General features: G+C 64.5%; 56 protein-coding genes (1 of these 56 cut by a window edge). 30 read left to right on the top strand and 26 right to left on the bottom strand.

The window, feature by feature from the left end; genetic code table 11:
* Positions 1–9: the end of a hypothetical protein gene (locus tag M9H71_RS09985; protein WP_164602091.1), read on the top strand. The gene continues 198 nt to the left of window position 1, outside the view; the window shows 9 of its 207 coding nt (coding positions 199–207); the start codon falls outside the window, past its left edge; the stop codon is at positions 7–9.
* 3 nt (positions 10–12) lie between these two features.
* Here M9H71_RS09985 and M9H71_RS09980 read toward each other — a convergent pair whose 3' ends face one another.
* Complete coding sequence (locus tag M9H71_RS09980) at positions 13–297, bottom strand: BrnA antitoxin family protein (protein ID WP_011158654.1); 285 nt, start codon at positions 295–297, stop codon at positions 13–15.
* Positions 245–532 (bottom strand): BrnT family toxin, encoded by a 288-nt coding sequence (locus tag M9H71_RS09975; RefSeq protein WP_164602093.1) that lies wholly within the window; start codon positions 530–532, stop codon positions 245–247. Before M9H71_RS09975 ends, M9H71_RS09980 begins: the two co-directional genes overlap by 53 nt.
* A gap of 178 nt (positions 533–710) precedes the next feature.
* On the opposite strand from M9H71_RS09975, the gene gatA reads away from it, so the two are divergent.
* Together gatA and M9H71_RS09965 are read left to right on the top strand one after the other, a co-directional pair.
* A complete protein-coding gene (gene gatA, locus M9H71_RS09970) occupies positions 711–2,189 on the top strand; it encodes an Asp-tRNA(Asn)/Glu-tRNA(Gln) amidotransferase subunit GatA (RefSeq protein ID WP_455404872.1) in 1,479 nt (492 codons plus the stop codon).
* A 79-nt stretch (positions 2,190–2,268) separates the two neighbouring features.
* The gene (locus tag M9H71_RS09965; protein WP_455404871.1) at positions 2,269–3,375 is read left to right on the top strand and encodes a sensor histidine kinase; all 1,107 of its coding nucleotides are present in this window, start codon (positions 2,269–2,271) and stop codon (positions 3,373–3,375) included.
* Between the two features lie 52 nt (positions 3,376–3,427).
* Here M9H71_RS09965 and M9H71_RS09960 read toward each other — a convergent pair whose 3' ends face one another.
* A complete protein-coding gene (locus M9H71_RS09960; protein WP_455404870.1) occupies positions 3,428–4,363 on the bottom strand; it encodes a GlxA family transcriptional regulator in 936 nt (311 codons plus the stop codon).
* Between the two features lie 101 nt (positions 4,364–4,464).
* Here M9H71_RS09960 and M9H71_RS09955 point away from each other — a divergent pair, with 101 nt between their 5' ends.
* From M9H71_RS09955 to M9H71_RS09930, 6 genes are all read left to right on the top strand, one after another.
* A complete protein-coding gene (locus tag M9H71_RS09955; protein ID WP_455404869.1) occupies positions 4,465–4,968 on the top strand; it encodes an isochorismatase family protein in 504 nt (167 codons plus the stop codon).
* Between the two features lie 112 nt (positions 4,969–5,080).
* On the top strand, positions 5,081–5,494 hold the full coding sequence (locus M9H71_RS09950; RefSeq protein WP_455404868.1) for a DUF7662 domain-containing protein: 414 nt from the start codon (positions 5,081–5,083) through the stop codon (positions 5,492–5,494).
* Positions 5,463–5,909 carry a type II toxin-antitoxin system VapC family toxin gene (locus M9H71_RS09945; RefSeq protein ID WP_455404867.1) on the top strand — a complete coding sequence of 149 codons (447 nt, stop codon included), beginning with the start codon at positions 5,463–5,465 and terminating at the stop codon, positions 5,907–5,909. The genes M9H71_RS09950 and M9H71_RS09945 overlap by 32 nt, the downstream gene beginning before the upstream one ends.
* A gap of 27 nt (positions 5,910–5,936) precedes the next feature.
* Positions 5,937–7,421 (top strand): Asp-tRNA(Asn)/Glu-tRNA(Gln) amidotransferase subunit GatB, encoded by a 1,485-nt coding sequence (gatB, locus tag M9H71_RS09940; RefSeq protein ID WP_455404866.1) that lies wholly within the window; start codon positions 5,937–5,939, stop codon positions 7,419–7,421.
* 523 nt (positions 7,422–7,944) lie between these two features.
* On the top strand, positions 7,945–8,082 hold the full coding sequence (locus M9H71_RS09935) for a hypothetical protein (RefSeq protein WP_230756470.1): 138 nt from the start codon (positions 7,945–7,947) through the stop codon (positions 8,080–8,082).
* A gap of 673 nt (positions 8,083–8,755) precedes the next feature.
* Positions 8,756–9,022, top strand: coding sequence for a hypothetical protein (locus M9H71_RS09930; RefSeq protein ID WP_455404865.1), 267 nt, complete (start codon positions 8,756–8,758; stop codon positions 9,020–9,022).
* 44 nt (positions 9,023–9,066) lie between these two features.
* On the opposite strand, the gene M9H71_RS09925 is transcribed toward M9H71_RS09930, so the two are convergent.
* On the bottom strand, positions 9,067–10,065 hold the full coding sequence (locus tag M9H71_RS09925; RefSeq protein ID WP_455404864.1) for a Bug family tripartite tricarboxylate transporter substrate binding protein: 999 nt from the start codon (positions 10,063–10,065) through the stop codon (positions 9,067–9,069).
* A gap of 129 nt (positions 10,066–10,194) precedes the next feature.
* Between M9H71_RS09925 and M9H71_RS09920 the strand changes: the two genes are divergently transcribed.
* The 6 genes from M9H71_RS09920 to M9H71_RS09895 all read left to right on the top strand — a co-directional run bounded on the left by M9H71_RS09920 (position 10,195) and on the right by M9H71_RS09895 (position 15,730).
* Complete coding sequence (locus tag M9H71_RS09920; protein ID WP_455404863.1) at positions 10,195–10,779, top strand: NnrU family protein; 585 nt, start codon at positions 10,195–10,197, stop codon at positions 10,777–10,779.
* A 2-nt stretch (positions 10,780–10,781) separates the two neighbouring features.
* On the top strand, positions 10,782–11,606 hold the full coding sequence (panB, locus tag M9H71_RS09915; protein ID WP_455404862.1) for a 3-methyl-2-oxobutanoate hydroxymethyltransferase: 825 nt from the start codon (positions 10,782–10,784) through the stop codon (positions 11,604–11,606).
* Positions 11,607–11,765: 159 nt separating this feature from the next.
* Entirely contained in the window at positions 11,766–12,422 is a 657-nt protein-coding gene (locus M9H71_RS09910; RefSeq protein ID WP_455404894.1) for a tetratricopeptide repeat protein, read from the top strand.
* 46 nt (positions 12,423–12,468) lie between these two features.
* Entirely contained in the window at positions 12,469–12,993 is a 525-nt protein-coding gene (locus M9H71_RS09905) for a hypothetical protein (protein WP_455404861.1), read from the top strand.
* 74 nt (positions 12,994–13,067) lie between these two features.
* Positions 13,068–14,444 (top strand): ribosome biogenesis GTPase Der, encoded by a 1,377-nt coding sequence (gene der, locus M9H71_RS09900; protein WP_455404860.1) that lies wholly within the window; start codon positions 13,068–13,070, stop codon positions 14,442–14,444.
* Positions 14,441–15,730 carry a TCR/Tet family MFS transporter gene (locus M9H71_RS09895; RefSeq protein WP_455404859.1) on the top strand — a complete coding sequence of 430 codons (1,290 nt, stop codon included), beginning with the start codon at positions 14,441–14,443 and terminating at the stop codon, positions 15,728–15,730. The genes der and M9H71_RS09895 overlap by 4 nt, the downstream gene beginning before the upstream one ends.
* 21 nt (positions 15,731–15,751) lie before the next feature.
* Here M9H71_RS09895 and M9H71_RS09890 read toward each other — a convergent pair whose 3' ends face one another.
* The 5 genes from M9H71_RS09890 to radA form a co-directional block, all read right to left on the bottom strand.
* Positions 15,752–16,984 (bottom strand): ABC transporter substrate-binding protein, encoded by a 1,233-nt coding sequence (locus tag M9H71_RS09890; RefSeq protein ID WP_455404858.1) that lies wholly within the window; start codon positions 16,982–16,984, stop codon positions 15,752–15,754.
* An 80-nt stretch (positions 16,985–17,064) separates the two neighbouring features.
* Positions 17,065–17,808: an SDR family NAD(P)-dependent oxidoreductase gene (locus M9H71_RS09885; RefSeq protein ID WP_455404857.1), complete on the bottom strand. Its 744-nt coding sequence runs from the start codon at positions 17,806–17,808 to the stop codon at positions 17,065–17,067.
* Positions 17,809–17,937: 129 nt separating this feature from the next.
* Complete coding sequence (gene purF, locus M9H71_RS09880) at positions 17,938–19,467, bottom strand: amidophosphoribosyltransferase (RefSeq protein ID WP_455404856.1); 1,530 nt, start codon at positions 19,465–19,467, stop codon at positions 17,938–17,940.
* A 23-nt stretch (positions 19,468–19,490) separates the two neighbouring features.
* Positions 19,491–20,126: a CvpA family protein gene (locus tag M9H71_RS09875; RefSeq protein WP_455404855.1), complete on the bottom strand. Its 636-nt coding sequence runs from the start codon at positions 20,124–20,126 to the stop codon at positions 19,491–19,493.
* 213 nt (positions 20,127–20,339) lie between these two features.
* Entirely contained in the window at positions 20,340–21,797 is a 1,458-nt protein-coding gene (gene radA, locus M9H71_RS09870) for a DNA repair protein RadA (RefSeq protein ID WP_455404854.1), read from the bottom strand.
* 148 nt (positions 21,798–21,945) lie between these two features.
* Here radA and M9H71_RS09865 point away from each other — a divergent pair, with 148 nt between their 5' ends.
* Together M9H71_RS09865 and M9H71_RS09860 are read left to right on the top strand one after the other, a co-directional pair.
* Positions 21,946–22,338: a NifB/NifX family molybdenum-iron cluster-binding protein gene (locus M9H71_RS09865; RefSeq protein ID WP_455404853.1), complete on the top strand. Its 393-nt coding sequence runs from the start codon at positions 21,946–21,948 to the stop codon at positions 22,336–22,338.
* A gap of 60 nt (positions 22,339–22,398) precedes the next feature.
* A complete protein-coding gene (locus tag M9H71_RS09860) occupies positions 22,399–22,659 on the top strand; it encodes a hypothetical protein (protein ID WP_230756421.1) in 261 nt (86 codons plus the stop codon).
* Between the two features lie 148 nt (positions 22,660–22,807).
* Here M9H71_RS09860 and alr read toward each other — a convergent pair whose 3' ends face one another.
* Both alr and M9H71_RS09850 read right to left on the bottom strand, forming a co-directional pair.
* Complete coding sequence (gene alr / locus M9H71_RS09855; RefSeq protein WP_455404852.1) at positions 22,808–24,052, bottom strand: alanine racemase; 1,245 nt, start codon at positions 24,050–24,052, stop codon at positions 22,808–22,810.
* Positions 24,053–24,120: 68 nt separating this feature from the next.
* Entirely contained in the window at positions 24,121–25,617 is a 1,497-nt protein-coding gene (locus M9H71_RS09850) for a replicative DNA helicase (RefSeq protein ID WP_455404851.1), read from the bottom strand.
* A 398-nt stretch (positions 25,618–26,015) separates the two neighbouring features.
* On the opposite strand from M9H71_RS09850, the gene M9H71_RS09845 reads away from it, so the two are divergent.
* Positions 26,016–26,213, top strand: coding sequence for a hypothetical protein (locus M9H71_RS09845; protein ID WP_455404850.1), 198 nt, complete (start codon positions 26,016–26,018; stop codon positions 26,211–26,213).
* 40 nt (positions 26,214–26,253) lie between these two features.
* Here M9H71_RS09845 and M9H71_RS09840 read toward each other — a convergent pair whose 3' ends face one another.
* Positions 26,254–27,504 carry a class I SAM-dependent methyltransferase gene (locus M9H71_RS09840; protein WP_455404849.1) on the bottom strand — a complete coding sequence of 417 codons (1,251 nt, stop codon included), beginning with the start codon at positions 27,502–27,504 and terminating at the stop codon, positions 26,254–26,256.
* Between the two features lie 298 nt (positions 27,505–27,802).
* On the opposite strand from M9H71_RS09840, the gene M9H71_RS09835 reads away from it, so the two are divergent.
* The gene (locus M9H71_RS09835; RefSeq protein WP_455404893.1) at positions 27,803–28,687 is read left to right on the top strand and encodes a hypothetical protein; all 885 of its coding nucleotides are present in this window, start codon (positions 27,803–27,805) and stop codon (positions 28,685–28,687) included.
* Positions 28,688–28,859: 172 nt separating this feature from the next.
* Here M9H71_RS09835 and rplI read toward each other — a convergent pair whose 3' ends face one another.
* The 5 genes from rplI to M9H71_RS09810 all read right to left on the bottom strand — a co-directional run bounded on the left by rplI (position 28,860) and on the right by M9H71_RS09810 (position 32,833).
* Positions 28,860–29,447, bottom strand: coding sequence for a 50S ribosomal protein L9 (gene rplI, locus M9H71_RS09830; RefSeq protein ID WP_455404848.1), 588 nt, complete (start codon positions 29,445–29,447; stop codon positions 28,860–28,862).
* A gap of 38 nt (positions 29,448–29,485) precedes the next feature.
* Entirely contained in the window at positions 29,486–30,436 is a 951-nt protein-coding gene (locus M9H71_RS09825) for a hypothetical protein (protein WP_455404847.1), read from the bottom strand.
* 127 nt (positions 30,437–30,563) lie between these two features.
* Positions 30,564–30,803: a 30S ribosomal protein S18 gene (rpsR, locus tag M9H71_RS09820; protein ID WP_011158623.1), complete on the bottom strand. Its 240-nt coding sequence runs from the start codon at positions 30,801–30,803 to the stop codon at positions 30,564–30,566.
* 5 nt (positions 30,804–30,808) lie between these two features.
* Positions 30,809–31,288: a 30S ribosomal protein S6 gene (gene rpsF / locus M9H71_RS09815; RefSeq protein ID WP_455404846.1), complete on the bottom strand. Its 480-nt coding sequence runs from the start codon at positions 31,286–31,288 to the stop codon at positions 30,809–30,811.
* 258 nt (positions 31,289–31,546) lie between these two features.
* Positions 31,547–32,833 (bottom strand): diguanylate cyclase domain-containing protein, encoded by a 1,287-nt coding sequence (locus M9H71_RS09810; protein ID WP_455404845.1) that lies wholly within the window; start codon positions 32,831–32,833, stop codon positions 31,547–31,549.
* 273 nt (positions 32,834–33,106) lie between these two features.
* On the opposite strand from M9H71_RS09810, the gene fabD reads away from it, so the two are divergent.
* The 7 genes from fabD to gmk all read left to right on the top strand — a co-directional run bounded on the left by fabD (position 33,107) and on the right by gmk (position 39,831).
* Positions 33,107–34,066, top strand: coding sequence for an ACP S-malonyltransferase (gene fabD, locus M9H71_RS09805; protein WP_455404844.1), 960 nt, complete (start codon positions 33,107–33,109; stop codon positions 34,064–34,066).
* Between the two features lie 19 nt (positions 34,067–34,085).
* Complete coding sequence (gene fabG, locus M9H71_RS09800; RefSeq protein ID WP_455404843.1) at positions 34,086–34,823, top strand: 3-oxoacyl-[acyl-carrier-protein] reductase; 738 nt, start codon at positions 34,086–34,088, stop codon at positions 34,821–34,823.
* Positions 34,824–35,127: 304 nt separating this feature from the next.
* Entirely contained in the window at positions 35,128–35,367 is a 240-nt protein-coding gene (locus M9H71_RS09795; RefSeq protein WP_009799564.1) for an acyl carrier protein, read from the top strand.
* Between the two features lie 96 nt (positions 35,368–35,463).
* On the top strand, positions 35,464–36,729 hold the full coding sequence (gene fabF, locus M9H71_RS09790) for a beta-ketoacyl-ACP synthase II (protein WP_455404842.1): 1,266 nt from the start codon (positions 35,464–35,466) through the stop codon (positions 36,727–36,729).
* A gap of 205 nt (positions 36,730–36,934) precedes the next feature.
* Positions 36,935–38,176, top strand: coding sequence for an endolytic transglycosylase MltG (gene mltG, locus M9H71_RS09785; RefSeq protein WP_455404841.1), 1,242 nt, complete (start codon positions 36,935–36,937; stop codon positions 38,174–38,176).
* A gap of 102 nt (positions 38,177–38,278) precedes the next feature.
* Positions 38,279–39,166, top strand: a complete 888-nt coding sequence (locus tag M9H71_RS09780) for a YicC/YloC family endoribonuclease (protein ID WP_455404840.1) — start codon at positions 38,279–38,281, stop codon at positions 39,164–39,166.
* 2 nt (positions 39,167–39,168) lie between these two features.
* A complete protein-coding gene (gmk, locus tag M9H71_RS09775; RefSeq protein WP_164602162.1) occupies positions 39,169–39,831 on the top strand; it encodes a guanylate kinase in 663 nt (220 codons plus the stop codon).
* Between the two features lie 4 nt (positions 39,832–39,835).
* On the opposite strand, the gene M9H71_RS09770 is transcribed toward gmk, so the two are convergent.
* Positions 39,836–40,318: a hypothetical protein gene (locus tag M9H71_RS09770; RefSeq protein WP_455404839.1), complete on the bottom strand. Its 483-nt coding sequence runs from the start codon at positions 40,316–40,318 to the stop codon at positions 39,836–39,838.
* On the opposite strand from M9H71_RS09770, the gene M9H71_RS09765 reads away from it, so the two are divergent.
* Positions 40,305–40,502 (top strand): hypothetical protein, encoded by a 198-nt coding sequence (locus M9H71_RS09765; protein ID WP_455404838.1) that lies wholly within the window; start codon positions 40,305–40,307, stop codon positions 40,500–40,502. The two genes, M9H71_RS09770 and M9H71_RS09765, sit on opposite strands and share 14 nt — an antisense overlap.
* 622 nt (positions 40,503–41,124) lie before the next feature.
* Here M9H71_RS09765 and M9H71_RS09760 read toward each other — a convergent pair.
* The 7 genes from M9H71_RS09760 to lptF all read right to left on the bottom strand — a co-directional run bounded on the left by M9H71_RS09760 (position 41,125) and on the right by lptF (position 49,916).
* Positions 41,125–42,183: an alcohol dehydrogenase gene (locus M9H71_RS09760; protein ID WP_455404837.1), complete on the bottom strand. Its 1,059-nt coding sequence runs from the start codon at positions 42,181–42,183 to the stop codon at positions 41,125–41,127.
* A 16-nt stretch (positions 42,184–42,199) separates the two neighbouring features.
* Positions 42,200–43,063: a 16S rRNA (adenine(1518)-N(6)/adenine(1519)-N(6))-dimethyltransferase RsmA gene (gene rsmA, locus M9H71_RS09755; protein ID WP_455404836.1), complete on the bottom strand. Its 864-nt coding sequence runs from the start codon at positions 43,061–43,063 to the stop codon at positions 42,200–42,202.
* Positions 43,060–44,076: a 4-hydroxythreonine-4-phosphate dehydrogenase PdxA gene (gene pdxA, locus M9H71_RS09750; protein ID WP_455404835.1), complete on the bottom strand. Its 1,017-nt coding sequence runs from the start codon at positions 44,074–44,076 to the stop codon at positions 43,060–43,062. Before pdxA ends, rsmA begins: the two co-directional genes overlap by 4 nt.
* Before the next feature lie 58 nt (positions 44,077–44,134).
* Positions 44,135–45,055, bottom strand: a complete 921-nt coding sequence (locus M9H71_RS09745; protein ID WP_455404834.1) for a SurA N-terminal domain-containing protein — start codon at positions 45,053–45,055, stop codon at positions 44,135–44,137.
* Positions 45,056–45,131: 76 nt separating this feature from the next.
* The gene (locus M9H71_RS09740) at positions 45,132–47,642 is read right to left on the bottom strand and encodes an LPS-assembly protein LptD (RefSeq protein ID WP_455404833.1); all 2,511 of its coding nucleotides are present in this window, start codon (positions 47,640–47,642) and stop codon (positions 45,132–45,134) included.
* 8 nt (positions 47,643–47,650) lie between these two features.
* Complete coding sequence (gene lptG / locus M9H71_RS09735) at positions 47,651–48,736, bottom strand: LPS export ABC transporter permease LptG (RefSeq protein WP_455404832.1); 1,086 nt, start codon at positions 48,734–48,736, stop codon at positions 47,651–47,653.
* Between the two features lie 13 nt (positions 48,737–48,749).
* Positions 48,750–49,916, bottom strand: coding sequence for an LPS export ABC transporter permease LptF (gene lptF / locus M9H71_RS09730; RefSeq protein ID WP_455404831.1), 1,167 nt, complete (start codon positions 49,914–49,916; stop codon positions 48,750–48,752).
* A gap of 412 nt (positions 49,917–50,328) precedes the next feature.
* Here lptF and M9H71_RS09725 point away from each other — a divergent pair, with 412 nt between their 5' ends.
* The 3 genes from M9H71_RS09725 to M9H71_RS09715 all read left to right on the top strand — a co-directional run bounded on the left by M9H71_RS09725 (position 50,329) and on the right by M9H71_RS09715 (position 52,939).
* Positions 50,329–51,831, top strand: a complete 1,503-nt coding sequence (locus M9H71_RS09725) for a leucyl aminopeptidase (protein ID WP_455404830.1) — start codon at positions 50,329–50,331, stop codon at positions 51,829–51,831.
* A gap of 10 nt (positions 51,832–51,841) precedes the next feature.
* A complete protein-coding gene (locus tag M9H71_RS09720) occupies positions 51,842–52,294 on the top strand; it encodes a DNA polymerase III subunit chi (protein WP_455404829.1) in 453 nt (150 codons plus the stop codon).
* 111 nt (positions 52,295–52,405) lie between these two features.
* The gene (locus tag M9H71_RS09715; protein ID WP_455404828.1) at positions 52,406–52,939 is read left to right on the top strand and encodes a hypothetical protein; all 534 of its coding nucleotides are present in this window, start codon (positions 52,406–52,408) and stop codon (positions 52,937–52,939) included.
* Positions 52,940–52,945: 6 nt separating this feature from the next.
* On the opposite strand, the gene M9H71_RS09710 is transcribed toward M9H71_RS09715, so the two are convergent.
* Positions 52,946–54,823, bottom strand: a complete 1,878-nt coding sequence (locus M9H71_RS09710) for an ABC-F family ATP-binding cassette domain-containing protein (RefSeq protein ID WP_455404827.1) — start codon at positions 54,821–54,823, stop codon at positions 52,946–52,948.
* Positions 54,824–54,915 lie beyond the last annotated feature (92 nt).

Below are 54,915 nucleotides of genomic sequence, written 5' to 3'. Positions count from 1 at the left end.
AATAAGTAGAGATCACGCCTTCTTCAGCTTCCGCACCCGGCGCAGGTCGGCGTTGATCTGCGACTGCCAGCCGCGGCCCAAAGCGCGATAGGCATCCAGCACATCGGCATCCAGCCGCAGCGTCACGGAGCTTTTCGGTTGTGTCCCGAGCGGTGGACGCCCGCGGCGGACGATCTTGCCGTCGACGCGGATCTCACCGGTCCGGAAAAACTCGTCGAGCAGTTCCGGGGCATCGTCTGGATCGTCAGTCAGAGGTTCGCCGAAAGAGCGCGGCCCAGCGGACTTCTTCCTTGGCATGACAGTACCTCATTGAAATCACATGACGACCGCCGTTGCGAGGCGTCCAGACAATCACGACCATGCGTGAACCAACATATCCGGCCGTGATGTAACGGCTCTCGCCGTAGTCAAATCGGTCGTCGAGCTTGGTCACGATGCGTCCGGCAAACGCCGTTGCAGCATCCGCGGCAAAATCGAGACCGCGATGCCGCCGGGTCCAATCCCGCTTTGCCGGATCAAACGTGATTGCCATTGAATTATGTAACTACAATAATCTTGCCGTCAATGGTCGGACTGTAACCGACGGGCAAATCGGTGCAATCGCTTCATTTCCCGCAGGCGCTGTGCTAGCCAGCGCTGAGCAGAGCCGCACGATCCGCGGCGCCCGTGACCGGCCTGTCGCCGGCTTCTATTCTGGCGTGCCCTGAACCATGACCGACCTGACTTCGCTGACGCTGGCCGAGGCCCGCGATGGCCTCGCAAACAAGTCCTTCACCGCGGTCGAACTGACCGACGCCCACCTCGCCGCGATCGAAGCGGCGCGCGTGCTCAACGCCTATGTGGTCGAGACGCCGGACGAGGCGCGGCGCATGGCACAGGCCGCTGATGCGCAGATCGCCAAAGGCGAGGGCGGTCCGCTCGCCGGCATCCCGCTCGGCATCAAGGATCTGTTCGCCACCCAGGGCACGCGAACCACGGCGTGCTCCAAGATCCTCGGCGACTTCAAGCCGACCTACGAGTCGACCGTCACGTCGCAGCTCTGGCGCGACGGCGCGGTGCTGCTCGGCAAGCTCAACAACGACGAATTTGCGATGGGCTCGTCGAACGAGACCTCGTGCTTCGGTCCCGTCGTCAATCCGTGGCGCCGTGCCGGCTCCGACGCCAAGCTGGTGCCGGGCGGCTCGTCGGGTGGTTCGGCCGCCGCGGTTGCGGCAGGCCTGTGCCTCGGCGCCACCGCGACCGACACCGGCGGCTCGATCCGCCAGCCGGCCGCGTTCACCGGCACGGTCGGCATCAAGCCGACCTACGGCCGCTGCTCGCGCTGGGGCATCGTCGCGTTCGCGTCCTCGCTCGATCAGGCCGGTCCGATCGCCCGCACTGTGCGTGACTCCGCGATCCTGCTGCGCTCGATGGCCGGACATGACCCAAAGGACGCCACCTCGGTCGATCGTCCCGTGCCGAACTACGAGGCCGCCGTCGGCGGCTCGGTGAAGGGCATGAAGATCGGTATTCCGAAGGAGTACCGGCTCGACGGCATGCCGGCCGAAATCGAGAAGCTGTGGAACCAGGGCGCCGAGTGGCTGAAGGCGGCCGGCGCCGAGCTGGTCGACGTGTCGCTGCCGCACACCAAATACGCGCTGCCGGCCTATTACATCGTGGCGCCGGCCGAGGCCTCATCGAACCTCGCGCGCTACGATGGCGTCCGCTACGGCACCCGCGTCAACGGCCGCAACGTCGGCGAGATGTACGAAAATACCCGTGCCGCTGGCTTCGGCGCCGAGGTCAAGCGCCGGATCATGATCGGCACCTATGTGCTGTCGGCGGGCTATTACGACGCCTATTATCTCCGCGCCCAAAAAGTCCGCACGCTGATCAAGCGCGACTTCGAGCAATGCTTCGATCAGGGCGTCTCGGCGATCCTGACCCCGGCGACGCCGTCTGCGGCGTTCGGCATTGGCGAGAAGGGCGGCGCCGATCCGGTCGAGATGTATCTGAACGACATCTTCACCGTGACGGTGAACATGGCCGGCCTGCCGGGGATCGCGGTTCCCGCGGGCCGCGACTCGCAAGGATTGCCGCTCGGGCTGCAACTGATCGGGCGTCCGTTCGACGAGGAGACATTGTTCTCTGTCGGCGAGGTGATCGAGCAGGCGGCGGGTCGGTTTGTGCCGCAAAAATGGTGGACCTGATCGGCGTGTCGCCAGGCCGGGTTCCAGATTGCGTTTGTCCGCTCCGTTCGTCATTCTCGGCCCGGGGCAGGGGTGTTGAATGAGCGCTGACGAAGGCGAACTTCCACCGCAAGGTGTCGATCAGATCCTTGGATCGACGAAGCTTGCCGCGGCGATCGAGAGTGACCGCTACAAGCACCTGCTCGACAACGTTCCGGTCGCGATCGCCGTATCGCGTGGTTATGGGGCGGAGCAGCAAGTCGTCTATGTTAATCAGGCATTCGAAGCGCTCACGTCGCTGACCAAAGCTGACGTCGACGGCCAGGGCTGGTCGTGCCTCGATGCCTTCGCCGACCAGGATGACACCGGCCACGCTCTCGGCGCCGCAATTCGCGATGGCGAAGAGTTCGTCGGCGTCTTCCGCAAGGTGACGCCGACCGATCGGCTGCTGATCGTTCAGGCCTATGCGGCCGTGATCGAAAGCGATGACGGTGTCGAGAATTATCGGATCGCGGCGCTGGTCGACGTCGGCGGCCGCGAGCGGGCGCAGATCGAGCGGTTCGAAAGTCAGATCCGCGAGCGAGACACTCTGATGCGCGAGCTGCAGCACCGGGTGAAGAACAATCTTCAGCTCATCACCGCTCTGATCCGGCTCGAGGCACGCTCGGCCGCGGAAGGGGAAACCGTCGCGCTGGCGAGGCTCGCCAGCCGGATCGATGCGCTGACCGTGCTATATCGCGTTCTGTCGGACGAAGCCCCGAGAGCCGACGGCGGGCAGATCGATCTTGGACAGTATCTGTCGGACATTGCCGATGCGGTGATCAATGCCAACGCCGCAAGCGGTGTCAGTTGCGAGGTCAGCGCCGGCTACTGCCCGCTGTCCGTCAATGTCGCGATGCCCGCGGGACTTCTGGTGAACGAGATGCTGACCAACGCGCTGAAATACGCGTTCGTCGGCCGCAGCGCCGGACGGATCAAGGTAATCTGCAGCGTCGAGGCGGGGCGCGTCTCGGTGGTGGTGTCGGACGATGGCGTCGGCCTTGCCGAGGGGCAGCAGTGGCCGTCGCCGCGCAAGCTCGGTGCGCTCATCCTGCAGACCCTCAAAGAAAACGCGCGCAATGTCGGCTTTGAGGTGAAGACCATTCGAGGTCAGGGCACTTGGTTCACACTGACTTTCGAAGTCGTACCCGCGCCCGCACCAAATTAGGACATTCCCGAACGTTATCTTTCGCTCGCTCCGGCTGCCGTCGCGGGATCGGCTAGTCCAGTCTCTGCCGCGCCAGCCATTGCCGCGGCGTGATGCCGAGTTCTGTTCGGAACGCCGTGCGCAGCGCGGCGGCATCTGGAAAGCCGCAGCGGGCGGCGACGTCTTCGAGCCCGCGCGCGCCGCTGGCGAGGAGGTCTTGCGCGCGCGCCAGGCGGACGCGGCGCAGCCAGTCGCCGAGATTGCCACCGGTGCGCGCGCGGATGTGGCGAGTGAGGCTGCGGCGGCTCATGCCCGCTCGCAGCGCCAGCTCGTCCAGCGACGGCGCGGACGCCGGATCGGCGCGCAGGGTCTCCAGCAGATCGGTGATCCTGCGATCGGCAGTCGAGCCGATCGCAGGGCGCTCGATCAGTTGCGGCTGTTCGCCCGCACGTTGCGGTGCGACCACAAGGTGCCGGGCGACGCGGTTGGCTTCGGCCGTGCCGGCGATCCGGCCCAGCAGGTGCAGGCAGCAATCGAGGCCGGAGGCGACGCCCGCCGAGGTGAGGATCCGCCCCTCGTCGACGAACAGAGCGCCCGGATCGACGGCGACGTGGGGATAGCGCGTTGCAAAGGTCTCGACGCACGCCCAGTGCGTCGTTGCGCGGCGCCTGTCGAGCAGACCTGCTTCGGCAAGGCCGAACGCGCCGAGGCAAAGTCCGACCACGATCGCACCGCGCGCCTCGGCGGCGCGGAGCTCGGAGGTGATCGCTGCGGGCACCGGCTCCTCCGCGGCACGCCAGCCCGGCAGGATGACGACGTCGGCGTCGCGGGCGGCTGCGAGCGGCAGGGGGGCTTCGATCGTCAGGCCGCCCGTCGCTGAAAAACGCGGCTGTGACGCACAGACATCGACCCGATGGCCGCCGGCGAGAAACGGTTCGCCGAACACCGCGAGCGGTGTCGACAGCATGAACGGGCTGATCTGGTCGTAGGCGAGAATGGCGATCCGCATTGGCCCAATTTACCCGAAGAATGTCTATCAGGCCACTGATCCCTGGCGACGCAGTTGCTTAGAGGGAAGGGGCGTTTCGACAGCCAACAAGGGAGATACCGATGGCGCGCGCGCTTCTCGTAATCGACATTCAGAACGACTACTTCACAGGCGGCGCGTTGCCGCTGTGGCAGGCCGAGGAGACCGAGGCGCGGCTCGTCGCGGCGATCGGCAAGGCGCGGTCCGCCGGCGATCGCATCATTCTCGTGCAGCACGTCTCGACTGCGGCGGCCGGGCCGTTCGTGGCAGGTAGCGTCGGCGTCGCGATCCGTCCGGCGATTGTCCCGGCGGCGGGCGATGCGCCGGTCGTCACCAAGAGTGTTGCCGACGCCTTTCAAGGTACCGGCCTCGCGCACCATCTGACCGGGATCGATCAGCTCCTGGTCGCCGGCATGATGACGCAGAACTGTGTGGTGTTCACCGCGATGTCGCGGGCCGCCGATGGTCTCGGTGTCAAAGTCGTCAGTGACCTCTGCACTGCGCCGACCGCGGTCGTGCATCAGATCGCGCTGAACGCGTTAGCGTCGAAGATCGACGTCGCGACAGCCGCAGAGGTTTGGGCGTAGCATCCGGTAGAGACGGCTGTGGCCACACGGCTGCACCGTTATCTGCCTCCAAAACTGGACTTTCGCCGGCCAAATAGTTACTCTGTAACTATTGCGACGGTGGAGGTCGCTCATGGGAAAATATGAGCCGCTGACCGAGTTTCTCAAGCAGCAGACCCGCAGTGAAGTGCGGATGAGCTTTGCGCAGATCGAGCGCGTGATCGGCAGCAAGCTGCCGCCGGTCGCGCAACGCCATCGTGCTTGGTGGAGCAATTCGCCGACCAACAATGTGATGACTAAGGCTTGGCTAGACGCAGGTTTCCGTAGCGAGCAGGTCGATATGGCGAGCGGGCGACTAGTATTCCGCCGCAATGATCACGTTCAAGCGCTTCGCGTCACGGCCGATGCGAGGTCCGGCCGCCATCCGTTGTTCGGATGCATGAAGGGGACCGTCCGGATTCCGGACGGCGTCGATCTAACGGCGCCGGCTGAACCGGATTGGGGTGAGCTCGCCTATGGCGATGATCTGCCTGAGCGGCCGCGATAACGTGCCGTCGCTGCTGCTCGATACCTGCGCGTTGATCTTCTTCGCGACGGGCGATGATGACGCAGGCGAGGCGCGGGCTCTCGTGCAACAGGCTCATGAGACGGGGGAGGCCATCGCCGTCTCGCCGATTTCGGCCTGGGAGATTGGGCTGTTGGTTGCGCGGGGGCGCCTCGATCTGCTGATGTCGCCTCTGCAATGGTTCGATCAGGTGATGGAGCGCTCCGGTTTGTTGCTGGCGGCGCTGACGCCGGATGTGCTGGTGGCTTCATCGTTCCTGCCGAGCTTCCCGCACCGCGACCCGGCGGATCGGATCATCGCTGCGACCGCCCGCGCCTACGGCTATCGGTTGATCACGCGCGATCGGTCGTTGTTGGCATATGCCCGGGAAGGGCATATTCAGGCGCTGTCTTGTTGAATCTGCGCCCGTCGAAAGGCTTCTCCCATGAACGCACCCGTCAAACCGTCCCAGCTCATCAAGGGCGCCACCGGCGATTGGGAAGTCGTAGTCGGGCTGGAGATCCACGCCCAGGTCTCCTCCAACGCCAAACTGTTCTCGGGCGCCGCGACCCAATTCGGCGGTGCGCCGAACACCCAGGTTTCGCTAGTCGACGCGGCGATGCCCGGCATGTTGCCGGTGATCAACGAGGAGTGCGTCCGCCAGGCGATCCGCACCGGGCTTGGTCTGAACGCCAAGATCAACTTGCGCTCGGTGTTCGACCGCAAGAACTATTTCTATCCGGACCTGCCGCAGGGCTATCAGATCAGCCAGTACAAGTCGCCGGTGGTTGGCGAGGGCGAGGTCGTGGTCGACCTGCCGGACGGCGGCTCGGTCACGGTTGGCATCGAGCGGCTGCACCTGGAACAGGATCCGGCCAAGATGCTGCACGACAAGTTGCCGTCGCAGTCCCTCATCGACTTGAACCGCTGCGGCATCGCCCTGATGGAGATCGTGTCCAAGCCGGACATCCGCGACGCCGAACAGGCCATGGCCTATGTCGCCAAGCTGCGCAGCATCATGCGCTTTCTCGGCACCTGCGACGGCGACATGGAAAAGGGCAGCCTGCGTGCCGACGTCAACGTCTCGGTGCGGCGCCCGGGCGAGCCGTTCGGCACCCGCTGCGAAATCAAGAACATCAATTCGATCCGCTTCATCGGCCAGGCGATCGAGTACGAGGCGCGCCGCCAGATCGGTATCCTCGAAGATGGTGGCAAGATCGACCAGGAGACGCGGCTGTTCGATGCGGTCAAAGGCGAGACGCGGTCGATGCGGTCGAAGGAAGAGGCGCACGACTATCGCTACTTCCCCGATCCGGACCTGCTGCCGCTGGAGTTCTCGCAGGCCTATGTGGACGAGCTGAAGGCCGCGCTTCCCGAGTTGCCCGATGCCAAGAAGGCCCGGTTCATCGGCGATTTCGGGCTGTCGGCCGACGACGCCGGGGTGCTGGTGAGCGAGCGCGAGAGCGCCGAGTTCTATGAAGCGGTGCTGGCCGGGCTCGCCGACAAGGCGCGCGACGGCAAGCTTGCGGCCAACTGGGTGATCAACGAGTTGTTCGGCCGGCTCAACAAGGACGGCCAGAGCATCGACGCCTCACCGGTCTCCGCCGCGCAGCTCGCCGCGATCGTCGACCTGATTGGCGAAGGCACCATCTCGGGCAAGATCGCCAAGGAACTGTTCGAGATCGTCTGGGTCGAAGGCGGTGATCCGCGCGTGCTCGTCGAGCAGCGTGGCTTGAAGCAGGTCACCGATCTCTCGGCGATCGAAAAGGTTGTCGACGAAATTGTCGCGAACAATCCCGACAAGGTCGCGCAGGTCGCGGCGAAGCCGGCGATGCTCGGCTGGTTCGTCGGACAGGTGATGAAATCCTCCGGCGGCAAGGCCAATCCGCAGGCCGTCAACGACCTGCTCAAGCGTAAGCTCGGCCTCTGAGACAGACCTTGCGTGGTCGCGCGCGACCCGCCGCGCCGCCGCCGCGTCCTGGCGCGACAGCGCTGACGTTCGCGAATCAGCCGTCCCCCTCGTGCAGGAAACCCCTGTGCCGGAGCGTTTGAACGCTCCGGCACAGGGGCGCGCGCGAAAATTTTTTCATTGCCAAACATTGCGACTCAGGCACTGCAGCCGGCCTCACCCGATCGACTCGGCGCTCTGCGCGCTTCTGCGAAGTAGTTAGTTAGTTCGATTTGTGAGTTGATGAAATCGCTGTGGCGCAGGCATTTTCTGCGATCTTGACAAATGGCGATGCAGATTTTTCGCGCATAACTTGGTTCGTGCGTTCGATCCCGCGGCGCTTGGTTCGCCAAGACTGCCTGTGCGCGAGGGACAACTCCCATCAACTCTTCCTTAAGCGGGACACTGTTTTTTTCAAAGCGTTGGTGTATTCGGGAATTAGTGCATCTCGATTCCCGAGTGCACGCAGCAGCAATCGAGCGATCTGACTTGATCGGAGGGCAACATGGCCAAGAAAGCAGTGAAGAAGGCGGCGACGAAGAAAGCGGCGCCGAAGAAGGCGAAGACCGCGAAGAGCGCGGTGAAGAAGACCGCCAAGAAGACCACCAAGAAGGTCGCCAAGAAGGCCGCCAAGAAGAAGTAAGCTCGCTTTCGAGCGAGTGTCGGCAGGCGACTGCCGGCAACGTCACAGGATCGGCTCTGCGCAACGCGACATGAGCCCAAGCCTAGTCGACGAGAGGGTGTCGGCGAGACATCAGGTCAGGCGACTGGATCGGCTAGCGGCGGGGATCACCTGGCCGGCGACCGATCTGGTAGAAGAAACGGTTTTTCTTCGAACGGTGCGGACACGAGGTCCGCAGTTTCATGGGCGCTCAGCCGCACATGGGATCTGAGCCTGACGTGTTCGCCGACGCCCTCGTTGTTTGGAAGGGCGCTTCGCCCTTCGCCGGAACTGTCCGGCTACCTTGTTCCATCCTCCCATCTTCCTAGTTCCGGTCAGACCGCAAGCCGCTGCGAGACGTCGTCCGTCGCGCCGGCTACCCCACGCGGTTGCGACGATGGTTATCGGTTCGCCAAAACGGACGGTAAACCGTCTCTCTACGAATTCGAAAAATGCTTGCAGCGCAGTCACTTCTCGATGCGGCTTCGGCCGCCTCCGACAGCGCGTTCAGAAATCGTTCAGCGCAACGCTTAAACTGCTCTTCAAAGTTGATCGGTCATCATTGCCCCATAACACGCCGGGACACGGCGGTAGGGGACGACAGACAGAGGACAGGAGCCGCCCTCGGGTTCGGCTGCCAAGACGGAGAACGAAGATGCTACAGGGACATCTGAATATCGAAACTGCGATGCCGATCGAAGCCGGGGAGAATCCCGATGCGCTGTTCGACCTCGGCCTGTTGTTCGCGTCGGGGCGCGGCGCGCCGGTCGATCTGGTGGCGGCGCACAAATGGTTTAATCTCGCCGCGCTGAAGGGGCGGGCCGACGCGATCGCCTATCGCCGCGAGCTCGCCGAACTGATGTCGGCCGACGAGATCGCGATTGCCCAGCGCGAAGCCCGCGCCTGGATGTCTTCGCACTAATCCTAGTGTTCCGGCTGCGCGCGGCCACGACGACCGCGCCCTCGTCATCGGATTTCGATGCCGGCGGCCTTGATCACTTCGGCCCACGTCCGTTTCTCATCGGCGATCCTGTGGCGTAGCGCCTCGGGTGTCGATGGTTCGGCCAAGATCATCTGGCTCTTCAGTTTCGCGATCAGCGCCGGATCGGCGAGAGCGTCGGTGACCTGCCGGTTGATGTCGGCGACCAGCGCGGGCGAGGTTCCGCGTGGCGCGATCAGCGCATTCCATGCGTCCGACTCCACGTCGATGCCGCTCTCCTTGAGCGTCGGGATGTTGGGCAAGAACGGCGAGCGCTGCGGCGTCGTTACGGCGAGGATCTTCAAGTTGCCCGCAGTAAGTTGCGGCGCCACAGAGATCGCCGGTAGGCACCCGGCCTGCACATCACCCCGGATCAAGGCGGTCACCGCGTTCGGCGAGCCGGCGTAGGGGATATGCACCATGCTGCCGCCCGCCTTCTGCGCGATCGCTTCCATACAGAGGTGCGACAGCGAGCCTGCTCCAATCGACGCGTAAGCAAGTCCTGGCTTGTCGGCTTTCACTTTCGCGACGAATTCGGCCACACTGCCAGCCCCGAGGCTCGTCGGCACGACGAGGACGCTCGGCATCCTGGTCAATAACGTGACCGGTTCGAGGTCCTGCTGTGGATCGTATGGCAATTTGGCAAACAGCAGCGAGTTGATCGCGAGCGGTCCGGCGATCGATATCCCGAGGGTCGCTCCGTCTGGAGAAGCCTTGGCGACGGCATCCGTTCCGATGTTGCCGGACGCGCCTGGCTTGTTCTCGACCACGAAGGCGGAGCCAGGATGCCGCGTGTGCAACTGATCCGCCAAGACGCGGCCGACAAGGTCCGGGGTCGATCCTGCGGCGAACGGGACCACGATCCGCACTGTCTTCGGCGGCCAGGAAGGCGCTATCTGTTCTGCCCAGACAGGGACGGCCGATCCCGCCAGCACCAGCGATACGAGCGCACCGAACCAGCAGCGCCCGGATATCTTTCGCGTCATTTGCATCGGTCCTAAAAACAATGATACCCGGAACAGGTCCGCGCGCGCCGGGAGCGACGCTCCGACGCGACGGCGCGGACCATAGTGCGATCCGAAGGCTGCGGAAACCGCCGCGAGCGAGGGGGCGTGATGGGACTTACGTTGATGATCGTCGGCTTGGTGCTGTTCATCGGCACGCATGTCGTGACGACGCGGCGCGACCTGCGCAGCCGCCTGATCGGGATCGGCGGCGAGGCCGTCTATAAGATTGCCTATGCGGTGCTGGCGATCGGTGGCCTGCTCCTGATCGCCTACGGGTTCGGGTCCTATCGCGCTCATGGCTGGATCGACGTCTGGTATCCGCCGCATTGGACCCGGCATCTCACCGCGCTTCTGATGTTGCCGATGGCGATCCTGCTGGCGGCGGCCTATTCGCGCGGCCGCATCTATGCCGCGGTCAAGCACCCGATGATCACCGCAGTGAAGCTGTGGGCGGTCGGCCATCTGATCGCCAATGGCGACCTCGGCTCGATCATTCTATTTGGCTCGCTGCTCGCCTGGGCGGTGTACGACCGGATTTCGCTGAAGCGGCGCAGCGACGCAGGCGGCCCGCCGATTCCGGTCGGTGGCGTCAAGAACGACGTCATCGCCATCGTTGCCGGCGTCGTGCTGTATCTGGCGCTCGCCTTCGTGTTCCATCCTTACGTTATCGGCGTGTCCGTGTTCGGAGCCTAAGTATGTCTGTCCAATCGCAAATCCGGCGGAAAACCGCCCCGGACATCCGTGCCCGCAAGGGGGGCGATCCGATCGTGATGCTGACCTCGTATCACGCACACACCGCGTCACTGGTCGATCGCTATTGCGACGCCATCCTCGTCGGCGACTCGCTCGGCAACGTGATGCACGGCTTCGAGACCACCGTGCCGGTGACGCTCGAGATGATGATCCTGCAGGGCCATGCGGTGATGCGCGGCTCGCAGCATGCGCTGGTCGTCGTCGACATGCCGTTCGGCTCCTACGAAGCCTCGAAGGAGCAGGCGTTTCATTCGGCGGCGCGCATCCTGAAAGAGACCCACTGCGGCGCCGTGAAGCTCGAGGGCGGTGTGCGGATGGCCGAGACCATTGCGTTCCTCACCGAGCGCGGCATTCCGGTGATGGGCCACATCGGTCTGACGCCGCAGTCGATCAACACGCTGGGCTCGTTCCGCGCGCAAGGGCGCGAGGAGGGGAGCTGGGCGCCGATCGAGGCCGACGCCCGCGCAGTCGCCGACGCCGGCGCGTTCTCGGTGGTGGTCGAGGCGGTCGCCGAACCGCTCGGCCGCAAGATCACCGAGATGATTGCGATCCCGACCATCGGCATCGGTGCGAGCGCCGCCTGCGACGGTCAGGTGCTGGTCCTCGAAGACATGCTCGGCCTGTCGCCGCGTGCGCCCAAATTCGTCAAGCGATACGGCAATCTCGGTCCGGGAATTGAAGAAGCAATCAAGGGTTATGCCGAGGAGGTCCGTTCGCGGGCTTTCCCTGGGCCCGAGCACGTTTACGGAATGAAGTCGAAGGCGTGAGGTTACGGAAGGCGCGCGCCGGTCGAGGTATCCCCTTGATCCGGCTCGCTTTGCCTTGCCAGCGCCATAACGCTAGGGTATCGCCCGCGCGATCGCGAGGGATGGGCGGGCGGCAGCCCTGTTGGGATGCTGCGCTGTCGGGACAGGAAAAAACTCCAAGTGTCTGAATTATTTAATGAAGTCGATGAGGAGCTGCGTCGCGAGCGGCTCAAGAGGCTGTGGGACAAGTACTCGATCTTTATCGTCAGCGCGGCCGTCCTGATCGTCGTCGGGGTGGGCGCCTGGCGCGGCTATGAATATTACGAGTCCAAGAAGGCAGCCGAAGCCGGAGCGGCTTTCGCCGCTGCTGCCGACCTCGCCGAGCAAAACAAACACGCCGAGGCGGAAGCCGCGTTCGACAAGATTGCGGCGTCGGCCCCGGCTGGATATCGCACGCTGGCGCGACTGCGCGCTGCCGCCGAAATCGCCGTGCGTGATCCGCAAGCTGCCGTGAAACGTTACGACGAGATCGCCGCAGACCGGAGCCTTGCTGCGCCGTTCCGCGATCTTGCCGGTATTCGCGCCGCCGGCCTGGTGCTGGAGACGGCAAGCTACAAAGATCTGGTGCAGCGGCTCGAGCCGGTCGCATCCGGCGATGGCGCGTTCCGTCATACCGCGCGCGAGTTGCTGGCGTTGTCGGCGTGGCGGGCCAAGAACGTGACGGCGACCCGGCAGTGGATCGACAAGATCACCGCCGATGCCGAAACGCCGGGTAGCCTGCGCAGCCGGGCCGATGTGCTGCAAGCACTGCTGCCGCCCACCGCCGCCAAAAGCTGACCTTGTTCGAGCGACCGCGACACTGAACACTGTGAGAGATTGATCCATGCGCCTGTCGCACCGCCTGATTCCACTCGCCGTGCTGGTCGCGCTGTCCAGTGCCTTGGCCGGTTGCGGCAGCATGAGCAGCTTCGATCCGACCGACATGTTCGATTTCCTCGATCAGAAGAAGAAGCTGGCCGGCGAGCGTAAGCCGGTGTTTCCCGAGGGCGTGCCGGGCCTCGAACAGGGCGTGCCGAAGAGTCTGTACAAGGACGAGGTCGAGCAGCAGCAGCGCGAACAGGCCGCCGCTACGGCTGCCGCTGCTGCGCCGGTTGAAGAAAAGCCGAAGCCAGCTGCAAGGACGCGGACACGGACGCGGCACAGTTCGGCGCCGCGCCGTCCGGCCGCTGAGCCGGCTGTCGACAGCGAGGAGGCGCCGGCAGCGCAGAAGCCGGCCAAGCAATCCCGACGTCGGGTTACCACGCCGCCGGCCGACGACCAGTCGTCTGCGCCCGCAGCCCAGCCGCAATCCTCCGGAACAGCTCCGTCGTTCCCGGCGCCGCTGCCGAGCGGCAGCTTCCAGCGCTAATTAAAGGGCTCCGACCTCGAAGGTCTGACCCGAGCGACATTGACAGGCCGCCGCTTCTCGGCGACGGATCAGCCATGTCTTTCACCCTCGCAATCATCGGCCGACCCAACGTCGGCAAATCGACGCTATTCAATCGCCTCGTCGGCCAAAAGCTGGCGCTGGTCGACGATGCGCCCGGCGTCACCCGCGATCGCCGTGAAGGCGAAGGCCGGCTCGGCGATCTCAACTTCACGCTGATCGACACGGCAGGCCTCGACGAGGGGCCGAAGGGTTCGCTCACCGCCCGAATGCAGGAGCAGACCGAAACGGCGATCGAACTGGCGGATGCGCTGTTGTTCGTGTTCGACGCCCGCGCCGGTCTGACGCCCAACGACCGCGCCTTTGCCGACTTCGCCCGCCGGGCCAACAAGCCGGTTGTGCTGGTCGCCAACAAGAGCGAGGGCAAGCACGGCGAGATCGGCGCCATGGAATCGTATGCGCTCGGCCTTGGCGATCCGGTGCAGATCTCCGCCGAGCACGGCGAGGGCATGGGCGAGCTCTACGATGCGTTGCGCCCGTTGATGCCCGAGCCGGAGGAGGAGGAAGACGACGAGCCGATCGACGACAGCGAAGAGGCGATCGCCTCGCGGCCGATCCGGGTCGCGATCGTCGGTCGTCCCAATGCCGGCAAGTCGACCTTCATCAATCGCCTGCTCGGCGAAGAGCGGTTGCTGACCAGCCCGGAAGCCGGAACGACGCGGGACTCGATCGCTGTCGAGGTCGAATGGAAAGGACGCGACTTCCGCGTGTTCGATACCGCGGGGCTGCGGCGCCGGTCGCGGATCGAAGAGAAGCTGGAGAAGCTCTCGGTCGCCGATGCGCTGCGCGCCGTGCGCTTCGCCGAAGTCGTCGTGCTGATGATGGATGCGGAGCACCGCTTCGAGGAGCAGGATCTGCGGATTGCCGACCTCGTCGAGCGCGAGGGCCGCGCGCTTGTGATCGCGGTCAACAAGTGGGATCTGATCGAGCGGCAGGGCGGCCAGATCGCTCAGCTTCGCACCGATGCCGATCACTGGCTGCCGCAGATCAAGGGGGTACCGATCGTCGCCACCTCGGGCATGCTGGGCGAAGGCGTCGACCGTCTGATGCAGGCGATCCAGGATGCCTATGCGGTCTGGAACAGACGCGTGCCGACTGCGGCGCTGAACCGCTGGTTCGAGCAGGCGATTGCACAAAACCCGCCGCCGGCCGTTTCGGGTCGACGCCTGAAGCTGAACTACGTCACCCAGGCCAAGGCGCGGCCGCCGAGCTTCGTGGTGTTCTGTTCGCGCGCCGACGCGGTGCCGGAATCGTATTTGCGCTATCTGGTCAACAGCCTGCGCGGCGCGTTCGAGCTGCCCGGCACGCCGGTCCGCATCACCCTGCGCGAGAAGGCGAACCCGTTCGCGCACAAGCGCAAGCGGAAGTCATGACCGCCGCCGACGTTCCGAACCGGCCGCTGTCGGAGCCGCTCGCTCCCGGCCCGCGCCGCGCCGCCGTCGGCTTCATCTTCATCACCATCGCGCTCGACATGCTGAGTGTCGGCATGATCCTGCCGATCCTGCCGAAGCTGATCGAAGGCTTCTCCGACAACAACACCGCCGACGCGGCGCGGATCTACGGTGCGTTCGGCACCGCGTGGGCCCTGATGCAGTTGTTCGCATCGCCGATCCTCGGTGGCCTGTCGGATCGGTTCGGGCGGCGCCCGGTGATCCTGCTGTCGAACCTCGGCCTCGGCCTCGATTACATCCTGATGGCGCTGGCGCCTTCGCTGTGGTGGCTGTTCGTCGGCCGTGTGATCTCGGGCATCACCTCGGCGAGCATTTCGACCTCGTTCGCCTATATCGCCGACGTTACGCCTGCCGAGAAGCGGGCCGCTGTGTTCGGGATGGTCGGTGCGGCGTTCGGACTGGGATTCACCTTCGGTCCTGCGATCGGCGGCCTGCTCGGTGGTGTCGATCCGCGGCTGCCGTTCTGGGTGGCGGCAGGATTGAGCCTCGCCAACGCACTCTATGGTCTGTTCGTCCTGCCGGAGTCGCTGCCGCGGGATCGGCGCTCGCCGTTCCGCTGGAAGTCCGCCAATCCGATCGGGGCAGTGCGCCTGCTCGCCTCGAACGCGACGCTGGCGGCGTTGGCGGTGGTCGAATTCTGCGCCGAGGTGGCGCATGTCGCGCTGCCGGCGACCTTCGTGCTGTACACCGGCTATCGCTACGGCTGGGATCAGACCACGGTCGGTCTGGCACTGGCGTTCGTCGGCGTCTGCACCACGATCGTGCAGGGCTTCCTGGTTGGCCCCGCGGTGAAGCGGCTGGGCGAACGGCGCGCGCAAGTGCTCGGTTATGGCGGCGGTGCGCTTGGTTTTGCGATCTACGCGCTGGCGCCGAGCGGCTCGCTGTTCTGGATCGGCATTCCTGTGATGACGCTGTGGGGCATCGCGGGTCCTGCGACCTCTGGGATGATGACGCGGTTGGTGTCGCCAGAGCAGCAGGGTCAGCTACAGGGCGCGACCACCAGCGTGAAGAGCGTCGCCGAGTTGATCGGCCCGTTCCTGTTCACGATGATCTTCGCTTATTTCATCGATGCCGGCGCACCGCTGCAGCTGCCCGGGGCGCCGTTCCTGCTCGCCGGTGCGCTTCTGGTCGTGTCCGTAGTGATCGTGGCTTTCGCATCGCCCGCGGCGGAAAGCAAACAGGCGCCGCAAGCGGCGCCTGAAAGCTGAGCCGACGATTAGTCTAGTCGGTTATTTCTTCATCAGCGGGCAGGTGCTCTCGGACGGCGGCACTGCCACCTGATCGGCTGGGATCTCAGAGATCAGCTTGAAGTAGTCCCATGCCCCCTTCGACTCCGCGGGCTTCTTGACCTCGTACAGGAACGCCGGGTGCATGGCGCGGCCGTCTTCGCGGATCGTGCCCTTGCCGAACACTGGATCGTCGGTCGGCAGCTTCTTCATCTCGGCGACCACCATCTTGCCGTCGTGCGGGTTGCCGCCCATCTGCTCCAGCGTCCTGAGATAGTGTAGCACGGCGGCATACACGCCAGCCTGGGTCATCGAGGGCATCTCGTGGTTTCGGGCGCGCTCCTGGAAGCGCTTGGCGAATGCCCGGCTCTGGTCGTTGTGATCCCAGTAGTACGACACGGTGAAGGTGAGGCCCTGCGCTGTCTTCAGCCCAAGCGAGTGGACGTCGTTGATGAACAGCAGCAGCGCGGCAAGCTTCTGGCCGCCCTGGACGATACCAAATTCGGCCGCCTGCTTGATCGCGTTGGTGGTGTCGCCACCGGCATTGGCGAGGCCGATGACGTTGGCCTTGGAAGCCTGCGCCTGCAGCAGGAACGAGGAGAAGTCCGGGGTGTTCAGCGGATGCCGGACGCTGCCGACGACTTTGCCGCCGTTGGCGTTGATCACCGCGGTGGTGTCACGTTCGAGTGCGTGACCGAACGCGTAGTCGGAAGTCAGGAAGAACCAAGTCTTGCCGCCGGCCTTGGTCATGGCGGCGCCGGTGCCGTGCGCCAGCATGTAGGTGTCGTAAGTCATCGAGATGGTGTTGGGCGTGCACTGCTTGCCCGTCAGGTCGGCGCTGGCGCCGCCGGAATTCATCAGGATGCCGTTCTTTTCCTTGCTGACATTGCTGACGGCGAGCGCGACGCCGGAGTTCGGCGTGTCGGTGATCATGTCGACCTTGTCGACATCGTACCATTGCCGCGCGATGTTGGCGCCAATGTCCGGCTTGTTCTGGTGATCGGCGCTGATCACGTCGATGGACCAGCCCTTCTTGGTGAGGCCGGAATCCTCGACCGCCATCTTGGCTGCCACCACCGAGTTCGGCCCGCCGATATCGGCGTACAGGCTCGACATGTCGTTGAGTACGCCGATCTTGACGTTCTTGTCCTTGGTCTGAGCAACGGCCGGCGCTACGAAGACGGCGCTCGCCAAGGCAACGGCCATGGCGTGACGGCGTGAGAAGACTACTCTCATCATTTCCCCCTTTTGGAATGGCGATTGTCTGCGGATGTTTCCCCCGCTTGTAGTCAGTCAATCGCGCTGCCGGTGTGAAGTCAATCGGCCAGAGGGTCTTTCAGGGAGCGGGAGGGGCCGTCGAACAGCTTGCCGGTTTCGGTAAAGGACGGCAGGCACAGCGGTAGCAGCAGCTCTGCGGCCTGATCCGGCGTCGGCAGGGTTTCGGGATCTTCACCCGGCATCACGCTGGCGCGGAGCTTGGTGCGGGTCGGGCCCGGATCGAACAGGTTGATCCGGATCGGCGTGGTGTTGACCACTTCATTGGCCCAGACCTGAACCAGTGTCTCCAGCGCCGCCTTCGAGGCCGCGTAGGGCCCGCGGTAGGCCGGCGACTTGCCGCCAGCGCGGGAGGTGAGAAACACCGCGCGGCCGGCATCTGATACCCGCAGCAGCGGTTCCATGCAGCGGACGAGCTGGAAGTTCACATTCAGGTTGATGCCGATGACATCGAGCCACGGCTTCAGCTCGATATGGCCGAGCGGCGACGACGGGCCGGCGATGCCGGCATTGCCGACCAGGATGTCGAGCTTGCCGTGACGTTCGTAAATGGTCCCACCGAGACGGCCGATCGCCTGGTAATCGGTGAGGTCGAGCGGGACCAGCGTCAGCGGATGGCCGCCGTCCTTGCGCACCTCGTCGTCGAGCTCCTCAAGCCCGCCCTGGGTGCGAGCGACGGCGATGACGTGCGCGCCGGCCTTGGCGAGCGCCTTGGCGGTGGCGTAGCCGATGCCGCGCGAGGCGCCGGTGACGAGAGCAATACGGGAAGCGAGAGGTTGGGTCATGACAGGTCCGGCTTAAGATATATCGCGCATTGTCATACGCGGACCGGACCCAAGTATCCATCCTCTAAAAGAGGTATCGCAGGCGTCGTCATCGGCAGAGCCGATGACGACATCAAAGCGATCGCCGGGTCAGCTTGCTTCAGCGAGCAACGAGAGTTGCCGCGGCGTCGACTCGGTCTGATTGTGGTCGGTGAGGCCGGTCGGATAGTCGCCGGTAAAGCAGTGGTCGGTGAACTTCGGCAGCGCCGGATCGCGACCCGGCTCGCCCATCGCGCGATAGATTCCGTCGACCGACAGGAACGCCAGCGTGTCGGCGCCGATCAGGTCGCGCATTTCTTCGAGCGAATGAGTTGCGGCGAGCAGACCTGCGCGGTCCGGGGTGTCAATGCCGTAATAGTCGGGATGGGTGATCGGCGGCGAGGCGATGCGGAAGTGCACCTCACGGGCGCCCGCATCGCGCATCATTTTCACGATCTTCTTCGAGGTGGTGCCGCGGACGAGGCTGTCGTCGATCAGCACGATCCGCTTGCCTTCGATCGCAGCGCGGTTGGCCGAATGCTTCATCCGCACGCCGAGTTCGCGCACGCTCTGGGTCGGCTGGATGAAGGTGCGGCCGACATAATGGTTGCGGATGATGCCGAGTTCGAACGGCACGCCGGATTGGCGCGAATAGCCGATCGCGGCCGGCACGCCGGAATCCGGCACCGGCACCACCACGTCGGACTCGACGTGGCTCTCGAGCGCGAGCTGCGCGCCGAACGCCTTGCGGACGTCGTACACCGAACGGCCGCCGACCACCGAATCCGGCCGCGCGAAGTAGATGTACTCGAAGATGCAGGGGCGGGGCGGCTGCGGCGGGAACGGCTTGTGGCTGGTGACGCCGTGGCGATCGAACACCACGACTTCGCCGGGCTCGACGTCGCGGACGTAATGCGCGCCGATGATGTCGAGCGCACAGGTCTCCGACGCCAGGATCGGGCAGCCGTCGAGTTCGCCGAGCACCAGCGGGCGGATGCCGAGCGGATCGCGGGCGCCGACCAACTTCTTGTTGGTCAGCGACACCAGCGAATAGGCGCCTTCCAGCGCGCGCAGCGACTCGATGAAGCGCTCGATGAAGCGAGTCTTCTTGGAGTGCGCGACCAAGTGCAGGATCACCTCGGTATCGGTGGTCGACTGCATGATCGCGCCGCTGCGGATCAGCTCACGGCGCAGGGTAAGGCCGTTGGTGAGGTTGCCGTTGTGACCGACCGCAAAGCCGCCGGCGTTGAGCTCGGCGAACAGCGGCTGCACGTTGCGCAGGATGGTCTCGCCGGTGGTCGAATAGCGGACGTGGCCGATCGCCGAGGTGCCCGGCAGCCGTGCGATCACGTCGGCGCGCGAGAAGGTGTCGCCGACGAGGCCGAGCCGGCGCTCGGAATGAAACCGGCCATTGTCGAACGAGACGATGCCGGCGGCTTCCTGACCGCGGTGCTGTAGGGCGTGCAGGCCGAGCGCGGTGATCGCGGCGGCATCGGGGTGTCCGAAAATGCCGAACACGCCGCACTCTTCGCGCAGCGTGTCACCGTCGGTATCGAAAACGGTATCGTCGAGGATGTGTTGGTCGCGAGCGTCCGAAGCGGGCGTTGCGGCGTCGTCGGAAGAGCTGGGCATCGCGTCCATCGCGCCTTTCATGTGGGACACGCTCAACGCGTGGCCGGTTTGCCCTCTATCAGCTTTTTCAGGCCGTCACGGGCGGGTTTGCTGTAGCCGTCACTGGTGCCGGGAGCAGCCGAATCGTCGGTCTGCTGCTGCTCGTCCTCCGGCTTGTTCTTCTTGAACCGCTTCAAGATGGTATTTTCAGGGTCATCCGGCAAGAACGTCATCAGCCAATCGCCGGTTCCCTGCAGAACGGTGCGCGACTTGGCGTTGGTGACCCATTCGGGGCGCTGCTTGTCCGGCACCAGCCAGTTGAAGAACAGATACGCCACCACCACGATCAAAAGGCCGCGGGCGAGGCCGAACAGGAAGCCGAGGGTGCGGTCGAGCGCGCCAATGCGCGAATCCAGGATCATGTCCGAGATCCGCACCGTGATGATCGACACGATGATCAGGGTGCCGAGGAAGACGCCGGCGATCACCACCACGGCTGCGACCGTCTCGGACGAGAAATAGGTCCGCGCCATCGGCATCAGTTTCTGGAACGCATAGAGCGTGACCAGAGCAGCGGCGCCCCAGGCCGCGATCGACAGCACTTCGCGCATGAAGCCGCGCACCATCGCGAGCAGGCCCGATACCAACATCACCGCGAGAACAACGAGATCAAGGATGGTAATGGGCATCGGCAGGTCAGGTCCGCTCGGTCAGCACAACGGCGAATCGGCGTGCACGGTATCGGCACAGGTGACGGTGGTATGGCACGCGGCGCAAGGTCAGAAAACTGTTCCGGTCCGCCTCGTCACAGCAATGTTCCGCTGGGTTAAGGCTTGGTGGCCGGAGACGTTCAGCTTGCGCGGGCGTTGTATAGCGGCGCGTCTTGCAAACGTCACGCCGCTTCAGCCCTCCTGGCGCCGGAATCGCGCCGGTGTGGCATTTGAGGCAGCTTTCGTCCGCGGCGAACCGTCGTCGTCACCGCGCCGCGTGCCGCGCGCCGCGATGTCCGCAACCAGACTGGAGAGGCCGCCGACGGACTGCAGCGCCAGACCGGCATCGGCCGGGGAATCGCCCCGGGTCTGTTCGGGCAGCACCGCGCGGGCAAAGCCGAGCTTGGCGGCTTCCTTCAGTCGCGCCGGGGTCTGCGCCACCGGCCGAACCGCGCCCGACAGCGAGATCTCGCCGAAATACACTGCATCGGTCGGCAGCGGCGCATTCGCCAGGGATGATACCAGGGCCGCGGCAGCGGCGAGGTCGGCGGCGGGTTCGTTGATGCGCAGGCCGCCGGCGACGTTGAAGTAGACGTCGTAGCCCGACAGTTTGACCCCGCAATGCGCCTCCAGCACCGCGAGCACCATCGACAGCCGCGCCGAATCCCACCCAACCACTGCGCGGCGCGGCGTGCCGAGCGTCGACGGCGCCACCAGTGCCTGCAATTCGACCAGCACCGGACGGGTGCCTTCGATGCCGGCAAACACGGCAGTGCCGGGCGAGCCGAGGTCGCGCTCGGACAGAAACAGCTCCGACGGGTTACTGACTTCGCGAAGGCCAAGGCCGGTCATCTCGAACACGCCGATCTCGTCGGTCGGGCCGAAGCGGTTCTTCACCGAGCGCAGGATGCGGAACTGCTGCGAGCCTTCGCCTTCGAACGACAGCACCGCGTCGACCATATGCTCGACGACGCGGGGGCCGGCGATCTGGCCGTCCTTGGTGACGTGGCCGACCAGGATGATCGCCGCGCCGGTCTTCTTGGCGAAGCGGATCAGCGCCTGCGCCGAGGCGCGCACCTGCGTCACCGTACCGGGCGCGGACTCGACGGTGTCGGTCCACATCGTCTGAATCGAGTCGATGACGATCAGCTTTGGCGTCGTGCCTTCGGACAGCGTTGCGACGATGTCTTCGACCGACGTTTCAGCCGCGAGTTCTACCGGCGCGGAGGCAAGGCCCAGCCTTTCGGCGCGCAGCCGGACCTGCGCGATCGCTTCTTCGCCGGAGATGTACACGGTGCGATGCCCGGCCTTGGCCATCAGGCTGGTCGCCTGGGTCAGCAGCGTCGACTTGCCGATACCGGGATCGCCGCCGACCAGCAGCACCGAGCCACGCACGAAGCCGCCGCCGGTGACACGGTCGAGCTCGGCCATGCCGGAGGCCAGGCGAGGGGCGTCGTTGCTCTTGCCGGCCAGCGATTCCAGCCTGAACGTCCGGCCGCGGCGCTTGGCGCGGATCGACACCGGGACCGCGTTGTCGCCGGCTTCCTCGACCAGCGTATTCCACTCGCCGCACGCCTCGCATTTGCCCTGCCAGCGATTGAACGCCGCGCCGCAGTTCTGACAGATGAAGGAAGAGGAGGCTTTGGCCATCGCGTGCTCGGCTGGACCGGGACAGATGCGTTATTGATGTTCATAGTTTGTTCTATTCGTCAACGGTCCAGCAGACAGGCGCCGAGGTTTGGTCGAGAATGCTGTGAGCTCGGGCGTCCGCCTTGAGTACGATTGGGACCGACCGCACATGAAGATCGCCATTCCGACCCAGGACTGGGCCACGATCAGCGGCCACGCCGGGCAGGCGTCGCGCTGGATGGTGTACGATCTTTCGGAGCATCGCGACGGCCGGCCGCTGCCGCCGCCGTCGCGTGTCGAACTGACCAAGGAACAGCTGCCGCATTATTTCAAGGACGACGGCCCGCATCCGCTCGACGGCGTCGAGCTGATCGTTGCCGGCAGCGCCGGCGACGGCTACGTCCGCCACATGAAGAAGCGCGGCGCCGACGTAGTACTCACCGGCGAGACCGACCCGGCGACCGCGATCGATCTTATCATCAAGGGCGAGACGCTGCCCGACCAGCGCTTCGACATCACCACCACGCTGTGCCGGCTGCGGGATATGTTCTCCCGGCACTGACGGCGGTTCGGCTCGCGTGGGCCATAGGCGGCTCGCCCGAAAGCACTTTAGAATAGTCCGATGATGCGTAACGATCGGGACAAGCGGGACTACGAGCGGCGGAAATGGCGTCAGGTCGCCGGCCATTTCGGGATGGGCGCGGCATTCGGGGCGCTGTTTGCGGCGATCGTGCTGTACAACAATTACTTCGGGCTGTCGGGCGTGATCGACACCAGTGAGGCGCCGACCTTGGTGCGGATCATCTTCGTGGTTGGTGTCGCCGGATCGTTCGCCTTCATGGCGGCGATCACCGGATTTCTGTTTTTGGTGCACGAAGACTGAGCCGCACCTGACGCGCGGCCTCAGGGATGATCGCAAGCTATCTCCACGTCATTGCGAGGAGCGCAGCGACGAAGCAATCCACGAACTCAGTGTTCGGCGCCTGGATTGCTTCGCTTCGCTCGCAATGACGTTGGCGGGTGGCGCTTTCTCAGCTCGCCGGAACTGCCGGTTCGGCTGATGCGACCGGCTCAGCCATCGTCTTGGCGTCGCCACCTTTGTAGATCCGGGAATAGCGCCGGCCGAGGCTGGTCAGCACCTCGTAGCCGATCGTGCCGAAGTGATGGCCGAGTTCGTCGACGGTGATGCCTTCGCCGATCAGTGTCGCCATCTGGCCGCGGCGTACCGCGTTGGCGGGGAGGTCGGTGACGTCCACCGCGATCAGATCCATCGAGATACGGCCGGCGATCGGGCAGCGCTCGCCGGCGATGATCACGTCGGCGCCGCGGGTGCCGTCGCTGGAGCCGGCGGCGCGGAAGTAACCGTCGGCGTAGCCGGCCGACAGCACCGCGATCCTGGTCGGTCGCCGTGCGCTCCAGGTCGCTCCGTAGCCGACGGTGTCGCCGCGTTCGACGGTGCGAACCTGAACGATGCGCACCTTCAGGTCGACCACCGGCTGCATCGGATTGTCCGCTTCCGGGGTCGGATTGATGCCGTACAGCGCTGCGCCGGGCCGCACCAGATCGAATGCGAATTGCGGCCCTCGGAAGATGCCCGACGAGGCCGACAGCGACGCCGGCACGCCGGCGAACTCGCCGGCGATCTCGCGAAACGCGGACACCTGATTGGCGTTCAGCGGATGATTGACCAGGTCGGCGCAGGCGAGGTGGCTGATCACCAGCGTGATGCCGTGGTTGCCGGCGACGATGCGGGGCACGATGCTCTGCGCCTCCGCGATCGTCAGGCCGAGGCGGCTCATGCCGGTGTCGATGTGGAGCGCAGCACCGCCGCGCCAGCCGCTAGTGCGGCAGAATGAGTCCCACTCGGCAAGCTCGTACAGATCTCCGATCACCGGGCGGCAGTTCAGCCTGGCGAACTCATCGCCGGAGTTCGGAAAGAACCCGTCGAGCACGTAGAGCGTCGCATCGGGAGCGACGTCGCGCACGGCGCGCGCTTCGCCGAGCGTGGCGATGAAGAAGGTCTTGCAGCCCGCGGTGATCAGCGCTTTTGCGACCGGACCGGCGCCGCAGCCATAAGCGTTGCCCTTGACCACGCCGGCGCATTCGGACGGCACCGCCGTCTTCTCGAGCTTGCGCCAATTGGCGACGAGTGCGTCGAGATCGACGGTGAGAATGCCGGAGGTCGCCGGGTTGGTTGCAGCGAGCTCGGCGCTAGCAGTCGGCTCCGGCGCCGGCAGGCCGGCGGCGGTAGCGTTCGGATCGGGAAGGATGTTCATGGCGCACCTTAATGCCTTGCCTGCGGCCCGTTCAACGGCAGCCGGCGCGGCCCAGATCCGCTCCGGCGTCAAATCCGCTCGGGCAGATGACTGTCGTCGGTGAGGTCGCTGAAGCGGGTGAACTGGCCTTCGAACTGCAGATCGACGGTGCCGGTCGGACCGTGACGCTGCTTGGCGATGATGACTTCGGCCTTGCCGTGGACCAGCTCCATGTCGGTCGCCCACTTCTCGTGTTCGGGCGTGCCGGGCCGCGGCTCCTTGTTCTGGAGATAGTATTCTTCACGGAACACGAACATCACGACGTCGGCGTCCTGCTCGATCGACCCGGATTCACGCAAGTCCGCGAGCTGCGGCCGCTTGTCGTCGCGGGATTCGACCTGACGCGAGAGCTGCGACAGCGCGATGATCGGGATGTTCAATTCCTTCGCCAGCGCCTTGAGGCTGGTGGTGATCTCGGTGACTTCCTGGACGCGGTTGTCGCCCTTTTTGCTGGAGCCCTGGAGAAGCTGGATGTAGTCGACCACCAGCATGTCGAGGCCCTTCTGCCGCTTCAGCCGGCGGGCGCGGGCGGTGAGCTGCGCGATCGACAGGCCGCCGGTTTCGTCGACGAACAGCGGCAGCGACTGCAGCTCGATCGAGACGTCGCGGATCTTGTCGAAGTCGGCATCCGAGATGCCGCCGCGGCGGATCTTGCTCGACGCGATCTCGGCCTGCTCGGCGAGAATACGGGTGGCGAGCTGTTCGGCCGACATTTCGCACGAAAAGAACCCGACGATGCCGCCGTTGATGGTCTTGGTCGAACCATCCGGCTGCACCTCGCCGCGGTAGGCCTTGGCGACGTTGTAGGCGATGTTGGTGGCGAGCGCGGTCTTGCCCATGCCGGGACGGCCGGCGAGCACGATCAAGTCGGAATGCTGCAGCCCGCCCATCCGGGTGTCGAGGTCGCGCAGCCCGGTGGCGATGCCCGACAGTTTTCCGTCGCGCTGGAACGCCTTGGCGGCCATGTCGACGGCCGTGGTCAGCGCTTGAGAGAATTTCTGGAAGCCGCCTTCGTAGCGGCCGGATTCGGCCAGCTCGTAGAGCCTTCGCTCGGCGTCTTCGATCTGGTTCTTCGGCGCGAAGTCGACCGGGGCGTCGTAGGCGACGTTGACCATGTCGGTGCCGATGCCGATCAGGTCGCGGCGCAGCGACAGCTCGTAAATGGTCCGCCCATAGTCCTGGGCGTTGATGATGGTGGTGGCTTCGGCGGCGAGGCGCGCCAGGTATTGCGCGACCGTCAAACCGCCGAGATCGAGATCGGCGGCCAGAAACGTTTTCAGCGTGACCGGAGTTGCGATCTTGCCGGCCCGGATGATGCTGGCCGCGGTTTCGAAAATTGTCTGATGGATCGGCTCGAAGAAGTGTTTCGATTCGAGGAAGTCCGACACCCGGTAGAACGCATCGTTGTTGACCAGGATCGCGCCCAGCAGGGCCTGTTCGGCCTCGATGTTGTGCGGTGCGGTCCGGTAGGCCGGCGCGCCCGGTTCCGGCGCGAGCTTGAGAACGTTCGAATCAGATGCGGCCATAGCTCTCGAATATCGGATCGATTTTGTCGGATGCGGGGCGCGACTAAAGCGCCGATTTCGTCGGGAGCGAAAGCGGCAATCGCGCGTTATGCACCAGCGCGACAAGGATGTGGATGATCGCTGGAGCCGCCGTCACCCGTGCTTGACGTGTTTCCGCTGCGTTGGGGCCGAATTGAACCTCGGGGCGCAGTGGGACGACTGTTCAAAATGGACGGTCGAGACAGATCGATCCGCTCCAGTCGGGGATTCGTAAGAATTGTCGGCGAGGATGGTTCGAAAGACGCGATCACCGAGGCGCCCTGACGGGATGCACTCGAACAAGGTGACGCGAAACAGGGCAAGAGCGTCGAGGCACTCCGCAGCGGCTCGCGGGCGACCTCGGATGATGGACAGAGCAGATGGCGCAGCATTATTGCCACGACCACTCCGACCGCGATTGGCTGACCTCGCTGATCGAGTCCTTCGAACGCGCCGAAATGGAAGAGGCCGAGCATCGACCGTGCGATCGCGAACTGCTGTGTGCCGCCAAGGCCCATCTGGCGCGGCCGCTGCCGCCGGAGGCGAAGCAGGAGCTTGCAGCCCGTCTGGTGAGCTGAGAACCGCGTCGGCTACGACTTGTGACGTCTGCCGGTGATGTCACTCGCCGGCGAGTTGCAGCCGGGGCCGATGGCTGCTTTCGAGCCCACGCAATCGCCGTTCTTCGGCAGCAATGTAATCGCGGGTGATCGGCACCACGCCCTGGCGCCGGGTGAGCTGAATCTGGAACACCATGGTGTTCTGCTTCCGGAACGACATTTCCGACGCCGCCAGATAGAACTCCCACATTCTGACGAAACGGGCGTCGTACAGCCGTTCTGCTTCCTCCCGATGCGCCAGGAAGCGCTCGCGCCACGCTTTCAGCGTCTCGGCGTAGTGCACCCGAAGGATTTCGATGTCGCAGACCAACAGCCCCGCGCGTTCGATCGCCGGCAGCACTTCCGACAGCGCCGGCAGATAGCCGCCCGGGAAGATGTATTTGGCGATCCACGGATTGGTAAAGCCCGGCCCTTCGGAGCGGCCGATCGAATGCAGCAGCATCACGCCGCCCTCGTCGAGCAATGCGGCGCAGCGCCGGAAGTAGGTGTCGTAATGGGCGACACCGACGTGCTCGAACATGCCGACCGAGACGATGCGGTCGAACGGGCCGGGGACATCGCGATAGTCCTCAAGCAGGAAGCGGGCTCGGCTCGCGAGGCCGCGTTCGGCGGCGCGGCCGTTGGAGACCTGAAGCTGCTCCTGCGACAGCGTCACGCCGGTGACATCTGCGCCGCAGGTTTCGGCCAGATACAATCCTAAGCCGCCCCAGCCTGAACCGATGTCCAGCACGCGCTGTCCAGGGGCGGTCAGCAGCTTGGCTGCCACATGACGTTTCTTGGCGAGCTGGGCGTCGTCGAGACTGGTGTCGGGCGTTTCGAAATATCCGCAGCTATATTGCTTGTCGGAATCCAGAAACAGCGCGTAGAGCCGGCCGTCGAGATCGTAATGATGGGCGACGTTGTTGCGCGACCGGCTGCGCGGATTGAACTGCTGCAAGGTCCGGATCCAGTAGCGCACGAGTCCGTGAAGTTTGGTCCAGCGCGGTGTCCAGTCCGGCTGGTCCATTGCGATCGCCAGCAGGTCGGCGATCGAGCCGTGCTGCATCACCAGTCCGCCGTCCATATAGATCTCGCCGAGCGCGAGCTCGGGATCGAGCAGCAGGCGACGTTGGGCGAGGGGCGATGTCAGTCGCGCGTGCACTGGTGCGCCGGTCCCGTCGCCGCAGGTGAAGGTGGTGCCGCCTGAGGTTGTGAAGATGATGGTGCCGCGTCGGATGAAGCGGCTGAGCAGCAGACGAAATACTCCGTCCATCGACTTGCCTCGAAACCGGACGCCGACAGCGAAGCGGCGCCTCGACTGCTTCAACGCCGGCCGTGCGGTTCTGTTCGTATCGCTGTCACCCAACCACGGCCGAAGCGTTCACAGGTAACATCCGCGTCATGACGATGAGGCTGACGAGCTGCCTCATTTCAAGCACGGGAATGTTCCATCTCTCCGCTTCCAATCATCTCACAATTCGCTAAAAGGTCACCGCCGCGGGCTGCGGTGATTTTTTGCATCGGAGGGCTAAATGGTAAGCCGATTGCTCAGTTCGGTAGCGGTATTGCTCGTGCTCGGCGCGGCCGTCGCACAGCCCGCCCGAGCCCAGAATCTGGAAGCGGGCAAGAGCTCGGCACAGATCTTCTCCAGCACCTGCGCGGTCTGTCACAAAAGCCCCCGCGGTCTCCTGCGCACCGTCCCGCCCAACGCGGTCGCTTCTTTTCTGAGGCAGCACTACACCACCAGCAGCGACATGGCCGCCATGTTGGCCGGCTACGTGGTGTCGAATGGCGGAGCCGATGTTCGCGGCAGGCAGGATTCTCCCTCCGAGCCGAGGCAGCGACGCAAGCGGCGCGGCGCTCAAGAAGCCGTTGCGCCGGAGGAGGCCGCGCCGGCACCGCAGGCTGAAGAGCCGAAGGTCCAGCGGGGGCGTAAGTCCAAGCGGCGCGCCGCGCCTGTCGAGGCGGAGAAACCCGCCGAGGCCGCTGCTCCGGCTCCGGGCACAGAAGCCGAGCCCGCTGTTGCTCCCGAGCAGGAAGCCAAGCCTGCCAAGAAGCGCCGCGACAAGAAGCGTCATCACGAGAAGCCGGCTCAGCCCGAAGCTGCCAAACCCGAGGCGCCAGCGGCCGAGCCCAGCAAGATGGAGACGGGCGCTGCGCCGAAGCATGGCGCTGACAAGCCCGCCGCGGCTCCGGCGGCCGAAACTCCCGCGCGTACCGATCCGGTGCCTGCCGTGACCCCGGCGCCGAAGGCTGCAGAGCCCGAGCCGGCCAAGCCCGCGGTGCCAGCCGAGGCCAAGTCGCCTGCCGCTGCGCCGGCAGCGGCACCTCAGCCTGCGCCGTCGCCAGCCGGTCCGCCCGTCAAGCCGTCGTCGGAGAATCCATCGTCGACCGAGGCGGCGCCGTCTCCGGCGCCGCAGCCTTCCGGTTCCGCCGACGTGCCTGCGTCGAAATAATCCGGGACCATCTGATCTGATGCTGAAAGGGCCGCTGCGACGCGGCCCTTCTCGTATCTCGGGTCGTCCATTCGCGCGCGCCAGTCGGCGGCCGTGAACGCTGGGCCGGACGGAAAAAGGCCCGGCCTGATCGCTCAGGCCGGGCCTCGAGATTGCGGGATATAAACGCTGCTTACTGCTCGGCCGGCTGCTCTTCGCCGAACTGCGCGTCCGGATCGAAGAACTCGCCAGCGGCGGCGAGCGCCTCGGCGGCGGCGTCTTCGTCCTCGCGGCGGGTAGAGATGTCCTCACCGCGGTTGATCCGCTCGGCTTCCTCGGCGCTGCGCGCCACGGTGACCGAAACTTCGACTTCGACTTCCGGATGCACGGCGACCTGGATCGGGTGCTTGCCGATGGTCTTGATCGGGGCATCGAGCAGCACCTGGCTGCGGTTGATCTTGACGCCTTCGGCATCGAAGCTGACGACGATGTCGCGCACCGACACCGAACCGAACAGTTGACCGCCTTCCGACGCCTGGCGGATCACCACCACGTTCTGGCCGTCGATCTTCTCGGCGACCTTGGAGGCCTCGGCCTTCGCGGCGATGTTGCGCGCCTCGAGGTCGGCCTTCATGTGTTCGTACTTCTCACGGTTGGCGGCGGTGGCACGCAGCGCCTTGCCGCGCGGCAGCAGAAAGTTGCGCGCGTAACCGTCCTTGACGCGCACCAGCTCTCCCATTTGGCCGAGCTTGGCGACGCGTTCCAGCAGAATGACTTCCATGGTGATATCTCCTCAGTGGTGTGTTTGCGAATGTCGTTTCAGTGAGAGGGCGGAGGCGGCATCGAGCGGCGCTGGAAGTAGCGCTGCCGAAGATTCAAGAAAGCGTCTGCCAGTCCAAGGGCGATCAGGCCGACGGCAGGCCACAGAAAGATCAGCATCAGCGCATAGGCCGAGCTGAGCAGGAACAGGCGGTTGCGCGATGCCATCGTCAAGGTGTGCAGCGTTGCGGCGCCGGTCAGCCCATAAGCGACGAACAACGCCGCGCTGACAGTCTTGCCGAGCAACGACGTCAGGCCGCCGACGAAGCTCAGCGCCAGAGCCAGCGACAAGACGGCGAGGGTCATCGGCGGCAGCGTAATGGTCCGCAGGTCGGGCCATGGCCGCCCCAGGCGGTTGGAGGCGGACGTTATGCGCGCCGCCAGCCAGAGGTTGAGCGTCAGCGTGAGCATCGCGACCGTTGCGGCGGCAGGCGGAGCGATTGCGGCCAGCGCATCGATCAGCGCGGCGTCGCTTCCGGGCGCGCTACGGGGACCGAGCGCGCGCTGCAAGCCGCTGCGAAGGCCATCGGTGATCGTCGCGCCGTCGGTGCCGAGCGTGAACAGGGCGGCCATCGTCGAGGTCGCGGCGAACCCGGCCATCCAGACGATCAGGCGGCCGACTGGATACCACTCCAGATTGGTCGGCTCGCCTTGCGGCGCTTCCGCCGGCCGGGCCAGCAAAGCTAAGTGACCGAGCCAGCAGGCCGGAATCGCAATGGTGACGACGAAGGCGATGGCGTAGGGGAAGCTGACCAGCGCGGCGAGACCGAGAGCGGCGACTACACCGCCGATCGCGGCGGCGAGCACGCCCCAGCCGAGCGCGGCCACCATCAGCGGCAGCGGAGCCAGATAGAACAGCAGCAAAGAGATCAGCGCGCCCGAAACGATCGAGACGAACATCAGCGCCGAAGCACAGCCGGCGGCGAGCGCGATCAGAATGTTGATCATCATCAGCTGTCCCGCTCCCTTCGAGCGGTTAGAGGCATTTCGCCCCAACCATCGGCGACCGGACGACCCGGAAGCCTTATGAGAAAAAAGAGGAGAGCCCCGCGGCGCAGACGCCGCGGGGCTGCTTCATTCAGCGGATCACGTAGGGCAGCAGACCGAGGAAGCGGGCGCGCTTGATGGCGCGCGCGAGCTCACGCTGCTTCTTGGCGGACACCGCAGTGATGCGGCTCGGCACGATCTTGCCGCGCTCCGAGACGTAACGCATCAACAGCTTGGAGTCCTTGTAATCGATCTTCGGCGCATTCGCTCCCGTGAACGGGCAGGTCTTGCGGCGGCGGAAGAACGGACGGCGGGCACCTGCTTCAGCCATAATGCTTACTCCTCGACTGCTGCTGCGGCGGGGGCGTCGGCGTCTTCACGCGGACGGCGCGGACCACGGTCGCCACGGAAACCGTCGCGGTCGCCACGGCCTTCGCGGTCACCGCGGAAGCCACCCTCGCGGGGGCCACGGTCGTCGCGCTCGCGGTCGCGATCGGCCTTGCGCATCATCGCCGAGGGGCCTTCCTCGTGCTCGTCGACGCGCACAGTCAGATAACGGATGACGTCTTCGTTGATCCGCTCTTGGCGCTCGATTTCGGCCACCACCGCGGCGGGGCCGTCGATGTTCAGCAGCACGAAATGAGCCTTGCGATTCTTGTTCATGCGGTAGGTCAGGGAGCGCAGACCCCACGACTCGGTCTTGGTGACCTTGCCGCCGAGACCTTCGATCACGCCGGTGATCTGGGTGGTGAGCTCTTCAACCTGCTGGGCGCTGGCATCCTGGCGCGCCAAAAAGACATGCTCATAAAGAGGCATGGTTGTCCTTTCTCGTGTTAGCGCAGAACCGGCGGCAAGCCCTTCGAACCCTTCGGAAAGGACTCGACTGCTCAGAAGGCGGAAGCACGGGACGACGAGCCGACTGGCTCTGCCGCATCACAATCGCCCGAGGGTGAAAATGGTGCAGCCGTCCGTTCAGCTCCCGGCCGGGATCTGCGGATGCGCGGGTTATAGGGGGTTTTGGCGAATTGGCAAGTGGTGGACGCACAGGCATTGGACGCGGGTGATCGCGGCCGATCAGATATGATAGCCGGGTTCCGTCATCCGCTCGGCGCGGCGGGCCATTCTGGCGTCGGCGTCGGGCTCGGGGACTAGGTCCACGGTCTCGATTGCCCGGGAGCCGTGAGCGACATGGATGCCTTTGCCGCGCCGCTTGGCAGCGTACATGGCGCTGTCGGCCGCGCTCAATAATTCATCGGCGCTGTCGCCGTCCTGCGGGAAGCTGGCGCTGCCAACGCTGATCCCGATATCGAGGGGCGTGCCGAGGCCGAGGTCGTACGGTTCCGAGACGCGCCTGATGATGCGGCTGGCAATTTCCTCGGCTTCAGCGGTCGTGATGTCGGGAATCAGCATCACAAATTCGTCGCCGCCGACCCGGAAGATCACCTCTTCGCCGCCAACAGCATCTCGCAGCCGGTCGGCAACGGCAACCAGAGCGGCATCGCCTGCCGAATGGCCAAGCCTGTCATTGATCGTCTTGAAGCCATCCAGGTCGAGGCCGAACACCGTGAACGGCTGGCGGCCGGTTTGCGATGTTGCCACGTTGCTGCTCAGCAATTGAGCGAGACGTGCGCGCTTCATGACGCGGTTGGGCAGGCCCGTGAGAGAGTCATAGCTCGCCAGCCGGAGATTTTTGCTTTCGGAGAGAACCAGTTCGAGAAGGATCTGGTAGTTCTCCAGGAGGACCACGACGACCCCAATTCCATAGATCGGAAACAGGAAGGCCATGACGTTGATGTGCGGAATCGGCGAGCCGATCGTGGCCAGGGAGAACGGCAAGACCAAAATGCCAATCTGGGCGATTCCGAAATGCGGCGTGCCCGCGCTGCGCGAGGAGATCCCACCTGTCAGCCCGGCGATCACCATGCCGGCCAGCAAGGTCAATGTCGGATCGCCCGACAACACGCACAGCACGCAACCGATCGAATAGGTCGTCGATCGGGTCAAATCGAGAATCATCGTCGCGGCCGCATTGCCCTTGCGACCCGATGCCGTCGCCCTTTGCAGGGCGACCACGGTAGCGAACCTGGCAGCGCTCAGCGCGATTTCGGTGCCCAGCCAAGCATAGGCCCAAACCGCGCCTGAGAGATGAGCGGTGATGCCGACGGTCAGGATGGTTCCCACCATCGCGATCACAAGCGTCCGTAACTTGGTCTGGCCCTGCAGGACCAATTTCCTGACGATCGACGCTGGCTGCGGCTGCGGGCCACTGGTCAACCAGTCGGTCAAGCGCTCCGAAAAATGCCGCGGCTTTGCTGCCGGTGCGGAATGCTGCTGGTCGCTGGTCGTGTTCGATAGGGTCATCAGGACGCCAATTGACTGATGTCCTGCATTAGCGCGTGCGAAGGTTGAATCCGTTTTAAGACCAATTCGCGATTGCGGGTCAGGGTGAATTTTCTCTGGCCGCCAGGCGGCTGACTGCCTGTCCAGTGTCCGCGGCCCGCCAATTGTGGTCGCGGCCGCGCGCATCGCCGATCGCCCGGATTTGCCGGCGTCGTCGTCCGGCTTCCGTCCAGCTTGACATTGCCGGGCTGGGCGGTGTCTTTCGGCGCACTTTGGTGACATTCAGGGGCGCAGATGACCGCAGCATTCACCTTTCCGGGGCAGGGGTCTCAGGCCGTGGGCATGGGCAAGGCGCTCGCCGAAGCCTTTCCGGCGGCACGGGCGGTGTTCGACGAAGTGGACGCTGCGCTCGGCGAAAAGCTCACCTCGATCATTTGGGAAGGTCCCGCCGAAACGCTGCAGCTCACCGAGAATGCGCAGCCGGCGCTGATGGCGGTGTCGCTGGCGACGATGCGCGTGCTCGAGGCCGAGGCCGGCGTATCGGTCGCGCGTGACGCCGCCTTCGTCGCCGGTCATTCGCTCGGCGAATATTCCGCGCTGGCGGCGGCGGGCAGCCTGAGCGTCAGCGACACCGCCCGGCTGTTGCGGATCCGCGGTCAGGCGATGCAGAAGGCGGTTCCGGTCGGCATCGGCGCGATGGCCGCACTGCTCGGGCTCGATTATGAGACCGCCGTTTCGGTCGCGGCCGAGGCGGCGCAGGGCGAGGTCTGCCAGGCTGCGAACGACAATGGCGGCGGGCAGGTCGTGGTTTCCGGCCACAAGAACGCGGTGGAGCGTGCGGTCGAGATTGCCAAGGGCAAAGGCGCCAAGCGCGCGATGCTGCTGCCGGTGTCCGCTCCCTTTCATTGTTCATTGATGCAGCCGGCCGCCGAGGCGATGGCCGAGGCGCTCGCGGGGGTCACCATCAAGGCGCCCGCAGCGCCGCTGGTCGCCAACGTTCTGGCGTCGCCGATCACCGATCCCGATGAGATTCGGCGCCGGCTGGTCGAGCAGGTCACCGGCACCGTGCGGTGGCGCGAGTCGGTTGCCTTCATGGCGTCGCAGGGTGTCACCCGCTTTCTGGAGATCGGCGCCGGCAAGGTGCTGAGCGGTCTGGTGAAGCGCATCGCCGATGGCGCGACTGGTATTTCCGTAAGTGGCCCCAACGACATCGCGTCGGCGAAAGACGCGCTGGCGGCGGGCCGGTCGGCTTAAGCCGGCACAAGGAGGCGAGATGTTCGATCTGACAGGCAGAACCGCGCTGGTCACCGGCGCAACCGGCGGCATCGGCGGCGCGATCGCGCAAGCGCTGCACGGCCAGGGCGCCACCGTCGGCATTTCCGGCACGCGCCGGGAGGCGTTGGAGGCGCTGGCTGGCAAGCTCGGCGAGCGTGTCCATGTGTTGCCGTGCAATCTGTCGGATGCCGCCGAGGTCGAGGCGCTGGTCCCGGCTGCCGTCGAGGCGATGGGCGGGCTCGATATCCTCGTATGTAACGCAGGTATCACCCGCGACAATCTGTTTGTGCAGTTGCGCGACGAGGACTGGGACGAGGTGATCAAAGTCAACCTCACCGCGACCTTCCGGCTGACACGCGCCGCCACCAAGCTGATGATGCGCAAGAAGTTCGGTCGCATCATCGCGATCACTTCGGTGGTCGGCGTCACCGGCAATCCGGGGCAGGGCAACTACACGGCGTCGAAGGCCGGCCTGATCGGCATGATCAAGACGCTCGGGGCCGAATATGCCAAACGCAACGTCACGGCGAACTGCATCGCGCCGGGCTTCATCGCCACGCCGATGACCGACGTTCTCAACGACAAACAGCGCGAAGCGATTCTCGGCAAAGTGCCGGCCGGCCGGCTCGGCACCCCCGAGGACATCGCCGCTGCGGCGGTTTATCTCAGTTCGAACGAGGCCGCCTACGTCACCGGACAGACCATTCACGTCAACGGCGGGATGGCGATGATCTGAGGGCGATCTGCGAGGCTGTGGCGGCGCGTGCGATCCTGCTCCCGTCGCCCCGGCCTTGTGGTCAATGCATCGGAAGTATGATAACCGAAGCACCGGCGGACAGGCAAAAGAAGGCCATTGCAGGATGTCCAAACCCTGTATATTGCCGATGGGGAGCCTGACGCCTAGTGGTCGGCTTCGACCCGGGGACGGGGGCAAAATCAACACACTTCGCGATGCGACGGGAACTTAGCGAGTTGACGCACCACGATGGCTCGTATCGTCTGTCGGTCGGGTCGAAACGGAACAGCACGGGGTTAAATAGATGAGTGAGATTGGCGAGCGGGTTAAGAAGATCGTGGTCGAGCACCTTGGTGTCGAGCCCGAGAAAGTGGTCGAGAGCGCCAGCTTCATCGACGATCTCGGCGCGGACAGCCTCGATACCGTCGAACTCGTGATGGCCTTCGAAGAAGAGTTCGGCTGCGAAATTCCGGACGATGCCGCCGAGACGATTCTCACCGTCGGCGACGCCACCAAGTTTCTTGAAAAGAACGCCAAGAGCTGACGCTCCGCGTGATGCAACGGAAGCCGGACGGGCCGCATCACCGCGGTCCACCGGCTTCTTGTTTTGCGTCGCGCATTTGATTCCGGAGTGATGGAGATGAGACGGGTTGTCGTCACGGGCCTTGGCATGGTGTCGCCGCTGGGCTGCGGCGTCGAGCCAACCTGGAGGCGCGTGCTGGCCGGCGAGAGCGGCGCGCGCAAGATCGACACGTTCGACGTCTCCGACATCGCCAGCCAGATCGCCTGCGTTATTCCGCGTGGCGACGGCACCAACGGCACGTTCAATCCTGATCAGTGGATGGAGCCGAAAGACCAGCGCAAGGTCGACGACTTCATCGTCTACGCGATGGCGGCTGCTCGCCAGGCGCTCGATGATGCCGGCTGGCATCCGTCGACCGAGGAAGAGCGCTGCGCTTCCGGCGTACTGATCGGTTCCGGCATCGGCGGCCTGCAGGGTATCGCCGAGACTGCGCTGCTGCTCGAGCAACGCGGACCGCGCCGGATTTCTCCATTCTTCATTCCCGGTCGCCTGATCAACCTCGCGTCCGGCTACGTTTCGATCGAGTTCGGCCTCAAGGGCCCGAACCATTCGGTCGTCACCGCGTGCTCGACCGGTGCGCATGCGATCGGTGATGCGTCGCGGTTGATCGCTCTCGGCGATGCCGACGTGATGGTCGCCGGCGGCACCGAATCTCCGATCAGCCGTCTGGCGATGGCCGGGTTCGCGGCGGCCCGCGCATTGTCCACCGGCTTCAACGACGCGCCGACCAAGGCCTCACGACCCTACGACAAGGATCGCGACGGCTTCGTGATGGGCGAGGGTGCCGGCGTCGTCGTTCTCGAAGAGTACGAGCACGCCAAGGCGCGCGGCGCGAAGATCTATGCCGAAGTGATCGGCTACGGCCTGTCGGGCGATGCCTATCACATCACGGCGCCGAGCTCGGATGGTGATGGTGCGTTCCGTTGCATGAGCGCCGCGATCAAGCGGGGCGGCATCGCGGTGTCGGACATCGACTACATCAACGCGCACGGCACCTCGACGCCGCTCGGCGACGAGATCGAACTCGGCGCGGCGCAACGTCTTCTCGGCAATGCCGCGTCGCGGGTGTCGATGTCTTCCACCAAATCCTCCGTCGGCCATCTGCTCGGTGCCGCCGGCGCCGTCGAGGCGGTCTTCAGCGTGCTGGCGATTCGCGACAACGTCGCGCCGCCGACGATCAATCTCGACAACCCGTCGGTCGAGACCGCGATCGACCTGGTGCCGTGGAAACCGCGGTCCCGCGAAATCAACGTTGCGTTGTCGAACTCTTTCGGGTTCGGTGGCACCAACGCGTCGCTGCTGTTGCAGCGCGTGCCGAACTAGACGCGGCGCGTCTCGTCATCCACCGTTTCGCCGCAATCGCTGCTAAACGCTACGTGGTCCGTCAGTTTCGGAGTATGATCGGTTGCTGCCCTCATCGGCCTGGATAGACTCCAGACCGGACATTGCATCGACGTCGTGATCCCGAATGTCGCCGGCGCAGATTGCGCGGGCCCCAATGCGAGCCGACAGGATTCAGGTTGCACCGATGAGTGACAGGCCGCCGATTTCCCCGAGAAGCCCACGCGCGGCACTCGAACCGGAACAGCTTCCGCCGCCGCCGAAGCGGTCGGACCACGCGCGCAATCCGCTGGTGATCGTCGGTAATGCGATCATTACGTTCATCGTGGTGGTGATGATCGGTGCCGGCGGCTTGTACGTCTACGGCAAGAACAAGCTCGAAGCGCCGGGCCCGCTCGCCCAGGACAAGACGGTCAACATTCCGCAGCGCGCCGGTCTCGACGACATCGCGCAGATACTCAAACGCGAAGGCGTGATCGAGGACGGCTGGCTGGTTTTCGCCGGTGGTGTGATGGCGCTCAGGGCGCGCACCGAGCTCAAGCCCGGCGAGTATCTGTTTCAGAAGAACGCCAGCCTCCGCGACGTGATCGGCACCATCGTCGAAGGCAAAGTGGTGCAGCACGCGATCACGATTCCGGAAGGGCTGACCTCGGAACAGATCGTCGAGCGGCTGTCCGACAATCCGATCCTGACCGGGAGTATTCGCGAAATTCCGCGTGAAGGAACATTGCTGCCCGAGACCTACAAGTTTCCACGGGGTACGCCTCGCGAGCAGGTGTTGCATCGCTTGCAGAGCGCGCAGAAGCGTGTCCTCGCGGAGATCTGGGAGCGCCGCAATCCCGACCTGCCGATCAAGACCCCGGAGCAGTTAGTCACGCTGGCCTCGCTGGTCGAGAAGGAAACCGGCAAGTCGGAAGAGCGGACTCGTGTCGCGGCCGTGTTCGTCAATCGGCTACAGAAGAAGATGCGGCTGCAGTCCGATCCGACCATCATCTATGGGCTGGTCGGGGGCAAGGGTACGCTCGGCCGTCCAATCAAGCGCAGTGAAATCACTCAGCCTTCGCCTTACAACACCTATGTGATCGACGGGCTTCCCCCTGGACCGATCGCCAATCCAGGACGGGCCTCGCTGGAAGCTGCGGCCAATCCGGCGCGCACCCGCGATCTGTATTTCGTCGCCGATGGCAGCGGCGGCCACGCGTTCAGCGACAATTACGAGCAGCACCAGAAAAACGTGGCCAAGTTGCGCGCGCAAGAGAAGCAGACCCAGAACGATACTGCCGAACCCGCGGAGGAGGCAGCTCCGAACGCGTCTGCGGCCGAGAACGAGCCTGCGGCCACAGCGGCGACTGCTGGTGCGCCGAAGGGGAAGGCCGGGGCGCAGAAGCGTCGCCCGCGCCATGCTGCGCCTGAGGCGACCACCGAGTAAGTTACACGCGGACGAAGGTTCACACAGCGGCGGCGTTTGCGCTAAGTTCCGCAGACCCTTTCGAGACGATTCTCAACCCTCAAATCCGGAGACAGTGACGCCATGTCGTTATCGAGCATGACCGGATTTGCACGCAGCCACGGCGCCAGCGGCCCCTACGTGTTCGAGTGGGAGTTGAAATCGGTGAACGCCAAGGGCTTCGATTTTCGGATGCGGCTGCCGACCGGGTGGGACGACATCGAGCCGACCGTCCGCAAGCGCGCCGCGGAGGCGCTGTCTCGCGGGACGGTGTACGCCAATCTCACCGTGAAACGAGCCAACGCTGCGTCGACCATTCAGATCAATCAAGACGTGCTGACTTCGGTTCTGAGAGTTGCCAGTGAGATCGCCGGCAAGGTCGACGCAGTCGCGCCGAGCATCGACGGTTTGCTCGGCATCAAGGGCGTCATCGAGGTCGTCGAACCGGAGGCTGATGAAGCAGAGGACAAGGCCGCACGCGCTGCTGTCGAGGCCGCCTTCGCCGAAGCGCTGAACAGTCTCGTCGAGATGCGCAGGCGCGAGGGCGAGAGCCTTGCGACGATATTGGCCCAGCGTCTGCAAGAACTCGAAGGCCTTGCCAAGCAGGCCGAGGCCGCGCCGGGACGCAAGCCGGAAGCGATCAAGGCGAGGCTTGCCGAGCAGATCGCAGCACTGCTCGACACCTCGGATCGCTTCGATGTGGATCGGCTTCATCAGGAAGCGATCATGATGGCGACCAAGGCCGACATCCGCGAGGAGCTCGATCGGATTGCCTCACACATCGCGCAAAGCCGAGAGATGCTGGCCAAGGGCGGCGCAGTCGGCCGTCGGCTCGATTTTCTCGCCCAGGAGTTCAACCGGGAGGTCAACACCTGTTGTTCCAAGTCGATTGATCTGGAGCTCACCAATGCGGGATTGGCGATGAAGAACGTTGTCGAGCAGTTCCGCGAGCAGGTTCAGAATCTGGAGTGACCATGAGCGACGGAGCGGCGGTCGGGCACAATGGTGTCGAGCGGCGCGGCGTGATGTTCGTCCTGTCGTCGCCATCGGGCGCCGGCAAGACAACATTGTCGCGGATGCTGGTGAAGGAAGCGGCCGGCCTGCAGATGTCGGTCTCCGCGACGACGCGGCCGATGCGCCCGGGGGAGGTGGATGGGCGCGATTACTTCTTCGTCGATCGTCCGAAATTCGACGCAATGGTCGCCGCGGGAGAGTTCCTCGAATGGGCAAACGTCTTCGACAATTGCTATGGCACGCCGCGCGCGCCGGTCGAGGCGGCGCTCGCCGCGGGGCGTGACGTTCTGTTCGACATCGACTGGCAGGGCACCCAGCAACTGCGCAGCCATGCGCCCAACGATGTCGTTAGCGTGTTCGTGCTGCCGCCCTCGGTGCAGGCGCTCGAGCATCGCCTGCACACGCGCGCGCAGGACAGCCACGAGGTCATCCAGGGCCGAATGAAGAAGGCCGGCGACGAGATGAGCCACTACGACGCTTACGATTACATCGTCGTCAATGACAACGTCGGTATCGCATTCGAGTCCGTGAAGGCGATCCTGCGTGCCGAGCAGCTCAAGCGCGAGCGTCAGATCGGAATCGACGCTTTCGTTCGCGATATGCGCCAGCAGCTCGAGGGCTGACGCCTCAGGCCGCGGAGCGCTTCTGCGCGAGCGCCAACAATTGCTCGATCTCGTCGGCTACCGGTGCCGGTTCGCGGGCTTTCTCGCTGGCGCCGTTTGCCTGAAGCTCGTCGCGTGCTGGCCGACGCGCCGGCATGTCGTCCGTGCGAATGCTGTCGTTTGCGACATGGCGCTCGCGGGCAGCCTTGATCCAGGCCGGCGGATCGGTCTCCTCTTCCCACCTCGCGGTCGGGCGTTGCTCCGACTCTGTCGCCGCCGCGGCGACGGACGCATCGAGATCGATCGGGCTCGATCGGAAGTCGTCAGCATACATGTCGTGCCCGATCTGCTCGGTACGGCCCGCCCAGAGATCGGGGCGCTCGGTAGGATCGCGGCGGACGATCGGTTCGGTGCGGCCGAATTTGACAAGTGCCGCGACGATGCCGCCGGCAACGGCCAGAGCCGCCAGAAGCGCACCGATCAGGGTGGCGATCGTGCTTGCACTCATCGATGTGTCGGCTGAAGCGGCCGGCGTCGATTTGGCTGCCACCTTCGCCGCCCTACGCAGCTTGTCGGCTGCTTCGGCGGAGGCAGGCGGGGTCGCGGCAGTGGCCGGCTCCGACCATCGTTCGTTCATCGTGGTCGGCGGCGCCACCGGTGCAGATTGCGGGGCGGGCGCCGCGACTTGCTGAGTAGCCTCGGCGGGATTCGCGATCACCGGATCTGGAAACGGCGAGTTTGCCGCGGCAGGAGCCGGATTGCGCTGTTGTGATGGCGCTGCGTATTCCGCGCGGGCGTCGGCGACCGAAGAGCGCAGCGGCGCAGCGGTCGATTGCGCGGACGCTGCAGCAGTCGCGGGCTTGGACGAGGACGGAGTGGTTGCGACTTCGGTTGCGGTGTCGTCGCTACCGTCCGCCGCATTGGAGTCCGCTGGAACGGCCGCTACCGGTGCCGCGTCCGCTTTGCGCAAGTACCAGCATTTGCGATTGTTGGCATGGTCGGTTCGGTAGAACCAATGACTGCCGGCCGGCGTCGGTGCGTTCGGAGCCGAGAGGCAGGTGTCCGCATGTGCCGGGGTCGACACCGTTGCAGCGACCGCTAGGCTTGCGATAACACCCGCGCCCGCAACGGACAGCAACTTCGCGGATCGGTTGTGCATGGCTTTCCCCAATTCGACACGGACAACGAACGTCTATTGGTCCGTGTTTTCCGCGAGAAATGGGGTCGCAATATGCCGATAATTCGGTGAGGGTGAGACAATCCGGATCTCGGCATTGCGGGGGTGGAACCCGCAATGCCTGGAGACGGCGGCGATTAGTTCGTCAGCATGATGCGGCCAACGACCTTGCCGGCGCGGAGCTGATCGATCCAGGTTTGCACGTCCTGCATCGGCTCCTCTTTCATCGGCGTCGCCTTCACCTTGCCGGCGCGCGCCAGAGCCATCAGCTCCTTGGTTTCTTCAAGCGTGCCGGTCATGAAACCTTCGACGGTCATGCGCTTGTAGATCCACTGGACCATGGGCAGGCTGAACTGACCGCCCATCAGACCGGACACGACGATCTTTCCCCCGCGGGCCACTGCGCTCACCGCGAAGTTCATCGACTTGTCGTTGCCGGCGAAATCCACCACGCCGTCGAAGCCGCCGTCAGTTTCCTTGAAGATGCGCTTGGCAATATCGGGCTCGGACGGATCATAGGCAACCGCTGCACCGTTCTTCAGCGCCGCGTCCCGCGCCCCCGGGCTGAGATCCGCAACCGCGATCGGCTGTTTGAACATCGCCTGCGCAAGTGAGAGACCCATCATGCCGACGCCGCCCAACCCGATCAGCAGCAGATTGCGCTGACGAGGCCGGTCCACCAGACGCTTCAAGGCGCCGTAGGCGGTGATGCCAGAGCACATCAACGTCGCAGCGACGTTGGTCGGCAGCGGATCGTAGTCGAGCAGATACTTGGCGTCCGGCACCAGTACATGCGTCGCGAAGCCGCCATCGATCGACACGCCGAGAAAGCGGTTCTTGGCGCACAGGTTCTCGTCGCCGGCGAGGCAGTCGCGGCACTTGCCGCAGCCGATCCAGGGAAACACCGCCTTCTTGGTGCCGATCAGATCCTGCGGCGCGTCGGGGCCGACTTCGGCAACGACGCCGGCGATCTCGTGGCCGAGCGTGAACGGCAATGTCATGCCGCGCGTGGTGTCGAGCTTCTTGCCGCCGCCGAGATCGGCGTAGCCGTCCTGAATGTGCAGGTCGGAGTGGCACAGGCCGCAGCGCTCGATCTTCACCAGCACTTCGCGCCCCTGCGGCTTCGGCGCATCGATGATGGTCTCACACAGCGGGGCGTCGAATTTCACCAGAGATTGGCGACGCATTTGCGTCATGTCGGGTCTCTCCCTTTCAGGCTTGTGTTCTTATCGCGCGACTATTGGCCAATTCATTCGCCATGGCAACAAAACCGGACACCGGCACGGTTTCGGCACGCCGCGCCGGATCTATCCCGGCGGCAGCGGTGAGCTGCGCCGGATCGACGCCGAGCGATTTCAGACTCTGCCGCAGCATCTTGCGGCGTTGGCCGAAAGCTGCGGCTGAAACTTGTTCGAGCGCTGCGCGATCGCAAGGCTCCGGGTGCGCGCGGGGCACCAGGCGCACGACCGACGAAGTCACTTTGGGCGGCGGCACGAAGGCGGACGGCGAAATATCGAACAGCATCTGCGTTTCGGCACGCCAGTTCGCCAGCACTGCGAGCCGGCCATAGGCTTCGTCGTCCTGATGAGCAACGATGCGCTGCGCGACCTCGCGCTGAAACATCAGCACCATCATCTCGTACCATGGCGGCCACGGCTCGGTGCACAGCCAGCCGATCAGCAGCGGCGTGGCGATATTGTAGGGCAGGTTGGCGACGATCCGTGCGCGTTCGCCGTTCAGCAGCGGGCGGGGATCGAATTCCATGGCGTCGCCACTGACGATCTCCAGCCGGCCCGGATAATGCGCAGCGATTTCCTCGAGTGCGCCGAGAGCGCGTTCGTCGCGCTCGATTGCGATCACGCGCTTGGCGCCGGTCGCCAGCAGGGCGCGGGTCAGGCCGCCTGGACCGGGACCGATCTCGACCACGGTGACACCGTCGAGTGGGCCGGCCGCGCGCGCGATCCGTGCGGTGAGATTGAGATCGAGCAGGAAGTTCTGGCCGAGCGACCTTCGTGCCGCGAGATCGTGTCGCCGGATCACCTCGCGCAGCGGTGGCAGATCGTCGATCGCGCTCATGTGGATTTGGCCGATGCCATTCGAGCGGCGAGCTTCAGGGCGGCGATCAGGCTGGACGGATTGGCTCGTCCGCTACCCGCAATGTCGAACGCTGTACCGTGGTCCGGCGAGGTGCGGACAAAGGGGAGGCCGAGCGTGACGTTGACGCCTTCGTCGAAGGCGATTGTCTTGATCGGGATCAGCGCCTGATCGTGATACATGCAGATCGCGCAGTCGTAAGTGTTCCTGGCGGCAGCGTGAAACATCGTATCGGCTGGTAACGGTCCGCGCGCATCGATCCCTTCGGCGCGCAGAATCTCGACGGCCGGCGCAACCACCGTTCGATCCTCCTGTCCCAACGCGCCGTCTTCGCCCGCATGCGGGTTCAGGCCGGCTAGCGCCAGCCGAGGCCGCGCGAGGCCCAATCGGTTGCGCATGTCCTCGACCACGATCCGTGCCGTCGAAACGATCAGCTTGGTTGTGAGCTGGCTGATCGCATCGCGGAGCGAAACGTGGATCGTCACCGGCACGACGGCGAGGGAAGGGCACCACAACATCATCACCGGCTGCGGAACGATGCCGTCGCGCTTGGCAAGCTCGGCCAGAAATTCGGTGTGACCGGGATGGTGGAAACCGGCCTGGTACAGCACGCTCTTGGCGATCGGGTTCGTGACGAGTGCTGCCGCGCGGCCTTCGCTCACATCGGCAACGGCCTGTTCGATCGAACCGATCGCCGCTGCCGCGCTGGAGGCGTCCGGCTTGCCGGGAGCGGCCGTCGCCTTCAGTCCGGTCGAGACCACCGGCAGGACGTCTGCGAAGGCAGATGCGGCATCTTCTGCTCGAACCTCGGCAATGGGGATACTGAGGCCGAGTACTGTAGCGCGGCGGGCGAGACTGCCAGCGTCCCCCATGACGTAAAACGGGGGGATGCCGTGTTGCGTCCTCTGGAGCCAAGTCGTCAGCGTGATATCGGGGCCGATTCCCGCAGGCTCACCGAGCGTCAGCACCAGTGGTTTTGCCATTTCGGTCCACATTTGGTCCGCGGTCCGCGCCGCTGACGCTGCAGGCTGCGAAGGAGAGACGCCTCGGCGATCAGCGATATTCGATCATCGCAGACTTGCGGACTTCCTGCAGATATTCCTTCGACTTCGCCGTGAACTTCTCGCCGAACATCTTGTCCCGAATCTCGCGTTTCCGAGGGGTGTCGGCGGTTGATTCCTTGCGTCCGCACAGCGCCACCATCTCGATTCCTTGCTTGGTCACTTCAGGAGCGGTGAGGTGGCCGACCGGGGTCTTGTCGAGGATGTCGCGCAGTGCCTGAGGAAGGTCTGCGGAGGTCTTGATGACGGTTCCGCGGATCGCCGCATTCGGCAGCGCTTTGAACAAGCGATCGGCCTCCGCGCACGTCGACACTCGACTGCGAAGCTGCTCCGCTTCCTTGCGGCGAGCATCGATCGAGCCGGAGCCGCGCGACACGATCATCACGATCGGGCGGAGCTGGTATTCGTAGCTTTCGACCGCCTTGGAGGCGTCATTGCCCTTGAGCTGCGACTGAATCTCGCGCTCGCTGACCTGCAGGCTGTCCTTGAAGCGTCCGCGCACCAAACTGCCCCAGACCATCTCGGCCTTGATGCGCGACTTCAAGGTGTCGGGCCGAATGCCTTGAGATGCCAGCATTTTGGTCATTTGCGCGGGCGTCATCCGCATCCGCGAGGCCATCGTTGCGAAAGACGAGTCGATGTCGGAATCGGTTGGATTGACGCCGTACTTCTTGCCTTCCTTGATCTTGACCTTCTCGTCGATCAGATCGTCCAGCACCTGTTGCCGGGTATCGTTCTTGTGAGACAGTCGGTTCAGCTTCGAGCGCTGCTCGATGTCGAAATTGGTGATCGGCTCTCCATTCACCATGACGATCACCGACTGGGCCCGGGCCGCAATCGTTCCAAGACCCGGAATTGCCACCGCGCAGCACAGCGCCAAGCCGAGGATGCGAAGAGAGAGCTTTCTCGTCATAGGTCGCGTTTGCCTCACAGCCAAAAGGGATGTTGGGTCGCCGCGAGCCGGAAACGGTTCAGGCCCGCGCAGCGCGCTATTGGCTGAACACGCCGCTCGATGCCCCAGACACGCTCTGCTGCATCGATGTCATGCCAATCGTCCTCAGCCCGAGCTGCAGCATCACGGAGTGGGTGAGCGTCGGCGTCGTTCCGTAGTTGGCGTACGAATAACCGGTCACGTAGTTCACAGCCAGGACGAAGCAGTCGTCCACGTAACCCGCGCCGACGATATATTGATTGATCTTGTTGGCCTCAAGGTCCCAGCGGGCTCCGCCGGAGACCACCCAATTCGAGGCGACTTTGAAAGTGCCGGTTCCGAGAATGCCCTGACGTCGCGTTAGAAATCCAAGATCCGGCTGCGCAGCATAGTTGCCGTAGATCATGCTGACTGACCAGCGATTGAAGCTGGCGCTGGCCTCGGCCTCGAACCGCTCGACGTTGAATGTCGCTTCGTTGAAACGGGCGCGGGTGGTGAATTTGTAGGTCGAGTTCGGCGAGTACGACACCCGGCCGACATAGTCGGACTTCGGCTTGGCCAGACCAGAGTCGAGACCGGTGTTGGTGACGTCGGTGACAGCGAACGAATTCAGGCCGAACAACTGATAGGACTGGCCGAACAACACGTTGATCGAACCGCCCTGATCGAACTGAGTCGTCGCCTGAATGCCGACATTGGCGCGGCCGCCACCTTCGACGCGGTCGTAACCGGAGAACTTGTCGACGCTGAACAGATTGCTGGTGTCGAACACCATGGTCTGCGCGTCTTCGTTCGGCAGCTTGCCGGCGTAGGATTCGTTGGGGCGGATGATGACCTGCGCGATCGGCTCGATCGTGGTGGTGCCCCACGGCTGCACGTTGATGAACGGATAGCGATATTCCAGGCCGACGGTCGGCATCAGACGTATCGTCTGGGTATCGCCAGGTGTCAGATAGTTCGACACGCCTGGCTGGTTGGAGATCGATGCGTCGATCGCGTCGGCGCGTAGCGATGCGAACGGCGTCCAGATCTGGCCGTAGGGGTCGGTGAACGAGCGCCGCCAATCGGCTTGCGCCGTCAGGCGGGTGTAAGTGCCGGGAACGCCGCGCAGAAGGCAGGGGAGGCGGGCAGCAGGATCTGCGGACATCGTTGCTGCGACAGAACTAATCGAGCAAAGACCGGCATTGCTCGCTGCCGTCGTCAAGGCGTCGAATTGCGCGGTCTGCCGGCTCAGGCTGGTCAGGTTTGTCTTGAAGCTGAATTCGCCGCCGAAGATGTTCTGATCGAGCGTCTTCGAATAGTCGAGCACCGGGTGCACGACCGGGATCTGGCCTTGGATATCCGCCGACGCCCAGCCGAGATAATAGATCGCTCGAATGTCGAAATACGACCGGTTGCCGACGCCGGTCAGATAGATCTGCGACGTCGCCTCGGTCGATTGATTGAGGAACGTGCCCCAGCTATCGCGATACTGCGCCAGCCGATAGTCGAGGAAGAACGCGCGATCGGACATCAGCACGCCTTCCCAGCCCCACACCCACTTGTCGTTGAGGGCGAATTGACCCTGGGTGTCGACGGCGCCGCGAAGGTCGCGGTTGCCGGGGGCACTGCCGAAAGCGGCCGGATCGGACTGGTTGATTCCGTAGGCACGGATTTGATAGGCGCCGTCCAGCAATCGTTGCCGGAACTCGCCCTGCATCAACACGCCTTGCTTGGTGGTGATGCGCGGCGTGAGCGTCAAATCGTAGTCGGGCGCCAGCGCCCAGTAGAACGGAATTTCGAAGCCGGAGCCGAACGTGGAGTTGCTGGTATAGAACGGCATCAGGAAGCCGGTCTTGCGCGTCACCGTCGGATCGGGTGTCGACAGATACGGAAGATACGCCAGCGGGACGCCGAAGAATTCGACTCGGGCATCCTCGAAATACAGCATCTTGTCGGTCTGGTCGTGGATGATCCGGGCGCCTTTGACCTGCCACAGTGGTGGCTTCTTCGGATCGTCCTTGCAGGGCGCGCAGGCGGTGTACACGCCGTTCTGAAACACGTTGTAGTTGCCGCCGGTGCGGTCCGCGCGCGAAGCGGCGATTCGGGTGTCCTGCGCAGTGTCGACGCGCAGCGAGTCGACGAATCCGTCGCGATAATCGTCCGACAGATCAAGGAAGTTGGCGTAAGTGATCTTGCCGTCCGCATCGGTCATGCGGACGTTGCCCTCGGCGCGTAACCGCTTGGTGTCCTGATCGTAGACGAGTCGATCGGCCTCGACGGTCGTGCCGTTGTAATACATCTGCACGTTGCCGACCGCGGCGACGCGCTTGTTGTTGTAGTCGTAATTGACCTCGGTGGCCTGAACCAGCATCTGGCCGTTATTGGCCGCAGGCGGCGGCTTCGGCCGAGGAGGGCGCGGATTATAGCTGTAGCCCTGGGCTGACGCAGAATCGATCGCGACCGCCTGCATCCCGCCTGCGAGCGCAAGCACGGCGAACGGCGTCAGCAATACGGCCGTAACCACACGCTCGCGGCGCAGTTTGGTGCGCCGACGCTTGGTCAACAGCTTTCCACGGAGGGCGGCCATCGCAGCCACTATCCGTCCTCCTGATAGAGCAGGGCCAAAAATCCAGCGAGACCGCCCACACACACAGGCAACCACGCCGCAGCAAGCGGATGCATAAGTTCAGCCTTGCTCAAGTCCTCAGTCACTTTCGACAGGATATAGAGCAGAAAGCCTGCCGCCACGCCACTCAAAACCATCTTTTGCACGCCGCCGAAACGGAAGAATCGCAAGCTGACAGAAGCAGCTAGCATGACCATTGCGGCCAACAAAAACGGCTTTGCCAGCAGCTTGTGATACTGCAGGCGGTAGCCCGCCGTTGCGAATCCGGAGTTCTCCGAGGATTTGATGTATGACGGAAGTTGCCAAAAAGACACACTTTCTGGGGTGGCAAAGCTGTTCCGGACCTGGGCCAAGGTCAGAGTCGTGGGAAGCTGGAGGGTGTCCTGATCCACCGGCACGCTATCCAGCGTATAGCGGCGTACATTCTTCAGCAGCCAATGGCCGGGCTCCAGCACGGCCTCGCGCGCTTCGATTCGGTCCTTGAACTGGAAATCGGGCTCGAAGCGAAACACCGTGATGCCGGTCAGGACTGCGCCTTGCTGCTGGCTCCGCGCGGCATTGATGATCGCCTGTCCGTCCGCATTGACCTGATTCATCCAGAAACCGTTGGCGTCCTGCAACCCACCGGTGTTCTCGCCGAACATTTCGGCTTCCATCTGTTTGGCGCGCTCCTGCATGTGCGCAGACAGCGGATTGAACACCGCGGTGGCGAAAATCCCGATCGCAATGGCGCTCCATAAAGCGGGGGAGATGAACTCCCAGGCCGACAGGCCTGCGGCCCGTGCCACGACCAGTTCGAGGCTGCGCGACAGCGCCAGATAGCAGGTCATGCCGCCGATCAGGATGCAGAACGGCAGCAGCCGCTCCAGCAGTTGTGGCACCCGGCAGAACGAGGCCTGCGCGACGTAGAACGCCGACACCGCAAGCCCGCCGGCGCGGCGCAGCAGGTCGATATAGTCGACGAACACCAGCAGCACGAACAGCCCGAAGAAGACGCCGAGCGAAGCGATCACGAAACGGCGGGCGAAATAGCGTCCGAGCGTGTTGACGACCATCATGCGCTCCGCATCAGGCCGCCGCCGGGCGCCGGATCAACCGGACCAGCGAGGCGTTGAAACTATTCAGCGCCTCGGTCAGTCGCGCCGGCGGTTCGATCACGACGTTCCGCTTGATCAGCCACAGGCAAGCCGCGATCGCGACCGCCAACAACAGATATTGCAGCCCCGCGACGTAGGGCGTCTTGTTGGCAATCACCGACAACGCAAACCCCGCCAGCCGCACCAGGAAGGCGACCAGCACCGCACCGACCATCGAGAAGGTCCGACTCTGCCGCGTCGTCCGAGCCAGACCGAGGAACGCGAACGCTACGGTTGCGAAGAAGAAGGGATAGATCGGGGCGAGCAGCCGGTCGTGCATCTCCGATCGGAACTCGGTCGGCAGCCGGGCCAGCAGCGGATCGTTGGCGGGCGGCCAAAGCAGCTCCCATAGATAACGCTCGCGGATGCCGTAGGAGACGTCCCGGGCGCGGGAGAATTTCGACATGTCGAATGCATAACGGCTGAAGGCCACCAGCGCCGGCTCCTGCTTGCCGGTCTGGAATCGCTCGAGATGGCCGTCCTCCAGGACCAGGAACGAGCCTTTCTCGTTTTTCAATACGGTGCCGTGATCGGCGATGATGCTGACACGCTCGTTCGGGTCTCGGGCGTCGTCGATGAAGACGCCGACCAGGATTCCTCCAGGCTGTCTCTCGCGCACCCGGATCGTCAGGCCGGGTTCGAGCTGCGCGAAGCGACCGGGTTGCAGCACATTGGCGAGCACGTCGGCGGTGATCTCGCTGTCCCAGCGCGCAATCCGGCGCAGACCATCCGGAGCGATATAGGCGCCGATCACGATCACCAGAGCGGCCACCACCAGAGTCGCGTAGAAGAACGGCCGGAACAGCCGGATAGGCGACAGTCCGGCGGCGTTCATCACGATGATTTCCGAATCGGTGGCCAGCCGGTTCAGCGTGTGGGCGACTGCGATCATTAAGGCGATCGGCGCGATCACGAGCACCAGCACCGGGACGGCGAGGCCGGTCAGGCCCAGGAACGTGACGATGGTCTGGCCCTGGCTGGTCATCAAATCGATGCCGCGCAGCGCCTGGGTGATCCAGATCACGCCGGTCAGGCTACCCATCACCACCGCAAACGACGTCAGCGTCGTGCGGAAGATATAGCTGTCGATGGAGCCCATCGCTTAGTACGATCCCCTCGGATCCGGATCTAACGGCCGCCCGGATTCATGATGAATCCTCCCCAGGGCGGAAAGCCCGGCCTTGTCCCAGGTTGCCATTACCATCTGTCTGATCTGTCAACAAAATGGCCGGGCCGCGGCGCATTGGGGATATGGTTAATCGTGCGCGACCGTCGCCGGAAGGACACAGGTGCGGCTGGGGTGGCTGAGGAGCCGCGGCTACCGTTCGTGGGCTCTCTCATGGCGCTCTTCTATCTGTCTCGAGGGCTTCAGCGCATTCCACTTTCCCGTGACAAGAGCAAGGCTTCAGATGTTGTCTTGACTTGACGCCTCAACGCTCCAAAACAACCACTTTGGACCCGCGCCTGCCGGGATCATGTGTCGCCGACAGCCTGCTTGAGGAGGAATGCCAATGTCCGACGCCGTCAAGGTCGGTTTCGTCCCGTTTTCTGCGCCCGCGCGCGGCACTCTGATCGTGTTCTGCGACGACGCTCTGAAGTTCGGTACGGCGGCGACCAAGGCCTTGGGCGTGGCGGTCGCCACCGTCAAGCGCGCCGTCGCAACCAGCCAGTTCAAGGGCAAGTCCGGTTCGGCATTGGACCTGCTCGCGCCGGAGGGGTTGAAGGTCGGGCGATTGATTGTGATCGGCGCCGGCAAGGTCGCATCGATCAAGGACTATGACCTGCTGAAGCTCGGCGGCGCGGTCGCCGGCAAGATCGGCGCTGCCGATACGGCCGTGACGGTGATCGCGGACCTTCCCGGCGCTGCGATGCAGCCGGAGCAGGTCGCCGCGATCGCGTCCGGCATCCGGCTGCGGGCGTACAAGTTCGATCGCTACAAGACCAAGAAGAAGGACGACGATGCCGGTGCGGTGAACGCCAGCGTGTCGATCGCGGTGGCGGATCCGGCTGCGGCGAAGAAGGCCTTCACGCCCGGCAGCCACGTCGTCGATGGCGTCATCCTGGCTCGCGAACTCGTCAACGAGCCGCCGAACGTGCTGTATCCGGAAGAGTTCGCCAAGCGCGCCGCGCAGCTCAAAAAGCTCGGCGTCGAGGTGCAGATCCTGGACGTCAAGGCGATGACCCAGCTCAAGATGGGCGCGCTGCTCGGCGTCTCGCAAGGATCGGCCCATCCCGGTCGCACTGTGATCATGCGCTGGAACGGCGGCAAGAAGAGCGAACAGCCGCTCGCCTTCGTCGGCAAGGGCGTCTGCTTCGACACCGGCGGCATTTCGATCAAGCCGTCGGCCAGCATGGAAGACATGAAGGGTGACATGGGCGGCGCCGCCTGCGTCGTCGGCCTGATGCACGCGCTGGCCGCCCGCAAGGCCAAGGTCAATGTCGTCGGTGCGATCGGCCTCGTCGAGAACATGCCGGACGGCAACGCCCAGCGCCCCGGCGACATCGTCACCTCGATGTCGGGGCAGACCATCGAGATCATCAACACCGACGCCGAAGGCCGTTTGGTGCTGGCCGACGTGCTTTGGTACGTGGCGCAGAAGCACAAGCCGAAATTCATGGTGGATCTGGCGACGCTGACCGGCGCCATCATGGTTGCGCTCGGCACCGACTACGCAGGCCTGTTCTCCAACAATGATCAGCTTGCGGAGCACCTCACCGCGGTCGGCCAGTCGACCGGCGAGAAGGTGTGGCGCATGCCGCTCGGACCGGAATACGACAAGCAGATCGACTCCCAGTTCGCCGACATGAAGAACACCGGGTCGCGCAATGGCGGCTCGATCACTGCGGCGCAATTCCTGCAGCGATTCGTCGATGGGACGCCGTGGGCGCATCTCGATATCGCCGGCACTGCGATGGGAGCGCCGAAGAACGACATCAATCAGAGCTGGGGCTCGGGCTACGGCGTGCGGCTGCTCAACCAGCTCGTGGCGGAGTATTACGAATCCAAGAAGTAATCGCACCGCGATGACCGAAGTGCTGTTCTACCACCTGCAAGGCAGGACCATCGAACAGGTGCTGCCGCCGCTGCTTGAGAAATCGCTCGCGCGCGGCTGGCGGGTGGTGGTGCAGTCGACCTCGGAGGAAAGGGCCGATGCGCTCGATTCTCACTTGTGGACCTATCGTGAGGATTCGTTTCTGCCGCACGCCACTTGGCGTGTGGCGGATGCGGCGCAACAGCCGATCCTGCTGATTGCGGGCGAGGGGAGACCGAACGAAGCCAATGTTCGGTTCCTGGTCGACAACGCTGCGCTTCCGGCGGATTCGGAGAGCTACGAGAGAATTGTCCTGCTGTTCAACGGCGAGGACGACGAAGCGGTGGCGTTGGCCCGCGGCGCCTGGAAACAGTGCAAGGCGCGCGCTTTCGAGGTCACTTATTGGCAGGCCGACGACTCCGGCCGGTGGCAGCGGCGAGACTAAGAGGTGTGGATGGCGCCACCACTTTCCAGAGGATACGGGAGGCGGTCACGGTGGCGCCGTAAATCGATGATTGGACAAGTGCTTAAGATGTCTGTTGGGGCGCGTTCGACCGTGTATCAGAAGTTTTCCGTCCGGCCATTGTTCGTTGCGCTCGCGGTTGCGACGCCCTTTCTCGCGGGCTGCTCCGGCACGCCTGAATTCCTCTCGCGCGACGCCGAGTGGTTTTCACGGCCGGGCCGAGTGTTCATCAAGAACATCTCGATCGAGACTCCGCCGCTCACGCCGGATAAGCCGATCACCCCAGATGACCTCATCAGCGCCGACGGCCGCTGCTCGGGTATGGCGCCCCCTCCGGGTGACCCCAATGCACCGCCTGATGGTCAGGTCGCGCCTCTTTCGCAAGGCGGAACCGTCGCCCTCGGCCACACCGAGTGCGACGTCGCGCGCGGGATCGGGGCGCCGGATCACGTCAGCCTCTCGAACAATGAGCGTGGCGATCGTTCGGCGGTTCTGACCTATAACCGCGGACCACGTCCCGGTATCTACACCTTCACCGCAGGTCGTCTGACCTCGATCGAGCGTGTCCAAGAGGCCGCCCCGGAGCGCAGGCCGACCCGCGCCAAGCGGCGCGGGCATTCTGGGTAGTCGCGCTCAACTCTGCGCGGCGTCCTGCGCCGCGCTCGCTTCCAGCCATTTCTCTTCTGCGGCCTGCAGCGCGGCCTGCGCATTGGCACGCGCGGTGCCGAGCTGGGCAGCTTGCTTCGGATCGCGGGTGAACAAGTCGGGAATCGCCAACGCGGCATCGATCTTCTCGATGATCGCATTGATGCGGTCGATTTCGGCTTCCGCATCGGCGATCTGCTGCTTCAGCGACACCGTCTTCTTCGACCGCGGTGCCGACCCCTTCGCGGCGCCTTCATCGGGCTTGCGCTCCTTGGCTTCCGAAGGAGCACTCCGCGCGCCGCGGGACGACAGCACGGCACGCCGATACTCGTCGAGGTCGCCCTCGAATGATTTGACCTTGTGATCAGCTACGACCCACAGCCGATCGGCGCAGGCCTCGATCAGATAGCGGTCGTGCGACACCATGATCACGGCGCCGGGGAAGTCGTTGATCGCTTCCGCCAGTGCCGCGCGGCTGTCGATGTCGAGGTGGTTGGTCGGCTCGTCGAGGATGATCATGTTCGGGCCGAAGAAGGTCGCCAGCCCGAGCAGCAGCCGTGCTTTTTCACCGCCGGACAGGCTCTTGACCAAGGTATCGGCCGCCTTGCCTGAGAAGCCCATGGCACCGGCGCGCGCCCGGATCTTGCTCTCGGGCGCATCCGGCATCAGCTTGCGAACGTGATCGTAAGTCGATCCGTCTTCGTTCAGTTCGTCGAGCTGGTGCTGTGCGAAATATGCAATCGACAACTTGTCCGCGCGCGTCATCGATCCCGAGAACGGCGCCAGCCGGTTCGCCAGCAGCTTCACCAGAGTCGACTTGCCGTTGCCGTTGGCTCCGAGCAGCGCGATGCGGTCGTCCGGATCGATCCGCAGCGTGACGTGCCGCAGCACCGGGTGTTTCGGGTCGTAGCCGACCGCGACGTTGTCGACCGCAATGATCGGCGGCGACAGGGTCTTGTCGGGCGGCGGGAAGTTGATAGCCGGCGTGTCGTCCGCCACCAGCGGCGCTGTCGGCTTCATCTTCTCCAGCATCTTGACGCGCGATTGCGCCTGCCTTGCCTTGGTCGCCTTGGCCTTGAAGCGATCGACGAAGTCCTGAAGATGCTTGCGCCGCGCTTCGTCACGCTTGGCGTTCTTTGCGTCCAGCGCGAGCTTGTTGGCCCGGAAGTCCGCATAGGCCGAGTAGCTGCCGCGGAAGTGAACCAGCCGGCCGCGATCCAGATGCAGGATCTCGTTGACCGAGGTGTCGAGCAGATCGCGATCGTGGCTGATCACGATGACCGTGCGCGGATAGTTGGCGAGATGGTCCTCGAGCCACATCGTGCCTTCGAGGTCGAGGTAGTTGGTTGGCTCGTCGAGCAGGAGAAGGTCTGGTGCGGCGAACAGCGTCGCCGCCAGCGCCACCCGCATCCGCCAGCCGCCGGAAAATTCCGAACAGGAGCGGGCCTGGTCCGCCGCAGAGAAGCCAAGGCCGCTGAGAATGGCACTCGCGCGCGCCGGGGCGGAATGAGCGTCGATGTCGACCAGCCGGGTTTGAATGTCGGCGATGCGGTGTGGGTCCTGAGCGGTCTCGGCCTCGTGCAGCAGCGCCGCCCGTTCGACATCGGCGGCCAGGACGACATCCAGCAGTGCTTCGGGGCCGTTCGGCGCTTCCTGGGCGAGGCTGCCGATCCGCCAGCGCGGCGGCAGCGTGATCCGTCCGGTCTCAGTTGCGAGCTCGCCGCGGATGGCGCGAAACAGGGTGGATTTACCGGCCCCATTGCGGCCGATGAACCCGACGCGGGCGCCGGGGGCGATCTGGACCGAACTCTGGTCGATCAACAGTCGTCCGGCGAGCCGGATCGAAATGTCGGTAAGCGTGAGCATGGCGCGTTTTGGCCGGGTCGGGCCGCAAACGCAACCGGATCGAGCAGGCGGTGCCCGATGAATCGCGCCCGCAGCTTGCCGGAGCGCGGCGG

It is taken from the genome of Rhodopseudomonas parapalustris (genome assembly GCF_053772255.1).
The sequence above is the reverse complement of the archived record's forward strand: the minus strand, read 5'-3'. Positions and strand labels throughout refer to the sequence as shown.

Excerpts from the sequence above, each read along its gene's own strand:
- M9H71_RS09980 (WP_011158654.1), bottom strand. The coding sequence starts at position 297 with ATGCCAAGGAAGAAGTCCGCTGGGCCGCGCTCTTTCGGCGAACCTCTG.
- M9H71_RS09975 (WP_164602093.1), bottom strand. The coding sequence starts at position 532 with ATGGCAATCACGTTTGATCCGGCAAAGCGGGATTGGACCCGGCGGCAT.
- gatA (WP_455404872.1), top strand. The coding sequence starts at position 711 with ATGACCGACCTGACTTCGCTGACGCTGGCCGAGGCCCGCGATGGCCTC.
- M9H71_RS09965 (WP_455404871.1), top strand. The coding sequence starts at position 2,269 with ATGAGCGCTGACGAAGGCGAACTTCCACCGCAAGGTGTCGATCAGATC.
- M9H71_RS09960 (WP_455404870.1), bottom strand. The coding sequence starts at position 4,363 with ATGCGGATCGCCATTCTCGCCTACGACCAGATCAGCCCGTTCATGCTG.
- M9H71_RS09955 (WP_455404869.1), top strand. The coding sequence starts at position 4,465 with ATGGCGCGCGCGCTTCTCGTAATCGACATTCAGAACGACTACTTCACA.
- M9H71_RS09950 (WP_455404868.1), top strand. The coding sequence starts at position 5,081 with ATGGGAAAATATGAGCCGCTGACCGAGTTTCTCAAGCAGCAGACCCGC.
- M9H71_RS09945 (WP_455404867.1), top strand. The coding sequence starts at position 5,463 with ATGGCGATGATCTGCCTGAGCGGCCGCGATAACGTGCCGTCGCTGCTG.
- gatB (WP_455404866.1), top strand. The coding sequence starts at position 5,937 with ATGAACGCACCCGTCAAACCGTCCCAGCTCATCAAGGGCGCCACCGGC.
- M9H71_RS09935 (WP_230756470.1), top strand. The coding sequence starts at position 7,945 with ATGGCCAAGAAAGCAGTGAAGAAGGCGGCGACGAAGAAAGCGGCGCCG.
- M9H71_RS09930 (WP_455404865.1), top strand. The coding sequence starts at position 8,756 with ATGCTACAGGGACATCTGAATATCGAAACTGCGATGCCGATCGAAGCC.
- M9H71_RS09925 (WP_455404864.1), bottom strand. The coding sequence starts at position 10,065 with ATGACGCGAAAGATATCCGGGCGCTGCTGGTTCGGTGCGCTCGTATCG.
- M9H71_RS09920 (WP_455404863.1), top strand. The coding sequence starts at position 10,195 with ATGGGACTTACGTTGATGATCGTCGGCTTGGTGCTGTTCATCGGCACG.
- panB (WP_455404862.1), top strand. The coding sequence starts at position 10,782 with ATGTCTGTCCAATCGCAAATCCGGCGGAAAACCGCCCCGGACATCCGT.
- M9H71_RS09905 (WP_455404861.1), top strand. The coding sequence starts at position 12,469 with ATGCGCCTGTCGCACCGCCTGATTCCACTCGCCGTGCTGGTCGCGCTG.
- der (WP_455404860.1), top strand. The coding sequence starts at position 13,068 with ATGTCTTTCACCCTCGCAATCATCGGCCGACCCAACGTCGGCAAATCG.
- M9H71_RS09895 (WP_455404859.1), top strand. The coding sequence starts at position 14,441 with ATGACCGCCGCCGACGTTCCGAACCGGCCGCTGTCGGAGCCGCTCGCT.
- M9H71_RS09890 (WP_455404858.1), bottom strand. The coding sequence starts at position 16,984 with ATGAGAGTAGTCTTCTCACGCCGTCACGCCATGGCCGTTGCCTTGGCG.
- M9H71_RS09885 (WP_455404857.1), bottom strand. The coding sequence starts at position 17,808 with ATGACCCAACCTCTCGCTTCCCGTATTGCTCTCGTCACCGGCGCCTCG.
- purF (WP_455404856.1), bottom strand. The coding sequence starts at position 19,467 with ATGGACGCGATGCCCAGCTCTTCCGACGACGCCGCAACGCCCGCTTCG.
- M9H71_RS09875 (WP_455404855.1), bottom strand. The coding sequence starts at position 20,126 with ATGCCCATTACCATCCTTGATCTCGTTGTTCTCGCGGTGATGTTGGTA.
- radA (WP_455404854.1), bottom strand. The coding sequence starts at position 21,797 with ATGGCCAAAGCCTCCTCTTCCTTCATCTGTCAGAACTGCGGCGCGGCG.
- M9H71_RS09865 (WP_455404853.1), top strand. The coding sequence starts at position 21,946 with ATGAAGATCGCCATTCCGACCCAGGACTGGGCCACGATCAGCGGCCAC.
- M9H71_RS09860 (WP_230756421.1), top strand. The coding sequence starts at position 22,399 with ATGATGCGTAACGATCGGGACAAGCGGGACTACGAGCGGCGGAAATGG.
- alr (WP_455404852.1), bottom strand. The coding sequence starts at position 24,052 with ATGAACATCCTTCCCGATCCGAACGCTACCGCCGCCGGCCTGCCGGCG.
- M9H71_RS09850 (WP_455404851.1), bottom strand. The coding sequence starts at position 25,617 with ATGGCCGCATCTGATTCGAACGTTCTCAAGCTCGCGCCGGAACCGGGC.
- M9H71_RS09845 (WP_455404850.1), top strand. The coding sequence starts at position 26,016 with ATGGCGCAGCATTATTGCCACGACCACTCCGACCGCGATTGGCTGACC.
- M9H71_RS09840 (WP_455404849.1), bottom strand. The coding sequence starts at position 27,504 with ATGGACGGAGTATTTCGTCTGCTGCTCAGCCGCTTCATCCGACGCGGC.
- rplI (WP_455404848.1), bottom strand. The coding sequence starts at position 29,447 with ATGGAAGTCATTCTGCTGGAACGCGTCGCCAAGCTCGGCCAAATGGGA.
- M9H71_RS09825 (WP_455404847.1), bottom strand. The coding sequence starts at position 30,436 with ATGATGATCAACATTCTGATCGCGCTCGCCGCCGGCTGTGCTTCGGCG.
- rpsR (WP_011158623.1), bottom strand. The coding sequence starts at position 30,803 with ATGGCTGAAGCAGGTGCCCGCCGTCCGTTCTTCCGCCGCCGCAAGACC.
- rpsF (WP_455404846.1), bottom strand. The coding sequence starts at position 31,288 with ATGCCTCTTTATGAGCATGTCTTTTTGGCGCGCCAGGATGCCAGCGCC.
- M9H71_RS09810 (WP_455404845.1), bottom strand. The coding sequence starts at position 32,833 with ATGACCCTATCGAACACGACCAGCGACCAGCAGCATTCCGCACCGGCA.
- fabD (WP_455404844.1), top strand. The coding sequence starts at position 33,107 with ATGACCGCAGCATTCACCTTTCCGGGGCAGGGGTCTCAGGCCGTGGGC.
- fabG (WP_455404843.1), top strand. The coding sequence starts at position 34,086 with ATGTTCGATCTGACAGGCAGAACCGCGCTGGTCACCGGCGCAACCGGC.
- M9H71_RS09795 (WP_009799564.1), top strand. The coding sequence starts at position 35,128 with ATGAGTGAGATTGGCGAGCGGGTTAAGAAGATCGTGGTCGAGCACCTT.
- fabF (WP_455404842.1), top strand. The coding sequence starts at position 35,464 with ATGAGACGGGTTGTCGTCACGGGCCTTGGCATGGTGTCGCCGCTGGGC.
- mltG (WP_455404841.1), top strand. The coding sequence starts at position 36,935 with ATGAGTGACAGGCCGCCGATTTCCCCGAGAAGCCCACGCGCGGCACTC.
- M9H71_RS09780 (WP_455404840.1), top strand. The coding sequence starts at position 38,279 with ATGTCGTTATCGAGCATGACCGGATTTGCACGCAGCCACGGCGCCAGC.
- gmk (WP_164602162.1), top strand. The coding sequence starts at position 39,169 with ATGAGCGACGGAGCGGCGGTCGGGCACAATGGTGTCGAGCGGCGCGGC.
- M9H71_RS09770 (WP_455404839.1), bottom strand. The coding sequence starts at position 40,318 with ATGAGTGCAAGCACGATCGCCACCCTGATCGGTGCGCTTCTGGCGGCT.
- M9H71_RS09760 (WP_455404837.1), bottom strand. The coding sequence starts at position 42,183 with ATGACGCAAATGCGTCGCCAATCTCTGGTGAAATTCGACGCCCCGCTG.
- rsmA (WP_455404836.1), bottom strand. The coding sequence starts at position 43,063 with ATGAGCGCGATCGACGATCTGCCACCGCTGCGCGAGGTGATCCGGCGA.
- pdxA (WP_455404835.1), bottom strand. The coding sequence starts at position 44,076 with ATGTGGACCGAAATGGCAAAACCACTGGTGCTGACGCTCGGTGAGCCT.
- M9H71_RS09745 (WP_455404834.1), bottom strand. The coding sequence starts at position 45,055 with ATGACGAGAAAGCTCTCTCTTCGCATCCTCGGCTTGGCGCTGTGCTGC.
- M9H71_RS09740 (WP_455404833.1), bottom strand. The coding sequence starts at position 47,642 with ATGGCCGCCCTCCGTGGAAAGCTGTTGACCAAGCGTCGGCGCACCAAA.
- lptG (WP_455404832.1), bottom strand. The coding sequence starts at position 48,736 with ATGGTCGTCAACACGCTCGGACGCTATTTCGCCCGCCGTTTCGTGATC.
- lptF (WP_455404831.1), bottom strand. The coding sequence starts at position 49,916 with ATGGGCTCCATCGACAGCTATATCTTCCGCACGACGCTGACGTCGTTT.
- M9H71_RS09725 (WP_455404830.1), top strand. The coding sequence starts at position 50,329 with ATGTCCGACGCCGTCAAGGTCGGTTTCGTCCCGTTTTCTGCGCCCGCG.
- M9H71_RS09720 (WP_455404829.1), top strand. The coding sequence starts at position 51,842 with ATGACCGAAGTGCTGTTCTACCACCTGCAAGGCAGGACCATCGAACAG.
- M9H71_RS09710 (WP_455404827.1), bottom strand. The coding sequence starts at position 54,823 with ATGCTCACGCTTACCGACATTTCGATCCGGCTCGCCGGACGACTGTTG.